The 56,727-nt window shown below is 72.3% G+C and carries 52 protein-coding genes (1 of these 52 only partly in view); 37 read left to right on the top strand and 15 right to left on the bottom strand.

Going from position 1 to position 56,727, the window contains the following annotated elements; all coding sequences use genetic code 11:
• Positions 1-480: 480 nt before the first annotated feature.
• The 21 genes from thrB (at position 481) to ABZ495_RS13025 (ending at position 21,970) form a co-directional block, all read left to right on the top strand.
• Positions 481-1,416 (top strand): homoserine kinase, encoded by a 936-nt coding sequence (gene thrB / locus ABZ495_RS12925; protein WP_359803155.1) that lies wholly within the window; start codon positions 481-483, stop codon positions 1,414-1,416.
• 604 nt (positions 1,417-2,020) lie between these two features.
• On the top strand, positions 2,021-4,135 hold the full coding sequence (gene rho / locus ABZ495_RS12930; RefSeq protein WP_359803153.1) for a transcription termination factor Rho: 2,115 nt from the start codon (positions 2,021-2,023) through the stop codon (positions 4,133-4,135).
• 126 nt (positions 4,136-4,261) lie between these two features.
• A complete protein-coding gene (locus tag ABZ495_RS12935; RefSeq protein WP_359835704.1) occupies positions 4,262-5,407 on the top strand; it encodes an LCP family protein in 1,146 nt (381 codons plus the stop codon).
• Between the two features lie 192 nt (positions 5,408-5,599).
• Entirely contained in the window at positions 5,600-5,821 is a 222-nt protein-coding gene (gene rpmE / locus ABZ495_RS12940) for a 50S ribosomal protein L31 (protein ID WP_329489607.1), read from the top strand.
• Positions 5,822-5,948: 127 nt separating this feature from the next.
• Positions 5,949-7,025: a peptide chain release factor 1 gene (gene prfA, locus ABZ495_RS12945; protein ID WP_329489608.1), complete on the top strand. Its 1,077-nt coding sequence runs from the start codon at positions 5,949-5,951 to the stop codon at positions 7,023-7,025.
• A 60-nt stretch (positions 7,026-7,085) separates the two neighbouring features.
• On the top strand, positions 7,086-7,952 hold the full coding sequence (gene prmC, locus ABZ495_RS12950; RefSeq protein WP_329489609.1) for a peptide chain release factor N(5)-glutamine methyltransferase: 867 nt from the start codon (positions 7,086-7,088) through the stop codon (positions 7,950-7,952).
• Between the two features lie 78 nt (positions 7,953-8,030).
• Positions 8,031-8,678, top strand: coding sequence for an L-threonylcarbamoyladenylate synthase (locus ABZ495_RS12955; RefSeq protein WP_329489610.1), 648 nt, complete (start codon positions 8,031-8,033; stop codon positions 8,676-8,678).
• 29 nt (positions 8,679-8,707) lie between these two features.
• The gene (locus ABZ495_RS12960) at positions 8,708-9,358 is read left to right on the top strand and encodes a protein-tyrosine-phosphatase (RefSeq protein WP_329492247.1); all 651 of its coding nucleotides are present in this window, start codon (positions 8,708-8,710) and stop codon (positions 9,356-9,358) included.
• A 141-nt stretch (positions 9,359-9,499) separates the two neighbouring features.
• A complete protein-coding gene (locus ABZ495_RS12965) occupies positions 9,500-10,804 on the top strand; it encodes a serine hydroxymethyltransferase (protein ID WP_359803150.1) in 1,305 nt (434 codons plus the stop codon).
• 132 nt (positions 10,805-10,936) lie between these two features.
• Complete coding sequence (locus ABZ495_RS12970) at positions 10,937-12,280, top strand: MraY family glycosyltransferase (protein ID WP_352289373.1); 1,344 nt, start codon at positions 10,937-10,939, stop codon at positions 12,278-12,280.
• A gap of 309 nt (positions 12,281-12,589) precedes the next feature.
• Positions 12,590-13,033: a hypothetical protein gene (locus ABZ495_RS12975; protein ID WP_329489613.1), complete on the top strand. Its 444-nt coding sequence runs from the start codon at positions 12,590-12,592 to the stop codon at positions 13,031-13,033.
• A 285-nt stretch (positions 13,034-13,318) separates the two neighbouring features.
• Entirely contained in the window at positions 13,319-14,134 is an 816-nt protein-coding gene (gene atpB / locus ABZ495_RS12980; RefSeq protein WP_359803148.1) for a F0F1 ATP synthase subunit A, read from the top strand.
• Between the two features lie 92 nt (positions 14,135-14,226).
• Complete coding sequence (atpE, locus tag ABZ495_RS12985) at positions 14,227-14,463, top strand: ATP synthase F0 subunit C (RefSeq protein WP_148642913.1); 237 nt, start codon at positions 14,227-14,229, stop codon at positions 14,461-14,463.
• Positions 14,464-14,497: 34 nt separating this feature from the next.
• Positions 14,498-15,055, top strand: a complete 558-nt coding sequence (locus ABZ495_RS12990; RefSeq protein ID WP_359803146.1) for a F0F1 ATP synthase subunit B — start codon at positions 14,498-14,500, stop codon at positions 15,053-15,055.
• Positions 15,052-15,867 carry a F0F1 ATP synthase subunit delta gene (locus tag ABZ495_RS12995; protein ID WP_359835707.1) on the top strand — a complete coding sequence of 272 codons (816 nt, stop codon included), beginning with the start codon at positions 15,052-15,054 and terminating at the stop codon, positions 15,865-15,867. Before ABZ495_RS12990 ends, ABZ495_RS12995 begins: the two co-directional genes overlap by 4 nt.
• A gap of 151 nt (positions 15,868-16,018) precedes the next feature.
• The gene (atpA, locus tag ABZ495_RS13000; protein ID WP_329489617.1) at positions 16,019-17,593 is read left to right on the top strand and encodes a F0F1 ATP synthase subunit alpha; all 1,575 of its coding nucleotides are present in this window, start codon (positions 16,019-16,021) and stop codon (positions 17,591-17,593) included.
• Between the two features lie 32 nt (positions 17,594-17,625).
• Positions 17,626-18,540, top strand: a complete 915-nt coding sequence (locus ABZ495_RS13005; protein WP_329489618.1) for a F0F1 ATP synthase subunit gamma — start codon at positions 17,626-17,628, stop codon at positions 18,538-18,540.
• Positions 18,541-18,542: 2 nt separating this feature from the next.
• Positions 18,543-19,988, top strand: coding sequence for a F0F1 ATP synthase subunit beta (atpD, locus tag ABZ495_RS13010; protein WP_329489619.1), 1,446 nt, complete (start codon positions 18,543-18,545; stop codon positions 19,986-19,988).
• Positions 19,989-20,174: 186 nt separating this feature from the next.
• Entirely contained in the window at positions 20,175-20,558 is a 384-nt protein-coding gene (locus tag ABZ495_RS13015; RefSeq protein ID WP_148642910.1) for a F0F1 ATP synthase subunit epsilon, read from the top strand.
• A 148-nt stretch (positions 20,559-20,706) separates the two neighbouring features.
• The gene (locus tag ABZ495_RS13020; RefSeq protein WP_329489620.1) at positions 20,707-21,207 is read left to right on the top strand and encodes a DUF2550 domain-containing protein; all 501 of its coding nucleotides are present in this window, start codon (positions 20,707-20,709) and stop codon (positions 21,205-21,207) included.
• A gap of 190 nt (positions 21,208-21,397) precedes the next feature.
• A complete protein-coding gene (locus ABZ495_RS13025; RefSeq protein ID WP_359835709.1) occupies positions 21,398-21,970 on the top strand; it encodes a cob(I)yrinic acid a,c-diamide adenosyltransferase in 573 nt (190 codons plus the stop codon).
• Positions 21,971-22,021: 51 nt separating this feature from the next.
• Here the strand turns inward: ABZ495_RS13025 and ABZ495_RS13030 are convergent, their stop codons facing one another.
• Positions 22,022-22,612, bottom strand: a complete 591-nt coding sequence (locus ABZ495_RS13030; protein WP_359835711.1) for a hypothetical protein — start codon at positions 22,610-22,612, stop codon at positions 22,022-22,024.
• 156 nt (positions 22,613-22,768) lie between these two features.
• Here ABZ495_RS13030 and ABZ495_RS13035 point away from each other — a divergent pair, with 156 nt between their 5' ends.
• The 5 genes from ABZ495_RS13035 (at position 22,769) to ABZ495_RS13055 (ending at position 28,927) form a co-directional block, all read left to right on the top strand.
• Positions 22,769-23,980 carry a histidine kinase gene (locus ABZ495_RS13035; RefSeq protein WP_359803138.1) on the top strand — a complete coding sequence of 404 codons (1,212 nt, stop codon included), beginning with the start codon at positions 22,769-22,771 and terminating at the stop codon, positions 23,978-23,980.
• Positions 23,977-24,627, top strand: a complete 651-nt coding sequence (locus ABZ495_RS13040) for a response regulator transcription factor (RefSeq protein ID WP_329489624.1) — start codon at positions 23,977-23,979, stop codon at positions 24,625-24,627. Before ABZ495_RS13035 ends, ABZ495_RS13040 begins: the two co-directional genes overlap by 4 nt.
• 183 nt (positions 24,628-24,810) lie before the next feature.
• The gene (locus tag ABZ495_RS13045; protein ID WP_359803136.1) at positions 24,811-25,680 is read left to right on the top strand and encodes a 3-hydroxyacyl-CoA dehydrogenase family protein; all 870 of its coding nucleotides are present in this window, start codon (positions 24,811-24,813) and stop codon (positions 25,678-25,680) included.
• A gap of 364 nt (positions 25,681-26,044) precedes the next feature.
• Complete coding sequence (locus ABZ495_RS13050) at positions 26,045-26,389, top strand: STAS domain-containing protein (protein WP_329489626.1); 345 nt, start codon at positions 26,045-26,047, stop codon at positions 26,387-26,389.
• Between the two features lie 207 nt (positions 26,390-26,596).
• Entirely contained in the window at positions 26,597-28,927 is a 2,331-nt protein-coding gene (locus tag ABZ495_RS13055) for an ATP-binding protein (protein WP_359835713.1), read from the top strand.
• An 18-nt stretch (positions 28,928-28,945) separates the two neighbouring features.
• Here the strand turns inward: ABZ495_RS13055 and nucS are convergent, their stop codons facing one another.
• Positions 28,946-29,605 carry an endonuclease NucS gene (gene nucS, locus ABZ495_RS13060; RefSeq protein WP_329489628.1) on the bottom strand — a complete coding sequence of 220 codons (660 nt, stop codon included), beginning with the start codon at positions 29,603-29,605 and terminating at the stop codon, positions 28,946-28,948.
• Between the two features lie 486 nt (positions 29,606-30,091).
• Here nucS and ABZ495_RS13065 point away from each other — a divergent pair, with 486 nt between their 5' ends.
• Positions 30,092-30,484, top strand: coding sequence for an SCO5389 family protein (locus ABZ495_RS13065; protein ID WP_329489629.1), 393 nt, complete (start codon positions 30,092-30,094; stop codon positions 30,482-30,484).
• Positions 30,485-30,600: 116 nt separating this feature from the next.
• Here ABZ495_RS13065 and ABZ495_RS13070 read toward each other — a convergent pair whose 3' ends face one another.
• Positions 30,601-31,908, bottom strand: a complete 1,308-nt coding sequence (locus ABZ495_RS13070) for an LLM class flavin-dependent oxidoreductase (protein ID WP_359803131.1) — start codon at positions 31,906-31,908, stop codon at positions 30,601-30,603.
• A gap of 227 nt (positions 31,909-32,135) precedes the next feature.
• On the opposite strand from ABZ495_RS13070, the gene ABZ495_RS13075 reads away from it, so the two are divergent.
• Positions 32,136-32,459 carry an ATP/GTP-binding protein gene (locus tag ABZ495_RS13075; RefSeq protein WP_329489631.1) on the top strand — a complete coding sequence of 108 codons (324 nt, stop codon included), beginning with the start codon at positions 32,136-32,138 and terminating at the stop codon, positions 32,457-32,459.
• A gap of 28 nt (positions 32,460-32,487) precedes the next feature.
• Here the strand turns inward: ABZ495_RS13075 and ABZ495_RS13080 are convergent, their stop codons facing one another.
• Together ABZ495_RS13080 and ABZ495_RS13085 are read right to left on the bottom strand one after the other, a co-directional pair.
• Complete coding sequence (locus ABZ495_RS13080) at positions 32,488-33,255, bottom strand: ABC transporter permease subunit (RefSeq protein WP_359803129.1); 768 nt, start codon at positions 33,253-33,255, stop codon at positions 32,488-32,490.
• A gap of 1 nt (position 33,256) precedes the next feature.
• Complete coding sequence (locus tag ABZ495_RS13085) at positions 33,257-34,264, bottom strand: ATP-binding cassette domain-containing protein (protein ID WP_352289400.1); 1,008 nt, start codon at positions 34,262-34,264, stop codon at positions 33,257-33,259.
• Positions 34,265-34,356: 92 nt separating this feature from the next.
• On the opposite strand from ABZ495_RS13085, the gene ABZ495_RS13090 reads away from it, so the two are divergent.
• The gene (locus ABZ495_RS13090; protein WP_352289403.1) at positions 34,357-35,151 is read left to right on the top strand and encodes an alpha/beta hydrolase; all 795 of its coding nucleotides are present in this window, start codon (positions 34,357-34,359) and stop codon (positions 35,149-35,151) included.
• On the top strand, positions 35,148-35,468 hold the full coding sequence (locus tag ABZ495_RS13095; protein ID WP_329489635.1) for a hypothetical protein: 321 nt from the start codon (positions 35,148-35,150) through the stop codon (positions 35,466-35,468). The genes ABZ495_RS13090 and ABZ495_RS13095 overlap by 4 nt, the downstream gene beginning before the upstream one ends.
• 141 nt (positions 35,469-35,609) lie before the next feature.
• Here the strand turns inward: ABZ495_RS13095 and ABZ495_RS13100 are convergent, their stop codons facing one another.
• The 3 genes from ABZ495_RS13100 to mce form a co-directional block, all read right to left on the bottom strand.
• Positions 35,610-36,539: a cellulose-binding protein gene (locus ABZ495_RS13100; RefSeq protein ID WP_218201876.1), complete on the bottom strand. Its 930-nt coding sequence runs from the start codon at positions 36,537-36,539 to the stop codon at positions 35,610-35,612.
• A gap of 107 nt (positions 36,540-36,646) precedes the next feature.
• Positions 36,647-41,131, bottom strand: coding sequence for a hypothetical protein (locus tag ABZ495_RS13105; protein WP_359835715.1), 4,485 nt, complete (start codon positions 41,129-41,131; stop codon positions 36,647-36,649).
• Positions 41,132-41,657: 526 nt separating this feature from the next.
• The gene (gene mce, locus ABZ495_RS13110) at positions 41,658-42,101 is read right to left on the bottom strand and encodes a methylmalonyl-CoA epimerase (RefSeq protein WP_329489637.1); all 444 of its coding nucleotides are present in this window, start codon (positions 42,099-42,101) and stop codon (positions 41,658-41,660) included.
• A gap of 245 nt (positions 42,102-42,346) precedes the next feature.
• Here mce and ABZ495_RS13115 point away from each other — a divergent pair, with 245 nt between their 5' ends.
• Together ABZ495_RS13115 and meaB are read left to right on the top strand one after the other, a co-directional pair.
• Positions 42,347-43,555 carry an acetyl-CoA C-acetyltransferase gene (locus ABZ495_RS13115; protein ID WP_359835717.1) on the top strand — a complete coding sequence of 403 codons (1,209 nt, stop codon included), beginning with the start codon at positions 42,347-42,349 and terminating at the stop codon, positions 43,553-43,555.
• Between the two features lie 71 nt (positions 43,556-43,626).
• Complete coding sequence (gene meaB / locus ABZ495_RS13120) at positions 43,627-44,583, top strand: methylmalonyl Co-A mutase-associated GTPase MeaB (RefSeq protein ID WP_359803120.1); 957 nt, start codon at positions 43,627-43,629, stop codon at positions 44,581-44,583.
• 299 nt (positions 44,584-44,882) lie between these two features.
• On the opposite strand, the gene ABZ495_RS13125 is transcribed toward meaB, so the two are convergent.
• The 4 genes from ABZ495_RS13125 to ABZ495_RS13140 form a co-directional block, all read right to left on the bottom strand.
• Positions 44,883-45,398, bottom strand: a complete 516-nt coding sequence (locus ABZ495_RS13125; RefSeq protein WP_329489640.1) for a MarR family transcriptional regulator — start codon at positions 45,396-45,398, stop codon at positions 44,883-44,885.
• Positions 45,399-45,437: 39 nt separating this feature from the next.
• Positions 45,438-46,247 carry an AIM24 family protein gene (locus ABZ495_RS13130; RefSeq protein WP_329492249.1) on the bottom strand — a complete coding sequence of 270 codons (810 nt, stop codon included), beginning with the start codon at positions 46,245-46,247 and terminating at the stop codon, positions 45,438-45,440.
• Between the two features lie 254 nt (positions 46,248-46,501).
• Positions 46,502-47,152: an AIM24 family protein gene (locus ABZ495_RS13135; RefSeq protein ID WP_329489641.1), complete on the bottom strand. Its 651-nt coding sequence runs from the start codon at positions 47,150-47,152 to the stop codon at positions 46,502-46,504.
• Positions 47,152-47,790, bottom strand: a complete 639-nt coding sequence (locus tag ABZ495_RS13140) for an AIM24 family protein (protein WP_329489642.1) — start codon at positions 47,788-47,790, stop codon at positions 47,152-47,154. Before ABZ495_RS13140 ends, ABZ495_RS13135 begins: the two co-directional genes overlap by 1 nt.
• Positions 47,791-48,032: 242 nt before the next feature.
• Between ABZ495_RS13140 and ABZ495_RS13145 the strand changes: the two genes are divergently transcribed.
• Entirely contained in the window at positions 48,033-48,365 is a 333-nt protein-coding gene (locus tag ABZ495_RS13145; protein ID WP_329489643.1) for a DUF3817 domain-containing protein, read from the top strand.
• Positions 48,366-48,469: 104 nt separating this feature from the next.
• Here the strand turns inward: ABZ495_RS13145 and ABZ495_RS13150 are convergent, their stop codons facing one another.
• Together ABZ495_RS13150 and ABZ495_RS13155 are read right to left on the bottom strand one after the other, a co-directional pair.
• The gene (locus tag ABZ495_RS13150) at positions 48,470-50,083 is read right to left on the bottom strand and encodes a M4 family metallopeptidase (RefSeq protein WP_359835719.1); all 1,614 of its coding nucleotides are present in this window, start codon (positions 50,081-50,083) and stop codon (positions 48,470-48,472) included.
• A gap of 430 nt (positions 50,084-50,513) precedes the next feature.
• Positions 50,514-52,154, bottom strand: coding sequence for a M4 family metallopeptidase (locus tag ABZ495_RS13155; RefSeq protein WP_359835721.1), 1,641 nt, complete (start codon positions 52,152-52,154; stop codon positions 50,514-50,516).
• A gap of 499 nt (positions 52,155-52,653) precedes the next feature.
• Here ABZ495_RS13155 and ABZ495_RS13160 point away from each other — a divergent pair, with 499 nt between their 5' ends.
• The 3 genes from ABZ495_RS13160 to ABZ495_RS13170 all read left to right on the top strand — a co-directional run bounded on the left by ABZ495_RS13160 (position 52,654) and on the right by ABZ495_RS13170 (position 55,561).
• Positions 52,654-53,181, top strand: a complete 528-nt coding sequence (locus ABZ495_RS13160; RefSeq protein WP_329489646.1) for a MarR family transcriptional regulator — start codon at positions 52,654-52,656, stop codon at positions 53,179-53,181.
• A gap of 101 nt (positions 53,182-53,282) precedes the next feature.
• Positions 53,283-53,621: a DUF3817 domain-containing protein gene (locus tag ABZ495_RS13165; RefSeq protein ID WP_359835723.1), complete on the top strand. Its 339-nt coding sequence runs from the start codon at positions 53,283-53,285 to the stop codon at positions 53,619-53,621.
• A gap of 254 nt (positions 53,622-53,875) precedes the next feature.
• Positions 53,876-55,561: a methylmalonyl-CoA mutase family protein gene (locus tag ABZ495_RS13170; protein WP_329489648.1), complete on the top strand. Its 1,686-nt coding sequence runs from the start codon at positions 53,876-53,878 to the stop codon at positions 55,559-55,561.
• Between the two features lie 70 nt (positions 55,562-55,631).
• On the opposite strand, the gene ABZ495_RS13175 is transcribed toward ABZ495_RS13170, so the two are convergent.
• Positions 55,632-56,192, bottom strand: coding sequence for a TetR/AcrR family transcriptional regulator (locus ABZ495_RS13175; RefSeq protein ID WP_359835780.1), 561 nt, complete (start codon positions 56,190-56,192; stop codon positions 55,632-55,634).
• A gap of 502 nt (positions 56,193-56,694) precedes the next feature.
• On the opposite strand from ABZ495_RS13175, the gene ABZ495_RS13180 reads away from it, so the two are divergent.
• On the top strand, positions 56,695-56,727 hold the 5' portion of the coding sequence (locus ABZ495_RS13180) for a tetratricopeptide repeat protein (RefSeq protein WP_329489650.1). The gene runs 963 nt beyond the window's last position; the window shows 33 of its 996 coding nt (coding positions 1-33); its start codon is at positions 56,695-56,697; the stop codon falls past the right edge of the window.

Below are 56,727 nucleotides of genomic sequence, written 5' to 3' on the forward strand. Positions count from 1 at the left end.
GAGAAGCGAGGACGCCCCGAGGAACGAGGGGCGTTGGAGCGCCGACCGTCGGCGCCGGGTCGAAGCGCCCCGGAGGCGAGCGGGCGAGGACACTGGGCGCCGACCGTCGGCACCGGGGCCGAGCGCCCCGGAGGCGAGCGGGCGAGTAAGCAGTGGGCCGACCCCCCCTTTCGGGGGGCGGCCCACAGCCGTTCTCGGCTGACACTTTTGTGTCAATTCAGCCACGTATTCCGGTGCCATTCCGGCACGTATTCCGGCCAGAAACGGCAACACACCAGATCGAAGGCCCACGGGGTGTACCACTGTGGAACCTCTCTTCGATACTCTGGGTTCGGCCGTGTGGCACATGCCCCGGGTCCGACCCCTCCAGGGGTCGCGACGACGGCTGTGACCGCCCACCCCGATCGGGGCCCGCGGCCCCCTCCCACCCTCGCACCGACGCGCTTCGCGCCGCCCGATTTCCCCAGGAGAGTCCACCGCATGGCCGGTCCTGCGTTCCGTGCCGCCGCCGTCCGGGTCCGGGTTCCCGCGACCAGCGCCAATCTCGGCCCGGGCTTCGACGCCTTCGGACTCGCGCTGGGTCTGTACGACGACGTGGTCGTCCGGGTCGCCGACTCCGGGCTCACCGTCGACATCGCCGGTGAGGGCGCCGAGACGCTCGCCCGGGACGAGCGCCACCTGGTGGTGCGCGCGATGCGCGCCGCCTTCGACCGGCTCGGCGGCCAGCCGCGCGGCCTCGAAGTGGTCTGCGCCAATCGGATACCGCACGGCCGTGGCCTGGGCTCCTCCTCCGCCGCGATCTGCGCCGGCATCGTGGCCGCCCGTGCCGTCACCATCGGCGGCCCGTCCGCGCTGGACGACGACGCGCTGGTGGCCCTCGCCTCCGAGCTGGAGGGCCACCCCGACAACGTCGCGGCCTGCCTGCGCGGCAACTTCACGGTGGCCTGGACGGACGAGGAGTCGGCCAAGGCCGTCACCCTGGAGCCGTCCGACCGGGTCGTCCCGGTGGTCTTCGTCCCGGCGACCGAGGTGCTCACCGAGACCGCCCGCGGTCTGCTGCCCCGGACCGTCCCGCTGGCCGACGCCGCCGTCAACGCCGGCCGTGCCGCGCTGCTGGTCGAGGCGCTGACCCGCCGGCCCGAGCTGCTGCTCGCCGCGACCGAGGACCGGCTGCACCAGGACTACCGGGCCTCGGCGATGCCGGACAGCGCCGCCCTGGTGGGCGCGCTGCGCGCGGAGGGCATCCCCGCGGTGATCTCCGGCGCCGGCCCGACCGTACTCGCGCTCACCGACGAGGCGGGCGCCGACAAGGTGCTGGCCTTCGCCGAGGACGCAGGTCAGGGCGGTGCGGTGTTCGCCGCACACCGTCTGGAGCTCGACCGGGCCGGGGCCTCGGTGCTCCCGCTCGACGGCTGAGCACCGGTCCGGCGGCCCGGATCCGGCCGTGTCCGGGCCGGACCGTCCGGACACGATTGGCAAGCGCAAGGCTGGGGAATGTCTGAGGGGGTCGGTAGTGTTAACCTCATTGCTGCACCAGGTGCCCTCCGGGGCTCGGTGCGCCGCGTCCCGATCCCAGCACTCCGCCCAGGCGGAGTCCCGGCGATGTACGGGACGACGATTCTCCGGGAGCCCACCGCAGCGCGTACGCAGCCTGCCTGCGCGACTTGCGGCCGCATCCCGAAGCCGTGACGGCACCTGACTCCCACCCGCGGCCTCCCACCTTGAGGCAAGGACGGGCGGAGCGCGGGCCACCGTCACGCGACGGGGGCCCGGGATTCGCAGGCAGCGTGGGGGTACCACCCGGCCATGGCCGGCTGGGGGAGGGTCGGCATGCGACCGTCCCACCGCGCCAATCAGCACCACCGTGCATCACGCACCGCACCTCGCAGCTCTCCTCCGACTGGCTACCCGCCATCCGGGGGATCACCGCCTCGGACCGACGCAGTCGAGCGTTGGTCAGGACAGCACAACCGGTCGCCGAGCCAGACAGGCCGACGTCCGCTCCAGGGAAGGACCCTTAGTGAGCGACACCACCGATCTGATGGGCGCGCGCCCGGACGCCGAGGCGTCGGACGCAGCCGCCGCCCCCGCGGCCCCGGCCCGGCGCCGTCGCACCGCTGCCGCGGGCCTGGACGGCCTCGTCCTGGCCGAGCTGCAGAAGCTCGCCTCGACGCTCGGTATCAGCGGCACGGGACGCCTGCGCAAGAGCCAGCTGATCGAGGCCATCAAGGAGAAGAGCGGCGGGGACCCGCTGCTCGCCGCCGGTGCCGCTCCCGCCGCCGCTCCGGCCGCCAAGCGCACCGCCGCCAAGGCCGGCTCCGCCGAGCCGGCGGAGAAGCCCGCCCGCCGGACCAAGGCCGCCCAGGCCGAGGCCCCGGCCGCCGACGAGCAGGCCCAGATCGACATCCCGGTCCAGGCCGCCGCCGAGACCGCCGCGCCGGCCCGTGCCGAGCGCACCCGCCGCCGGGCCACCTCGGCCGCCGGCGCGCCGACCGCCGACGCGGTCGCCGAGGCGCCCGCCGCCGTCGCCACCGAGGCCAAGCAGGCCGAGGCCCGCCCGGCCGAGGCCCGCGGCTTCGAGGGCCGCGAGGAGGGTCGTACCGAGACCCGCCGGGACCGCCGGGACCGCCGCGACCGCCGCGAGGGCGGCGAGCGCGAGGGCCGCCAGGAGGGCGGCGACGCCCAGGCCGGCCAGGACGCCGACTCCCGCGAGTCGCGCCGTGACCGCCGCAACCGCCGGGACCGTGCCGACCGCCAGGGCGGCCAGGGTCAGGGCCAGGGTGGCCAGGGCCAGCAGCAGGGCGGTCAGGGCGAGAGCCAGCCGAGCCGCCAGAGCGGTGGCCAGCAGGCCCAGCCGCAGGCGCAGCAGGGCGGCTACGACGACGACGAGTTCGGCGACGGCCGCCGCGGCCGCCGCGGCCGCTACCGTGACCGCCGGGGCCGCGGCACCCGCCGCGAGGGCTTCGAGGTCGGCCCCGCCGAGCCGCAGGTCGGCGACGACGACGTGCTGATCCCGGTCGCGGGCATCCTCGACATCCTCGACAACTACGCGTTCGTCCGGACCTCCGGCTACCTGCCGGGCCAGAACGACGTCTACGTGTCGCTCGCCCAGGTCCGCAAGAACGGCCTGCGCAAGGGTGACGCCATCACCGGCGCGGTGCGCCAGCCGCGCGACGGCGAGCGCCGCGAGAAGTTCAACGCCATGGTGCGGCTGGACTCCGTCAACGGCATGGACCCGGAGAGCGGCCGCGGCCGTCCCGAGTTCAACAAGCTGACCCCGCTCTACCCGCAGGACCGACTGCGCCTGGAGACCGACCCGGGCATCCTGACCACCCGGATCATCGACCTGGTGTCGCCGATCGGCAAGGGCCAGCGCGGTCTGATCGTCGCGCCGCCGAAGACCGGTAAGACGATGGTGCTGCAGGCGGTCGCCAACGCGATCACCCACAACAACCCCGAGTGCCACCTGATGGTCGTCCTGGTGGACGAGCGTCCGGAAGAGGTCACCGACATGCAGCGGTCGGTGAAGGGCGAGGTCATCTCCTCGACCTTCGACCGCCCGGCGGAGGACCACACCACCGTCGCGGAGCTGGCCATCGAGCGCGCCAAGCGTCTGGTGGAGCTGGGCCACGACGTGGTGATCCTGCTGGACTCGATCACCCGCCTGGGCCGCGCCTACAACCTGGCGGCGCCGGCCTCCGGCCGCATCCTGTCCGGTGGTGTCGACTCGACCGCGCTGTACCCGCCGAAGAAGTTCTTCGGTGCCGCGCGCAACATCGAGAACGGCGGCTCGCTGACGATCCTGGCCACCGCGCTGGTCGAGACCGGCTCGCGGATGGACGAGGTCATCTTCGAGGAGTTCAAGGGCACCGGCAACATGGAGCTCAAGCTCGACCGGAAGCTCTCGGACAAGCGCATCTTCCCGGCCGTCGACGTCGACGCCTCCAGCACCCGCAAGGAGGAGATCCTGCTGGGCAGCGAGGAGTTGGCCATCGTCTGGAAGCTCCGCCGGGTGCTGCACGCGCTCGACTCGCAGCAGGCGATCGAGCTGCTGCTGGACAAGATGAAGCAGACCAAGAGCAACGCCGAGTTCCTCATGCAGATCGCCAAGACGACCCCCGGGTCCGGCGACTGACCGCTGCCGAGCGGCTCGTGAGCACAGAACCCTGGTCCGCGCGAGCGGGCCAGGGTTCTGTGCTTGTTCCAGAGTTGGGACATTTGGAACCCTATGGATCATGTTGTCCGATTTACTCTGGACCGTATGGCCGACCACAAGAGGATCCCGAGCCGCCGCCGCACGGTCCTGCGGGTGGCCGCGTGCGCGTTCGCCGCGCTCGTCGTCCTCGGCGCCGGTGCGGCCGGGTACGCGTACTTCAAGCTGAACGGCAACATCAAGAGCGTCGACATCGACGCCCGGCTGGGCACGGCCCGGCCGCCGTCCGCCACCGACGGCTCGTTCAACGTCCTCGTCCTGGGCTCGGATTCGCGGGCCGGCGGGAACGGCGCGCTGGCCGGCGGGGACACCGGCGACACCGCCCGTTCGGACACCGCGATGGTGGTGCACGTCGACCAGGGCCACACCCGGGCCGACGTGGTCTCCATACCCAGGGACACCCTGGTCACCCGCCCCGACTGCACGGACGGCAAGGGCAAGACCGCCGCCGGTGCCAAGCGGGCGATGTACAACAGCGCGTACGAGACCGGTGGCGCCGCGTGCGCGGTCAAGACCACCGAAGTGCTGACCGGCCTGCGGATGGACCACTACATCGAGATCGACTTCGCCGGCTTCGCCCGGGTCGTCGACGCGCTCGGCGGGGCCACCGTGACCACCACCGTCCCGATCGACGACAAGGACAGCGGGCTGAACCTCGCGGCCGGCGAGCACCACCTCGGCGGGCAGCAGGCGCTGGCCTTCGTCCGGACCAGGCACGGCGTCGGCGACGGCAGCGACCTCGGCCGGATCGAGCTGCAGAAGCAGATGGTGAAGTCGCTGCTCGGCCAGGCCGGCGGGATCGGGCTGTTCGGCAACCCGGTCAAGCTCTGGTCGGTCGGCGACACCCTGACCCGCAGCATCACCACCGACTCGGCGCTGGCCTCGGTGAACTCGCTGGTGGGGCTGGCCGAGGAACTCAAGGGGATCGGCCCCGACCAGCTCTCGATGGTCACCCTGCCGGTGGTGACGGCGCCCGGCGACGCCAACCGGGTGGTCGCCCAGCAGCCCCGGGCCGACCAGCTCTGGGCGGCTCTGAAGGCCGACCAGCCGCTCCCGCAGGCCGTCCTGGCCGAGCAGCCGCAGAACCCCGCCCAGGCCACCCCGGCGGCCCCCACGGCGGCCCCCCAGGCCTCCGGCAGGGCCTCCGCGCAGCCCGCCGCGGGTACCGCGGCGAGCCCCTCGCCGCGGCGCTGACCCGCCCGCCGACCGGCCGGCGGGCGGGCGCATGGCCGCCCCGTCGGTCCCGTCGGCCGGGCCCGGAATATCCCGGAACGCGACCCGGTTTGGGAAGAAGCGACCGGTCCTGGCAGACTGGTACGTCGGTCCCGGTTCACGTGCGGCATTCAAGCCGCCGACCCGGTGCCCTCCCGAACCTAGGAGATCCCCTTGAAGCCCAACGTTCACCCCGAGTACGTGGTCACCCATGTGACCTGCACCTGCGGCGCCGAGTTCACCACCCGCTCGACCGAGACCAGTGGCGAGATCCGCGCCGAGGTCTGCTCGCAGTGCCACCCGTTCTACACCGGCAAGCAGAAGATCCTCGACACCGGTGGCCGCGTGGCCCGCTTCGAGGCCCGCTTCGGCAAGCAGCACAGCGCGAAGGCCTAGCGCTCCCTCGGCGCCGGTTTCCGGTGCCCCCGTACTCGTTCCGGGGGCGCTGGAGACCGGCGCCGTTCGCGTCCCACGACTCGTCCGTGTCATCCCTCCACCGGTTCCCAGGGAAGAAGGCCCCTTCATGTTCGAGGCAGTCGAAGAGCTCCTCGTCGAGCACGCCGACCTCGAAACGAGGCTGGCCGACCCCTCCGTCCACGCCGACCAGGCCAACGCGCGCAAGCTCGCCAAGCGCTACGCCGAGCTGACGCCGATCACCCGGGTCTACCGGGCCTGGCGCCAGGCCGGCGAGGACATCGAGGCAGCGCGCGAACTCGCCGCCGAAGAGCCGGAGTTCCTCGCCGAGGTGAAGGACTCCGAGGCCCGGCGCGAGGAGCTGACCGAGGAGCTGCGCCTGCTGCTCGTCCCGCGTGACCCGAACGACGACAAGGACGTCATCCTGGAGATCAAGGCGGGTGAGGGCGGCGAGGAGTCGGCGCTCTTCGCCGGCGACCTGCTCCGGATGTACCTGCGCTTCGCCGAGCGGATCGGCTGGAAGACCGAGATCATCGACGCCAACGAGTCCGACCTCGGCGGCTACAAGGACGTCTCGGTGGCCGTGAAGACCAGGGGCAGCACCGAGCCCGGCCAGGGCGTCTGGGCCAAGCTGAAGTACGAGGGCGGCGTCCACCGCGTGCAGCGCGTCCCCGCCACCGAGTCGCAGGGCCGCATCCACACCTCCGCGGCCGGCGTGCTGGTCACCCCCGAGGCCGAGGAGGTCGAGGTCGAGATCGTGGCCAACGACCTGCGGATCGACGTCTACCGTTCGTCCGGTCCCGGCGGGCAGTCCGTCAACACCACCGACTCGGCGGTCCGGATCACCCACCTCCCGACCGGTATCGTGGCGTCCTGCCAGAACGAGAAGAGCCAGCTGCAGAACAAGGAGCAGGCGATGCGCATCCTGCGTTCGCGGCTGCTGGCCGCCGCGCAGGAGGAGGCCGAGCGGGAGGCCTCGGACGCGCGTCGCAGCCAGGTCCGCACGGTGGACCGCTCCGAGCGCATCCGCACCTACAACTACCCCGAGAACCGCATCTCGGACCACCGCACGGGCTTCAAGTCCTACAACCTGGACCAGGTCCTGGACGGCGAGCTGAACGCGGTGATCCAGTCCTGCGTGGACACGGACGCCGAGGCCAAGCTCGCCGCGGCCCAGCAGAACTGAGACCGGCCCCCGGGCCCGAATGCACCAGAGAAGCCGCAGCGCAGAAACAAGAGGTCGTTCGTGAACCTGCTGCTTGCCGAGGTGGCCCAGGCCACCCAGCGGTTGGCCGCGGCCGGCGTGCCGTCGCCGCGCTTCGACGCGGAGGAGCTGGCCGCGCACGTCCACAGCGTGAAGCGCAGCCAGCTGCACACGGTGAAGGACGCGGACTTCGACGCCCGGTACTGGGAGGCCGTCTCCCGCCGCGAGGCGCGTGAACCGCTGCAGCACATCACCGGCCGCGCGTTCTTCCGCTACCTGGAGCTGGCGGTCGGTCCGGGCGTCTTCGTGCCCCGCCCGGAGACCGAGTCGGTCGTGGAGTGGGCCATAGACGCCGTCCGCGACATGGACGTCGCCGAGCCGCTGGTGGTCGACCTCTGCTCCGGCTCGGGGGCCATCGCGCTCGCCCTCGCCCAGGAGCTGCCGCGCTCCACGGTGCACGCCTTCGAGCTGGACGAGGGTGCGCTGCGGTACACCCGGCGCAACATCGAGGCCAGCTCCGACCGGGCCCGGGTCACCCTGCACGCCGGCGACGCCACCAAGGCCTTCGAGGACGACCGTTCCTGGGACGGCCGCTTCGACCTGGTGATCTCCAACCCGCCGTACATCCCGCTCACCGAGTGGGAGTACGTCGCCCCCGAGGCCCGCGACCACGATCCGCAGATGTCGCTGTTCTCCGGCGAGGACGGGCTGGACACCATCCGCGGCATCGAGCGGGTCGCCGCCCGCCTGCTGCGCCCGGGCGGCGCCGTGGTGATCGAGCACGCCGACACCCAGGGCGGCCAGGTGCCGTGGATCTTCAACGAGGAAGGCGGTTGGACGGACACCGCCGACCACCGCGACCTCAACAACCGGCCCCGCTTCACGACGGCCCGAAGGGTCTCGCTGTGAACACCCGGTGCACCACCACCGGGCGCGGAGCCGCGCTGTGAACGCCGTCATGAGTCATCTCGGAAGGGGACCGCACCGATGAGCCGCCGCTACGACTGTGCCGATGCCGGAGACCGCGCCACCGGTCTGCGCGAGGCCGCCTCGGCCATCCGCCGCGGCGAAATCGTCGTGCTGCCCACCGACACCCTGTACGGGGTCGGCGCCGACGCCTTCTCGCCGGAGGCCGTCGCCGCACTGCTGGCCGCCAAGGGCCGGGGCCGCAACATGCCCTCGCCCGTCCTGGTGGGCTCGCCGACCACCCTGCACGGACTCGTCACGGACTTCTCCGAGCAGGCCTGGGAGCTGGTCGACGCCTTCTGGCCGGGCGGGCTGACCCTGGTCGCCAAGCACCAGCCCTCGCTGCGCTGGGACCTCGGCGAGACCCGCGGCACGGTCGCCGTCCGGATGCCGCTGCACCCGGTCGCGATCGAGCTGCTGAACGCCACCGGCCCGCTCGCCGTCTCCAGCGCCAACCTGACCGGCGGCCCGTCCCCCGCCACCTGCGACGAGGCCCAGCAGCAGCTCGGCGACGCGATCTCCGTCTACCTGGACGGCGGCCGGGCCGACCACGCCGTCGCCTCCTCCATCGTCGACGTCACGGGCAAGGTCCCGGTCCTGCTGCGGGCCGGCGCGATCAGCGCCGAGCAGCTGAGGGAGGTCGTCCCCGACCTGGAGGCCGGCAGTTGACGACCGCCTCCCTCCACTCCGGGCCCGGCATATCGCCGTACCTGAGCGTGGGCCCCAGGCCGCTGGACCACTTCCGCATCCTGTTCGTCTGCACCGGGAACATCTGCCGCTCGCCGATCGCCGAGCGGCTCACCCGGCGTGAGCTGGACACCCGGCTCAGCCCCCGGGTGGCCGGCCGGATCCTGGTGGAGAGCGCCGGCACCTGGGGCCACGTGGGCGCGCCGATGGAGGACCACGCCGCCACGGTGCTGGACGAGTACGGCGCCGACAGCGGCGGCTTCGCCGGCCGCGAGCTGCTCGACGAGCACGTGGTCGAGGCCGACCTGGTGCTCACCGCGACCCTGGACCACCGCGCCCAGGTGATCTCGATGGGTCACGAGGCGGGGCTGCGCACCTTCACCCTGAAGGAGTTCACCCGCCTGGTCCGGACGATAGACCCGGGCACCCTGCCCGATCCGCGCCGCGGCGCCGACGTCACCGAGCGGGCCCGCGCCCTGGTCCGGGCCGCGGCCGCGCTGCGCGGCTGGCTGCTCGCCGCCAGCCCGGAGTCCGACGAGGTCCACGACCCGTACGGGGCGCCGATCGGCATGTTCCGCAACTGCGGCGAGGAGATATTCGACGCGGTGGACCCGGTGGTCACCGCCCTCACCGGCATGCCCTCCCCGCGCTCCGTGCGGTGAGCCGCCGCCGGCCCCCGGGCCGCCGCCGGCCCCCGGGCCGGCGCCGCCCGGGCGGGTGCATCGGGTCCGCGTCGGCAGGCCGCGGGCGGGGCCCGGTCCTACGCTGGAGGCACCTGCCCGACGCTGCCCGGGAGCTCCGCCATGACCGTCACCGATGCCGCGACCGGTTCCTCCGAGACGACGGGGCGGTGGGCGTCCGAAGCGCTGCGCCGGGCCGACCCGCAGCTGGCCGATCTGCTGGCCGCCGAGGCCGAGCGCCGCGCCGAGACGATCCAGCTGCTGGCGGGGGAGAACCTCACCGATCCGGCCGTCCTGGCCGCCCTGGGCGGCCCGCTGATCGACAAGTACGCCGAGGGCTACCCCGGACGGCGCCACCACACCGGCTGTGCCCTGGCGGACGCCGCCGAGCTGCTGGCGATCGACCGGGCCCGTCAGCTGTTCGCCGCCCCGCACGCCAACGTCCAGCCCCGCTCGGCCACTTCGGCGATGCTGGCGGCGTACGCCGCGCTGCTGCGCCCCGGTGACGTGGTGCTGGCGATGTCGCTGGAGCACGGCGGCCACCTGAGCTGCGGCTCGCGCGCCAACTTCTCGGGCCGCTGGTTCGAGTTCATCGGCTACGGGGTGCGCGAGGACGACGGCCTGATCGACCTCGACCAGGTCCGCGAGCTCGCCCGCCGGCACCGGCCGAAGGCCATCGTGGCCGGCTCGATCTCCCACCCCCGGCACCCGGACTGGGCGGCCTTCCGGGCGATCGCCGAAGAGGTGGACGCCTATCTGATCGCCTCGGTCGCCCAGACCACCGGCCTGGTCGCGGCCGGTGTGGCGCCGTCCCCGCTGCCGTACGCGGACGTCACCGTGGCCGCCACCCACAAGCTGCTCCGCGGCCCGCGCGGCGGCCTGCTGCTCTCCACCGCCGAGCTGGCCGAGCGGATCGACCGGGCGGTCTTCCCGTTCAGCCAGGGCGGCGCCGCGATGAACGAGGTGGCCGGCAAGGCCGTCGCGTTCGCCCGGGCGGGCACCCCCGAGTACCGCGCCTACGCCCACCGCACGGTCGCGGGGGCGCGGGTGCTGGCGGCGGGGCTCGCGGAGGCCGGGATGCGCCCGTTGACCGGCGGTACCGACACCCATCTGGTGACGGCCGACGTCCGACCGCTCGGGGTCAGCGGGGCCGAGGCCGAGCGCCGCTGCGCCGCCGCCGGTCTGCTGCTCGGCAAGTGCGCGCTGCCGTACGACTCCGCGCCGCCGTCCGAGGCCTCCGGGATCCGGCTCGGCAGCGGGACCGTCACCACCCAGGGCATGGGGGAGGCCGAGCTGGCCGAGATCGCCGCACTGGTCGGTCGCCTGCTCGTCGAGGGCACGGACGTCCGGATCGGGGCCCGGGTCCGTGAGCTGGCGGGCGCCTTCGCCGCCCCGGGCCGGGGGGCGTCGCACTCTCCTACCCGGTAGGGCGAACCGCGATGCACGCGCCGGGCGTCCGACTCAATAAGGTGTGTGCCGTGGCGACGCACCTCGAACCCCGGACAGGCACGGGAGTACCTTCGGTACCGACCCGTCGGACAGTGACGCAGGAGGCCAGTAGTGCGTGAGTATCTGCTGGTGCTGTTCTGCACTGCGGCCGTCACCTATCTGCTGACCGGCCCGGTCCGGAAGTTCGCGATCGCGGCCGGCGCGATGCCGCCGGTCCGCGCCCGTGACGTGCACCGCGAGCCCACGCCCCGGCTGGGCGGCATCGCCATGTTCGGCGGGCTCTGCGCGGGCATCCTGGTCGCCTCCCAACTGGACAACCTCAGCAAGGTGTTCTCGCAGGGCACCGACATCCGCGCGCTGCTCTCCGGCGCCGGGATCATGTGGCTGCTCGGCGTGCTCGACGACAAGTGGGGCGTGGACGCCCTGGTCAAGCTGGGCGGTCAGATGATCGCCGCCGGCGTGATGGTCTGGCAGGGCGTCACCGTGATCACCCTGCCGGTGCCCGGCGTCGGCGCGGTCGCGGTCAGCCCCACCCAGGGCATGGTCATCTCGGTCACCATGGTCGTCGTCATGGTCAACGCGGTGAACTTCATCGACGGCCTGGACGGTCTGGCCGGCGGCATGGTCTGCATCGCCGCGATGGCGTTCTTCCTCTACTCGTACCGGCTCTGGTACGGCTACACGATCACCGACGCGGCGCCCGCCGTGCTGTTCAGCGTGCTGCTGATCGGGATGTGCCTGGGCTTCCTGGCGCACAACCTGCACCCGGCGCGGATCTTCATGGGCGACTCCGGCTCGATGATGCTCGGCCTCATGCTGGCCGTCGCCGCGATCTCCATCACCGGCCGGGTCGACCCGGACCTCATCACCAGCGAGACCGGTTCGCAGACCGCCACCGTGCACGCCCTGGTCCCGATCTACATCCCGCTGCTGCTGCCGCTGACCGTCATCGCGCTGCCGCTGGCCGACCTGCTGCTCGCCGTGGTGCGCCGCACCTGGGCCGGCCAGTCACCGTTCGCCGCGGACAAGCGGCACCTGCACCACCGGCTCCTCCAGGTCGGCCACTCGCACAGCCGGGCCGTCCTGATCATGTACTTCTGGGCCGCGCTGATCGCCTTCGGCACCGTGGCCTTCTCGGTCACCAACACCGGCCGCACGGTCGCCCTCACGCTGGCGGGGCTCTGCCTGGTCGGCCTGGTGGTGCTGCTCACCCCGCGCTTCCGCCCGCGCGCGCCGCGGGCCGTGCAGGCCTTCGTGCCGCCGCGCTACCGCCGCCGCAAGCCGGTCCGCGCCGCCGCACCGGTCGCCGAGGGTGAGGCCCCGGCCGCCGCCGCGGCCGCCTCGGAGCCGATGGCCGAGCTCTCCGCGAAGGACAAGGAGCTGCTCGGCGGCCTGGGCAAGGGAGGCTCGTCGGCGGTCGGCGGCCGGGGTCACGGCAGCGGTCGCGGCCACTAGTCCGAACGGCGGGTCCGACACCTGACACGTCGTCAAGGTGGTTCACCCGTACGGAGGCACCCTTGGGCCGTCAGTGTGACAGGTGCCACACAATCATGGTAAAGCTCTCATCAAATAGTTTGTGATACCGTTCACGAGTACCGAGAACACGCCGAAAGACCTGACAGGTGGAGGACTTCCGTCCCCGGTCGGTCTCCCTCGACGGACTCGCCGCAGAGCGGCCGGTCCACGGCGGTCCCTTGGTCGGTACCACCACCACGTTCTGTGCCCGTCCCCCTGCCACATCGACATGCCGCCGGAGCTGCCGACATGCCGTCCAACGACGCCCGGATCCTCCGAGGCGCCGCGATCCCCACTGCGGTCGCCGGAGTCATCGCCATGGCGATCTCATTCGCCGTCGCAGGTGGCAAGGGACTGCTCGGCGCCTTCTTCGGCGCGCTGCTGGTGGTGGCGTTCTTCAGCTTCGGCCAGGTCGCCCTCGACCGGCTGACCAGGTCGAACCCGCAGATGATGATGGCTGCGGGGCTGCTCGTCTACACCACGCAGATCCTGCTGGTCGGCATCGTCCTCGCGGTCTTCAAGAACACCGAACTCTTCAACCGGCAGGCGTTCGCCTTCACCCTGCTGGGCTGCGCCCTGATCTGGACGGGCTTCCAGGTGCGCGGTGCGCTCAAGGCCAAGACCTTCTACGTCGAGGCCGACGCCTCCGAAAACAAGGGCGACAAGCCCTCGGACTCGGGGCGTCAACAGTGACGAGGCCCGGCTGTCCCCCCAACGAGGGGGGCAGTGTTTATGCCGCACTGACGGACTGCTATCGTCCGTCGCAACAACGGAGTACGGGAAGAGGCCAGGTCTGTCCGCACGATGGACGGATCGCCCCCCGGATCCTTGCAGTCTTCGATGATCCCGCTGTGGTGCAGCGCACCGCCGTGCGGGATCGGCGAGAAACCCATCAAGTTCCAGTGCCGCACCGTGGCCTCGGGCCACGCCGACACACCGAGGTTGCCGTAACCATGCGTCACGACGAAGGAGTCCGTGGTGAGTGCTGAACTCACGTCTTCGCTCGCCTCAGGCAGTTGCCACTTCGGGGACGCTGGCTGCGGCTTCCCGGCCCCGGGCCTGAACGAGTTCCAGTTCGAGCCGATCTTCACGATCGGCAGCGTCGAGTTCAACAAGCCGATGCTGCTGTCGATCATCGTCTCGCTGCTGGTGGTCGTCTTCTTCTGGGCCGCCTTCGCCAAGCCGCGCCTGGTCCCGGGCAAGCTGCAGCTGGTCGGTGAGATCGGCTACGACTTCGTCAAGCGGTCCATCGTGCTGGAGACGATCGGCAAGAAGGGCGAGAAGTACGTCCCGATGCTCGTCTCGATGTTCTTCTTCATCTGGCTGATGAACATCATGTCGATCATCCCGTTCGCCCAGTTCCCGGTGACGGCCGCGATCGCCTTCCCGGCAGCCCTGGCCGGCGTCGTGTGGATCACCTACATGACGCTGACCTTCAAGAAGCACGGCTTCGTCGGCGGCTTCAAGAACCTCTGCTGGCCCTCGGGTATCCCCGGCTGGGTCATGTTCATCCTGGTGCCGATCGAGTTCTTCTCGAACATCTTCGTGCGTCCGTTCACGCTCGCGGTCCGAGCCTTCGCGAACATGTTCGCCGGCCACCTGCTGATCGTGATGTTCTCCATCGCCTCCTGGTACCTGCTCAGCCCGACCCTGGGCGCGCTCTACGGCTCGGCGTCGTTCATCGTCGCCGTCGCGCTGACCGCCTTCGAGCTGCTGGTCCAGTTCCTGCAGGCCTACATCTTCGTGATGCTGGCCAGCAGCTACATCGCCGGTGCCCTCGAAGAGGCGCACTGAGCCAGGGGGCCTCGGCCCCTCTCTGAACCAACCTCCCGGATCGCCCGGTGGCCAATCACCACCGGTTCACCACCCTGCAAAGGACAACTGCAATGAGCTTCCTCGCTGAGGGCACTGTCTACGGTTCCGTCGCTTCCATCGGCTACGGCCTGGCCGCGATTGGCCCCGGCATCGGCGTCGGTCTCATCTTCGGTAACGGTGTCCAGGCCATGGCCCGTCAGCCCGAGGCCGCCGGCCTCATCCGCTCCAACATGTTCATCGGCTTCGCGCTGACCGAGGCGCTCGCCCTCATCGGCATCGTCATGCCGTTCGTCTTCGGCAACAAGTAATCCCGCCGTAGACCCTTTCGAGGAAGGTCCAGATATGACCATCGCGGCTCAGTTCGCGGCTGAGGAGAAGATGAATCCTCTCCTCCCCGCGTGGCCCGAGATCATCATCGGCCTGCTCTGCTTCTTCATCGTCTTCGGTCTGCTCGGCAAGAAGCTCCTCCCCAGCATCGAGAAGGTGCTGTCGGAGCGTCGGGACGCCATCGAGGGCGGCATGGAGCGCGCCGAGGCCGCTCAGGCCGAGGCCCAGGCCCTGCTTGAGCAGTACCGCGCCGAGCTCGCCGAGGCGCGTCACGAGGCTGCCCGCATCGTCGAGCAGGCTCGCGAGCAGGGCGCTGCCCAGCTCACCGAGATGCGCGAGGAGGGCCAGCGTCAGCGCGAGGCCATCGTCGCCGCCGGCCACGCGCAGATCGAGGCCGACAAGAAGCAGGCGACCACCGCCCTGCGCCAGGACGTGGGTTCGCTCGCTTCGCAGCTGGCCTCCCGCATCGTGGGCGAGTCCCTTGAGGACCACACGCGGCAGAGCGGCGTGATCGACCGGTTCCTGGACGAGCTGGAGGCCAAGGCCACCGTTGCTCCGGGTGCGGCCAAGTGATCGGCGCTAGCCGCGAGGCCCTCGCCGCCGGGCGGCAGAACCTCGAAGCCCTGACCGACTCCACCTCGGTGGACGCGGTCAAGGTCGCCGAGGAGCTCACCGCCGTCACGGTCCTCCTGGACCGTGAGGTGTCGCTGCGCCGCGTCCTGACCGACCCGTCCCGGTCCGGCCAGGACAAGGCCCAGCTGGTCTCCTCGCTGCTGACCGGGCAGGTCTCCGGCGAGACCATCGACCTGGTCTCCGGCCTGGTCCGCTCCCGCTGGTCGGGGTCGCGCGACCTGGTCGACTCGGTCGAGGAGCTGGCCGCGTACGCCGAGGTCATCGCCGCCGACAAGGCCGGTGTCCTGGACGACGTCGAGGACGAGCTGTTCCGGTTCGGCCGGGTGGTGAACGGCTCCACCGAGCTGCGCTCCGCGCTGACCGAGCCCAAGGCCGGCGCCGTCGCCAAGGCCGAGCTGATCAAGAAGCTGCTCGGTGGCCGCGCCAACGCGGGCACCGTCCGGCTGATCACCGCCCTGGTGAACCACCCGCGTGGCCGTAGCCTGGAGCAGGGCCTCGAGTCCTACTCGAGGCTCGCCGCCGCACGGCGCGGGCGCGTGGTGGCCCTGGTCACCACCGCGGTGCCGCTGTCCGACAGCCAGAAGGATCGCCTGGAAGGCGCTCTCGGCCGGCTGTACAGCCGCCGGGTCCACCTGAACATCGACGTCGACCCCGAGGTCGTCGGCGGTGTCCGGGTCCAGATCGGCGACGAGATCATCGACGGCACCGTGTCGAGCCGCCTCGAAGGCGCTCGCCAGTCGCTCGAAGGCTGAGCACCGAAGAACATCCGACCCTCGGTCGGGAACCGGCTCCACCGGAGCCGGCAAATCGTACGGCCGGTTCGAGAGACCCGGCCGAGAGTCGAATACTTGCGGCCCTCAATGGCGGGCCGAGGATCGCAAACTAGGAGAGCAGGGAAGCCTGATGGCGGAGCTTACGATCCGTCCGGAGGAAATCCGGGACGCGCTGGCCGACTTTGTCCAGTCGTACCAGCCGGACGCCGCCTCGCGTGAAGAGGTCGGCACGGTCACTGACGCGGCGGACGGCATCGCCCATGTCGAGGGTCTGCCCTCGGTCATGGCGAACGAGCTGCTGAAGTTCGAGGACGGCACGCTCGGCCTCGCGCTGAACCTCGACACCCGTGAGATCGGTGTCGTCATCCTCGGTGAGTTCGGCGGCATCGAGGAGGGCCAGACGGTGCGCCGCACCGGCGAGGTCCTCTCCGTGCCGGTCGGCGACGGCTACCTCGGCCGCGTCGTGGACCCGCTGGGCAACGCGATCGACGGTCTGGGCGACATCGCCTCCACCGGCCGTCGCGCCCTGGAGCTGCAGGCCCCCGGCGTCATGGTCCGCAAGTCGGTCCACGAGCCGATGCAGACCGGTATCAAGGCCATCGACGCGATGACCCCGATCGGCCGCGGCCAGCGTCAGCTGATCATCGGCGACCGCCAGACCGGCAAGACCGCGGTGGCGATCGACACGATCATCAACCAGCGCGACAACTGGCGCTCGGGCGACCCGAAGAAGCAGGTCCGCTGCATCTACGTCGCCGTGGGCCAGAAGGGCTCCACCATCGCGTCCGTGCGTGGCGCCCTGGAGGAGGCCGGCGCGCTGGAGTACACCACGATCGTGGCTGCTCCCGCCTCCGACCCGGCCGGCTTCAAGTACCTCGCCCCGTACACCGGTTCGGCCATCGGCCAGGAGTGGATGTACGACGGCAAGCACGTCCTCATCATCTTCGACGACCTGTCGAAGCAGGCCGAGGCGTACCGCTCCGTGTCGCTGCTGCTCCGTCGTCCGCCGGGCCGCGAGGCCTACCCGGGTGACGTCTTCTACCTGCACTCCCGCCTGCTGGAGCGCTGCGCGAAGCTCTCCGACGAGCTGGGCGCCGGCTCGATGACCGGTCTGCCGATCATCGAGACCAAGGCCAACGACGTCTCGGCGTACATCCCGACCAACGTCATCTCGATCACCGACGGCCAGTGCTTCCTGGAGTCCGACCTGTTCAACGCCGGCATCCGCCCGGCTGTGAACGTCGGTATCTCGGTCTCCCGCGTCGGTGGTTCGGCCCAGATCAAGGCCATGAAGTCGGTCGCCGGCCGTCTGCGTCTGGACCTCGCCCAGTACCGTGAGCTGGAGGCCTTCGCCGGCTTCGGTTCCGACCTGGACGCGGCCTCCAAGGCCCAGCTGGAGCGCGGTGCGCGCATGGTCGAGCTGCTCAAGCAGGGCCAGTACCAGCCGTTCCCGGTCGAGGAGCAGGTCGTCTCCATCTGGGCCGGCACCACCGGCAAGCTGGACGACGTCCCGGTCGCGGAGATCCGCCGCTTCGAGCGCGAGTTCCTGGACCACCTGCGCCTTCAGCACAAGAACCTGCTGGCCGGCATCGTCGAGACCTCCAAGCTGGAGGACGGCACCATCGACGCGCTGACCTCCGCGATCGAGGCCTTCAAGCAGGGCTACACCACGGCTGACGGCAAGCTGCTCTCCGAGCAGGCCTGAGTCCGGTAGCGAGGGAAAGGACGTAACGACCCATGGGAGCACAGCTTCGGGTCTACAAGCGCCGGATCCGCTCTGTCACCGCGACGAAGAAGATCACCAAGGCGATGGAGATGATCTCCGCGGCGCGCATCGGTAAGGCGCAGCGCGCGGTGGCCGCCTCCACTCCGTACGCCGATGAGCTCACCCGGGCGGTGACGGCGGTGGCCACCCGGTCCAACGCCAAGCACCCGCTCACCAGCGAGAACCCGGCCGCCACGCGCGCCGCGGTACTGCTGATCACGGCGGACCGCGGTCTGGCGGGCGGCTACTCGTCCAACGCCATCAAGGCCTCGCTGGTGCTCGCCGAGCGCCTGCGCGGCGAGGGCAAGGACGTGGTGACGTACGTCGTCGGCCGCAAGGGCGTCTCGTACTACAGCTTCCGTGACCTCGCGGTCGCGGAGTCGTGGACGGGCTTCTCGGACAAGCCGACGTACGGCGACGCCAAGGCGGTCTCGGCCGCTCTGATCTCGGCCTTCACGGCCGAGACGGACGGTGTCGACGAGGTCCACGTGATCTCGACGCGGTTCGAGTCGATGCTGACCCAGACCGCGGTGGACGCCCGGCTGCTGCCGCTGAAGCTCGACGAGGTCGAGCTCAGCGACGAGTCGAAGGCCACGCACGAGATCTTCCCGCTGTACGACTTCGAGCCGTCGGCGGAGGGCGTCCTCGACGCACTGCTGCCGCGGTACGTCGAGAGCCGGATCTACAACGCCCTGCTGCAGTCCGCCGCATCGGAGCACGCCGCTCGCCGGCGCGCGATGAAGAGCGCGACGGACAACGCCGGAGAGCTCATCAAGTCGCTTACGCGGCTTGCCAACTCGGCCCGTCAGGCCGAGATCACCCAGGAAATCAGCGAGATCGTCGGCGGTGCCAACGCCCTCGCCGACGCTAGCCGCGGGAGCGAATGAGAATGACCACCACTGTTGAGCCGACCACGGCGACGGGCCGCGTCGCGCGGGTCATCGGCCCGGTCGTCGACGTGGAGTTCCCCGTCGACGCGATTCCGGAGATGTTCAACGCCCTGCACGTCGAGGTGGACAACCCCGACGGCTCGGGCAAGAAGGTCCTGACCCTCGAGGTCGCGCAGCACCTCGGCGACGGCATGGTCCGCGGCATCTCGATGCAGCCGACCGACGGCCTGGTCCGTGGCGCGCAGGTCTCCGACACCGGCTCCGCCATCTCGGTGCCGGTCGGCCAGATCACCAAGGGCAAGGTCTTCAACGCCCTCGGTGAGGTGCTGAACGTCGACAAGGCCGAGTTCGAGGCCGAGGTCAAGGTCCGCTGGCCGATCCACCGCAAGGCGCCGGCCTTCAAGGACCTCGAGTCCAAGACCGAGATGTTCGAGACCGGCATCAAGGTCATCGACCTGCTCACCCCGTACGTCACCGGTGGCAAGATCGGTCTGTTCGGTGGTGCCGGTGTCGGCAAGACCGTTCTGATCCAGGAGATGATCTACCGCGTCGCCGAGAACTTCGGTGGTGTGTCGGTCTTCGCCGGCGTCGGCGAGCGCACTCGTGAGGGCAACGACCTCATCCACGAGATGGTGGACTCGGGCGTTCTGGACAAGACCGCGCTGGTCTTCGGCCAGATGGACGAGCCGCCGGGCACCCGTCTTCGCGTCGCGCTCTCCGCGCTGACCATGGCGGAGTACTTCCGTGACGTCGAGAAGCAGGACGTGCTCCTCTTCATCGACAACATCTTCCGGTTCACCCAGGCCGGTTCCGAGGTGTCGACCCTGCTCGGCCGGATGCCCTCCGCGGTGGGTTACCAGCCGAACCTGGCCGACGAGATGGGCCTCCTCCAGGAGCGCATCACCTCGACCCGCGGTCACTCGATCACCTCGATGCAGGCGATCTACGTCCCCGCGGACGACCTGACCGACCCGGCCCCGGCCACCACCTTCGCCCACCTGGACGCGACGACCGTTCTGTCGCGCCCGATCTCGGAGAAGGGCATCTACCCGGCCGTCGACCCGCTGGACTCCACGTCCCGCATCCTCGACCCGCGGTACATCGCGCAGACCCACTACGAGACGGCCATCCGTATCAAGGGGATCCTGCAGAAGTACAAGGACCTCCAGGACATCATCGCCATCCTCGGTATGGACGAGCTGTCGGAGGAGGACAAGATCACGGTCCACCGTGCCCGTCGCATCGAGCGCTTCCTCTCGCAGAACACCTACGTGGCGAAGCAGTTCACCGGCGTCGACGGTTCGACCGTGCCGCTGTCGGAGACCATCGAGGCCTTCAACGCGATCGCGGACGGCAAGTACGACTCCGTCCCCGAGCAGGCCTTCTTCATGTGCGGTGGCATCGAGGACCTCGAGAAGAACGCCGCCGAGCTCGCGAAGAAGTAGTCGCGTCCGGTAGCAGCCGAGTGTGATCGTGAGGGGTGGGCCCCAGCCCTGGGACCCACCCCTCACGTCGCACCGGCTGTGATTCCGGTCAAATCCGTGCCGCCGGTTTCATGCCGGGGGCGCGGGCCCGTTATTCTTACCGAAACTCCCGAGTAATCGGGGGTTGCATGAGCCTAGGAGCCCACGTTGGCTGAGCTGCACGTCGAGCTGGTCGCAGCCGACCGCAAGGTGTGGTCCGGTGCGGCCACCATCGTCGTCGCCCGTACGGCCTCCGGTGACACCGGCATCATGCCGGGGCACACCCCGGTGCTGAGCGTGCTGGAGACCGGTCCGGTCACCATCCGCACCGTGGACGGCGGCACCGTGATCGCCGCTGTGCACGGCGGCTTCATCTCCTTCGCCGACAACAAGCTGTCTCTGCTCGCGGAGATCGCCGAGCTGGCGGACGAGATCGACGTCGCGCGCGCCGAGCGTGCACTGGAGAAGGCACAGTCGGACCTGGACGAGCACGCCGAGCGACGCGCCGAGGTGCGTCTGTTCGCGGCGCGCGGTCTCAAGGCCCACGCCTGAGTGCGCAGGACCCTCGCTTAGCGGGGTCGACCGACGGTCCCGGGGACGCGCGAGCGTGACCCCGGGACTGTCGTCTCAGTTGGTAGGTCAACGCGGTCGCCTGATACGACCGATACGGGGAACGCGGGTAGCGAGGAGGTAGGTGAGCATGGTCCTCGCCCTTGTGGTGTGCGCGGCGGTCGTTGCGCTGGGTGTGATCGGCCTGGTGGCGTTCGCGGTACGGCGCCGTGTGATCCAGCGGGTCGGCGGAACGTTCGACTGCAGTTACCGGCTCAAAATGCCCGCCGACGCCTCGACGCAGCCCGACCTCGACGAGAACGGCAAACCCACCTCGGCCCCGGTCCCCCAGACCGATGGCAAGGGGTGGGTTTTTGGTATCGGGCGCTACAGCGGTGACTCGATCGAGTGGTTCCGGGTCTTCTCGTACGCCCCGCGCCCGCGCCGGGTGCTCCCCCGCCGGGAGATCGAGGTGCTCGGCCGGCGCTACCCCGAGGGCCAGGAGGAGCTGGCGCTGCTCTCCGGCTCGGTCGTGCTGCGCTGCCTGCACAACGGCGCCCCGCTGGAGCTGGCGATGAGCGACGACGCCCTGACCGGCTTCCTCGCCTGGCTCGAAGCCGCCCCGCCCGGGCAGAGGGTGAACGTCGCGTAGCGACGACACGCTCGGGGTGGGGGCACCTCCCGGCCGGAGGCTGGGGGAGAGTGAACGTCGCGTAGCGACGACACGCTCGGGTTGGGGGCACCTCCCGGCCGGAGGCTGGGGGAGGGTGAACGTCGCGTAGCGACGAGCCCCTCGGGCCGGGGGTTAACGCGGCCTAACCCGGCTCGCTAGGCTGGGCGGCATGGTCAATCTGACGCGCATCTACACCCGTACCGGCGACGACGGCACCACCGCGCTCGGTGACATGAGCCGCACCACCAAGACCGACCCGCGCCTGATCGCGTACGCCGACACCAACGAGGCCAACGCCGCGATCGGCGTGGCGATCGCCGTCGGAGGCCTCGCCGAGGACGTCACCGCGGTGCTCGTCCGGGTGCAGAACGACCTCTTCGACGTCGGCGCGGACCTGGCCACCCCGGTGGTGGAGGACCCGAAGTACCCGCCGCTGCGGGTGCTGCAGTCCTACATCGACAAGCTGGAGTCGGACTGCGACCACTACCTGGAGTCGCTGGAGAAGCTGCGCAGCTTCATCCTCCCCGGCGGCACCGTCGGCGCGGCCCACCTGCACCTGGCCTGCACGGTGGTGCGGCGGGCCGAGCGGGCCACCTGGGCGGCGATCGAGGAGCACGGGGACACCGTGAACCCGCTGACCGCCAAGTACCTCAACCGGCTGTCCGACCTGCTGTTCATCCTGGCCCGGGCGGCCAACAAGGAGCGTGGCGACGTGCTCTGGGTGCCGGGCGAGAACCGCTGAGCCGACCGCCCCGCCGGTCGGCGGGGCGGTCGGGCGTCCGGCGGCGGGCCGCTACTGCTGCTGGGGGATCTTCCAGCCGACCACGTGCCCGTCCTCGACGATCGCGCCGGCCGGCGCCTCCTTGGGCCAGAGCGAGTAGCAGCCGGCCACGATCACGTTGATCCCGGCCGCCATGCCCAGCCGCAGGTACCAGCCGGTGAAGGTGCCGAAGCCGGCGGCGCCGTCGGAGAGCGGGACGAGCGCGGTGATCAGCGCCAGCGTGATGGCGGCCGAGACCACGGTGCGGCGGCAGACTTCCCACTCGTGGCGGGTCCGCGCGGGCCCGTACTTGGGGGCGCCCTTGGGCTTGGGGCCGCCGGCGAAGCGGTACGGGAAGTGCCGGTCGGCCCAGCGGACCAGGGACGGCCCGAAGCCGATCGAGAAGCCCGCGTAGCTCGCGGCCAGCGCGTGCGTCCAGCTCGCGGTGGCGCCGCCGCGCAGGTCGAGCACGGTGAGCACGAAGAGCGTGAGGTCCACCACCGGCAGGCCGACCAGCAGCGCGGTGCTCACCCCGCGCAGCCGCAGCAGGTAGCGGGTGGCGAGCCCGAGGGCGAGGAGCACCCAGAAGGCGACCTCGGCCCCGATGACGAGGGTGACGATCATGGTGACTCCCGGACTTCTCGGCGGTACCCCCAGCCTTGCCGCCCGGGGCGCCCCCGTCGTCGTCGCCGACGCCGAACCGGGCCTGCACCTTTCGATGTACGGCGGCTCCTCCCTGGACCGGAGCCGGGGACCGGCCGGGGATGATCTGATAGGGGAGTGCGCAGACCGACACTCACCCCGCGGCAGGAGGACCGGGCGATCGCCCTCTTCGGGGTGCTCGGCGGGCTGGTGCTGATCGCGTCCAAGGTCTACGACCACTCCTCAACCGTGCCGCGCTGGCTGGTGCTGCCGCCGCTGCTGGTCACGGCCGCGCTGGAGCTGTTCCGGCGCACCCGCCCGATCCTGACGGTGACGCTGGGCGGGGCGGTCTTCGCGGCGAGCATCTTCAGCGGTGCGCTGATCGCGACCACCATCATGTACACCGACCTGCTCTACGCGGCGGTGGTCTACGGGCGCCCGCGGATGTCCCGTGTCCTGCACCTGTCCGGCGCCGCCTCGGTGCTCGTCCTGAGCAGCCTGTCCTTCCTGTACAGCGACGCCCCGACGGCGCTGGCCGTCGTGGTGCTCACCTCGCTGATCTTCCTCGGACCGGTGTGGACCGGGGACCTGGTGCGCAGGCACCGTGAGGAGGCGGAGAGCCAGCGGCTGCGCGCCGAGCAGACCGCGCTGCTCTCCGAGATGGACCGGCGCGAGGCGGTGGTCGCCGAACGGGCGCGGATGGCGAGGGAGTTGCACGACGTGGTGGCCAACCACCTGTCGGCCATCGCGATCCACGCCACCGGCGCCCAGTCGGTGGCCCGGCGCCAGCACCGGACGGCGGAGGATCCGCTGGTGGCGGCGCTGGGGGTGATCCGGGAGAACAGCGTGCAGGGATTGGCCGAAATGCGCCGCATGATCGGGCTGCTGCGCGACAGCGGCGGCGGCGAGGCCGACGCGTCGTACGCCGCGCCCGACCTGGGTGCGGTGGACGCGCTGCTGGCCAAGGCCGGGGACGCCGGGCGGGCCGTGGGGCTGGAGTTCGAGCTCGCGGAGCACGGCGAGCGCGGGGAGCCGGCGGTGCCGGTCGGGCTGGCGGCGTACCGGATCGTGCAGGAGTCGCTCACCAACGCGCTCAAGCACGCCGGCCCGGGCCGGGTGCACGTCCTGCTGGAGTACCTCCCGCAGGAGCTGCGGATCACCGTGGACAGCCCGTACCGCACCGACGTGGGCCGGGAGCTGCCCGGCGCCCGGGCGGGGATGGTGGGCATGCGGGAACGGGCCGGGCTGCTCGGCGGCAGCTTCGAGGCCGGTCCGGTCGGGGACCGCTGGACAGTACGGGCGGTGCTGCCGCGGGAGCCGGTGGCGGCGGAAGGGGAGCGGCGGGCATGACGATTCGGGTGCTGGTGGCCGAGGACCAGGCGGCCGTCCGGGCGGCGCTGGTGATGATCCTGCGGGCGGAGCCGGACCTGGAGGTGGTCGGGGAGGCCGCGGACGGCGAGGAGGCGGTGCGGCTGGCCCTGGAACTGCGGCCCGACGTCGTCCTGATGGACGTGCAGATGCCCCGGCTGGACGGCGTCTCGGCGACCGGCCGGGTGGTGGCCGCGGGGGCCGCCCAGGTGCTGGTGCTGACCACCTTCGACCTGGACGAGTACGTCTACGGCGCGCTGCGGGCCGGGGCGGCCGGCTTCCTGCTGAAGGACCTGGAGGCGGACACCCTGGTCGAGGGCATCCGCACGGTGGCGCGCGGGGACGGCATGCTGGCGCCGTCGGTGACCAGGCGGCTGATCGGCACCTTCGCCCGCCCCGGCCGCGCGGTCGGACCCGAGACGCGGGAGTCGGTGTCGGGGCTCACCCCGCGCGAGCGGGAGGTGCTGGCCTGCATCGGCGCGGGGATGTCGAACGGCGAGATCGCCGAGCGGCTGGAGATGGCCGAGGCGACCACCAAGACGCACGTCAGCCGGATCCTCGCCAAGCTGCGGATGCGCAGCCGGGTGCAGGCGGCGATCCTCGCGCAGGACCTCGGTCTGACGATCTGAACAACGGCCTTCCGGTATCGGGCCAGGTCAGTCGCAGATCACACTCCCGGATGACACCACGGCGGGCGGAAGGGCATTAGAGTCCGGCGCATGAGCGGCGCGGCTCATGAGCGGGTGACCCCTGCGCTGAGCCGCCTTCAGGGCCCGCCCGCAGGGCGGCGACGGCATCCGGGAGACCCAGCCATGAGCAACGCGTCCAGCAAGCAGATCGCCGTGATCGGTGCCGGCCTGATGGGTGCCGGTATCGCCCAGGTCTCCGCCCAGGCCGGACACCCGGTGGTGCTGCGGGACGTCACCGAGGCCGCGCTGCAGCGCGGTGTGGCCGGTATCCGGGCCTCGTACGAGAAGTTCGTCGCCAAGGGCCGGCTGACCGCCGAGGACGCCGAGGCGGCGCTCGGCCGGATCACCACCACGACGGACCTGGGCGCGGTGGCCGAGGCCGACATCGTGGTCGAGGCGGTCTTCGAGCAGCTGGACGTCAAGGAAGCCGTCTTCAAGGAGCTCGACAAGCTCGCCAAGGACGGCGCGGTGCTGGCCTCCAACACCTCGGCCATCCCGATCACCCGGATCGCCGCCGCCACCGGGCGCCCCGAGTCGGTCGTCGGCGTGCACTTCTTCTCGCCGGTGCCGCTGATGCGCCTGGTGGAGCTGGTGCGCGGCTACAAGACCAGCGACGAGACGCTCGCCACCGCGCGCGCCTTCGCCGAGGGGGTCGGCAAGGAGGTCGTGGTGGTCAACCGCGACGTGGCCGGCTTCGTCACCACCCGCCTGATCATGGCGCTGGTGGTCGAGGCCGCCAAGCTGTACGAGTCGGGCGTCGCCAGCGCCGAGGACATCGACACCGCCTGCCGACTCGGTTTCGGACACGCCATGGGCCCGCTGGAGACCGCCGACCTGACCGGCGTCGACATCCTGCTGCACGCCGCCCGGAACATCTACGCCGAGACCAAGGACGAGAAGTTCGCCGCGCCGGAGATCATGGCCCGCATGGTCACCGCCGGTGACCTGGGCCGCAAGAGCGGGCAGGGCTTCTACCCGTACCCGGCCAAGTGACCCGCCGGGGCCGCTGACCGACCGGGCCGTGCGGTCGCGGCACCGTACGGCCCACCTCGCCGGGGGCGGGTGAGTTTCCTCACGCCGGGTGCCGCAGACGGGTGATTTGGGCGGTAATCGAGCGTAGGTGTGGAGACTTCCTGCGTATATTCCCTCGGACGAGTGAAGTTGCTTCAGATCTGGCCGGAACCAGCAACCTGCGGACCTGGTTCACCGTCAGATGAGGGGGACCCGGCCCACGCCGACGATGCTGCGGCCGGCCCGGGCGCGGGGCTCCACGCCCGCCCGGTGGACACCCGATCCGGGCCCGCGCGGCCGGGGCGGAACGACCCGTACCAGTGACCGCCAGGCGGAGGAGGAGACCATGCGCATCACGGGCGACCAGACGGCGCTGGCCATCGAGGGCCGCCTCGACGTGCGCACCGCCGCCGACGCGCGGGTCCGGCTGCACCAGGCCGTCGACGGCGGTCGGGGCGACCTCGTACTGGACCTCACCCGGCTGGAGTTCTGGGACGCCACCGGCCTCGGTGTGATCATGGGGACCCACCGCCGGGCCGGCCGCATCGGCCGCCGGCTGGTGCTGCGCTCCGTCCCGGCGCAGCTCCAGCGCCTGCTGGTGGCCACCCGGCTGCACCGCATCCTCGCCGTCGAGGGCGTCGTCCCCGAGCCCTACGGCGCCACGCTGCCCGCCCTCGGCCCGGTGCTCTAGGGCTCCCGCGCGCCCTCCGGGGAGGGACCGCCCTGCGCGGTCCGGACCGGATGTGCAAGAGTCTGCCGTCAGAAGACGGCCGCCGGGGACAGGACCGGCTCCTTCCCGCCCCGGCGGGGTGGGGGTCCCCCCGGCCGGAGGCAGGGGCGCACCCCCGGTCCGGAACGGCCGTACCGAGTCGTCGGCCGACCAGGGGCGGAGCAGATCGTGGGACAGCCATCCGGTGAGTTCCGGCAGGAAGCCGTCCGCACCCGGGGCGGTGAGCTGGTCTCCGGGGCCCTGCTGGTGACCGTCGGCACCCCGGAGGGGTCCGAGGTCCGGCCCTGCCCCGAGGAGTGGCGGCCCCGCCCGCGCCGGATCGGGCGCACCGAACCCGCCCGCGGACCGGTCGGCGGCCCCGGCCGCGCGGTCGGACCGCTCGCCCTCGGCGCCGGCCCGGCCGACCTGCCGCTGCTCGACCGCGAGGCCGACATCGCCCACCTGCTCGGCCTGCTCGCCGAGGGGCGTTCGATACGCCTGGTCGGCCAGGCCGGCTCGGGTCGCAGCGCCCTTCTGTCGGCGGTCGCCGAGGCGGCGGGCGACCTCGCGCCCGGCGGCGTCGTCCAGCTCTGCGGTCACCGCCGCACCGGCGACGACCTGCTCCAGGACCTCTTCGCCGCCACCCACCAGGCCCCCGGCTTCCGGCCCGACCCGGGGCAGCTCGCCGAGCACCTCGCGCAGGTCGGCGCGGTCGTGGTCGTCGACGAGGTCGAACCGGTCGGCGCGGAGCTGGAGCGGGTGCTCGCCGCCGCCCCCGACTGCGCCTTCCTGATCTCCGTCGCGCCCGACAGCCCGCCGCTGTCCGCCGACTCCCGGCTGCGGGACCACCTGGTGGCCGGGCTCTCCCGGTCCGCCTGCCTCGCGCTCGCCGCCCGGCTGGCCGGCCGGCCCCTGGACGCGGCCGAGAAGGCCTGGGCGGTCGACCTCTGGTTCGAGTCCGAGGGGCTGCCGCTGCGCTTCGTCCAGGCCGCCGCGCTGCTGCGTCAGCGGGACGTCGCCGTGGACGCGCTGGTCGCCGCGGAGGAGGACCGGCTGGACGTCTTCGGCGCGGTCGAGGAGCCCGACCGGCACCCCGACCCGGCGGTCCGTGAGAGCGAGCTGCGCGGGGCCGTCCCGCTGCCGTCGGTGGCCGAGAGCGCCTCGCCCGCCGTCCGGCTCGCCGAGGGCCTCAGCGAGCCGGCCCAGGCCGTGCTGAGGCTCGCGGTGGCGCTCGGCGGCGAGTGCCCGACCGCGCCGCACCTGCCCGCGCTGATCGACGTCGGCCAGGGCGAGAGCGCGCTGCACGAACTCGCCGACGCCGGGCTGGCGGTGTCCATCGGCGGCCACCACCGGCTCACCGCGGGCGCGCTGGACCTGCTCGCCCCGCACTGGCCGGCCCGCCGCAGCATCGACGGCGCCGCCCAGCACTTCGCCTGGTGGGTCGGGCACAGCTCGGTCTCCACGGAGCAGATCGCCGCCGAGGCGGAGGTGGTGATCGGGGTGCTGCTGGCCGACCGGGCCGCCGGCCGGCACGCGGCCGTCCTGCGGCTGGCCCGGGCGGCCGGCCCCGCGCTGGCCCTGGCGCTGCGCTGGGGCGCCTGGGAGCGCGCCCTGCTGCTCGGCCTGGAGGCCGCCCGCAACACCGGCTCCCGGGCCGACGAGGCCTGGTTCCACCACGAGTTGGGCGTCTACGCGATCTGCGTCCGGGAGCCCGGGCGGGCCGTCGCCGAACTGGAGTCCGCCCTCACCCTGCGGGCCGCGCTCGGCGAGCCGCGCGGGGCCGCCGGCGCCCGCCGGATGCTCGATCTGCTGCGCGCCGACGGCCGGCAGCTGCCCGCCGCGGCGACGACCGCCCCGGCGCCCGTCCGACGTCCCGTCATCCGGGCCATCGCGCAGGTGCCGTGGCGGTTCAAGACCACCCCCGGCACGGCCGGCGGCACCCGGCGCACGGTGATCGCCGCCTCGGCGGCCGTCCTCGCGCTCGGCGTGCTGGGGACGGCGGTCGGGCTGAGCGTCACCGGGCCGGACGAGCACCGCGGCAACGACCCGCTCAGCAGTACGGACGACGGCACCGGCCTGCCGGCGGGGCGGCCGGCGCCCCGGCCGAGCCTGAGCCCCGAACCGACGCTGTCCGACGACGCGTCGGGCTCGCAGGGCCCGCAGACCCCGCCCGCGCAGGACCCGGCGGGCCCGGAGTCGTCGGCGGGCGGCGGGACTTCGCACTCGCCCTCGGCGTCCGGGTCGGCGTCGAAGAAGCCGAGCAAGTCGCCGACCGCGACCGGCTCGCAGTCGCCGTCCCCGGGCCAGTCGCAACCGCCGGTGGTCCCGTCCGTGCCGCCGCCCGGCGGTTCGGGGCCGGGGGGTGGCGGTGGCAGCGCCGGCGGTCAGCCCGGCGGGAACAGCCCGACGGCCCCGGCTCCGACCACCACCTCGGCCTCGCCCTCGGCGACCGTCAGCCCCTCGAACAGCGCGACGCCGTCGGGCTCGACGAGCCCGACGGCGCCTCCGTCGTCGTCCTGACGGATCAGGGCGCGGCGGTCAGAACAGCTTGAGCTTGTCGTCGTCGATGCCGCGCAGCCCGTCGTAGTCGAGCACCACGCAGCCGATGCCGCGGTCGGTGGCGAGGACGCGGGCCTGCGGCTTGATCTCCTGCGCGGCGAACACGCCCTTCACCGGGGCGAGCAGCGGATCGCGGTTGAGCAGCTCCAGGTAGCGGGTGAGCTGCTCGACGCCGTCGATCTCGCCGCGGCGCTTGATCTCGACGGCGACGGTCGTGCCGTCGGAGTCGCGGCAGAGGATGTCGACCGGGCCGATCGCGGTCGGGTACTCGCGGCGGATGAGCGACCAGCCGGCGCCGAGCACCTCCATCCGGTCGGCCAGCAGCTCCTGGAGGTGTGCTTCGACACCGTCCTTGATCAGGCCGGGGTCCACCCCGAGTTCGTGGGAGGAGTCGTGGAGCACCTCCTCCAGCGTGATGATGAGCTTCTCGCCGGCCTTGTTGATCACTGTCCAGACCCCGTCGCCCACCTTGAGGGTGCACGGCGGGGACATCCAGTTGAGCGGCTTGTAGGCGCGGTCGTCGGCGTGGATGCTGACGCTGCCGTCGGCCTTGACCAGGATGAGCCTGGTGGCGGAGGGCAGATGGGCGGAGAGCCGACCGGCATAGTCGACTGAGCAGCGGGCAATTACGAGACGCACGGTCGACCACGCTAGCCCACCGGGGCCAGTTGATGCGATTCCGCGACGGCCGGGTGAAGAATCCGCGAACCCCGCGAACATGGAAGTTCGGCGATCCCGCGAATGCCTGTCGGCACTCTGGCGCCCATTCCCACGGGCAGCTACGGTGTGTGACGGCTTGCTTGCAGCGGAGCTGTCAACGGGGACGGAGACTTCAGATGAACGATCCAGCAGGATCCGGCCAATCTGGTGCAGCAAGGCGTATTTACGGAGCAATCCACAGGAATCCCCGGCCTCGCCCCCGATCGGCTGCCACGCTGTCCTGAGCGGCCGGTGCCCCCGACGCGTCCTCCGACGCGGCCTCGGCGCCGCCGCCTCCGCGCGGTGCCGGAAACAGCCGTCCGACGGCGTTCCGGACATCACGCGCGTTTCGCCCACCCTCACCCTCAGCTTGGACTACGCATCACCACCCGGGCGCCGCGCGGGTGGACCGCGAGAGGAGAATCCATGTCGCTCGACGTCTCACCGGCCCTGCTGGAAAAGGCCGAGCGGGGCGAGGTCGACGAGCGGGAATTCGTCGACTGCGTCCGCGTCTCCCTGCCGTACGCCTGGGAGCTGATCAGTTCGCTGGTCGCCCAGGCGAAGGTCGACGGCACCGACTTCGCCGACAACCACGTTCCGCCGCCCAGCGAGCAGGCCCGCGGCCAGCTCCTCCGGGCCCTCGCCAGCGACGCCATCCGGGGTGCGCTGCAGCGCCACTTCGGCGTCCGGCTGGCCTTCCAGAACTGTCACCGGGTGGCGGTGTTCCTGCCGTCGGACTCCAACGAGGCGCGGTTCGATCGCTTCACGTCCGTCCGGGAGCAGTTGCTCAACCAGTCTGAGGAACTCCGGGACTGCTGATCGCGCGGGCCGACCGTGCCGTTCGACGGCGCGGGGAACGCCGGTGCCGCCGCCGCGGCACCGGAACCGCCACCGGGCCGCCCCACTCCGCTCAGGGGAGGGGCGGCCCGGCGACGTCAGCCCAGCTGCGGCAGCACCTCGGAGCCGAGTCGGGCGATGTTCCGCAGGGTGGCCTCACGGTCGCCGCTGCCCTCGGCGAGGAGGGCGAAGCGCCGGATGCCGGTGCGCTCGGCGGTGGCCAGCAGCCGGTCGGCACACTGCTTCGGCGTTCCCACCGCGTGCAGGTCGCAGAGCAGTTCGGTGTACGCGTGCGGGTCGCGCATCTTGCGCTCCCGGCCGTCCACCGTGCGGTGGGCGCCGAGCCCGTACTCGAACCAGCCGGGCATCGCGCGCAGCAGCGTGGCCCGGGCCGTCGAGGTCCGGTCGTCGACCTGCGCCACCCCGGCCGCGACGTGCTGGCGGCCGATCCGGCGCAGCTGCTCCTCGCCGCGCCCGGCGGCCAGCCAGGCGGTGCGGTAGAGCTCCAGCATCCGCAGCTTGTCGTCGTCCCCGGAGTGCATGCCGAGCAGCATCGGCAGGCCGCGTTCGGCGGCGAGCCGGACCCCGCCGGGTGAGGTGCAGGCCACCACCAGCGGCGGGCCGGCCACCGGGCGCCCCGAGGCGGTGAGTTCGTCGACGGGCGCGTCCGCCTCCACCCGCTGGCGGGGGAAGCGCAGCAGCCCGGACTGGTCGCCGAGCCCGAGCCAGGCGCCGAGGTCGGGCCGGCGGGGCGGTTCGGTGGCACGCGGCACCACGGCCACCTCGGGGAAGCTGAACTGCGGGCCGTCCGCGCCCACCCGGGAGCCGCGCAGCCAGCGCAGCAGCAGGTCGAGCCGCTCCGGGAAGCCCTGCTCGAAGGCCTCCACCCCGCCGCCGAAGACATCGAGGTCGATCCACGGACCGCCGCGCCCCACCCCGAGCGTGAAGCGCCCGCCGGAGACCAGGTGCAGCATCGCGGCCTGCTCGCCGAGGGCCACCGGGTGCGCGGTGGAGAGCACGCTGACCGCCGTGCCGATCCCGATCCGGCGGGTGCGGCCGAGCAGCATCGCGGCGAGCGTGGCCGCGTTCGGGCAGACGCCGTAGGGGACGAAGTGGTGCTCGGCGAGCCAGACGCTGTCCAGGCCGGCCCGTTCGGCCTCGACGGTGGCCCGGACCGTCCGGTCCAGCGCCTCGCCGTGGGTCTGTCCGGGGAACTGGGCCGAGAGCAGGAAGGCACCGACCTTGACCGGTGCGGTGTCCGCGGGGCGTGCGGCGGAGCGCTGGGGCGCCGGCAGGGGGGCGCCGGTGGCGGTGGCCGGGCCGGCGGTCGTCGATGCCGGGCCGACGGTGGGCGGCCGGACTCCGACGGGTCGGCGGGTCTCGGCGCGGGCGCTGGTCTTGGTCATCCTTGGGCCTCCTCGGGTGCGCGCAGGGTCTGCGGGCCCCGCCTCTCCCCTTGTGAGTAACCGATGTCATGTGCCAATGGCACGCCGAACCACGAATTTCACAGAAGAACGGGTGGATATCACGGGAAACACCGAAGCGCCGGGCGGCGCCGTGATAGTGGCTTCGAGTGGTGCGCGCCGGCCGTAACCTGGAACGGTCACGAGCCCCCGTAGAGAGGTAGCCAGACGTGTCGCCCCGCCGCAACCGGATCAAGAGCGCAGCCGATCACGAGGACTCGGCGCCGGCCGCTCCGCTCGGCGGCGCGCTGCGCCGCACCGAGAGCTACCGGGGGGACGAGTGGGTGGTGCAGACGGTGGCCGGCACCGCCGGCCGGCACTACCGCTGCCCGGGCTGCGACCAGGAGATCCCGCCGGGCGTGGGCCACGTGGTGGCGTGGCCGATGTACGGGGCCGGGGTGGACGACCGCCGGCACTGGCACCGGGCGTGCTGGGGCGCCCGCGACCGCCGGGCCTCGAACATCCAGCGCGGCCGCGGCGCACCCCGGTACTGAGGGCGCCGCGGCCGCGTCGGCGAGCCGGTCAGGCGTCGCGGTTCTTCAGCACCAGCGCGCCGCCGACCAGCGCGGCCACCGTCCAGGCCAGGCAGATCGCGAAGCCGGCCCACGGCCCGTACGGCTGGTTGTGCTGCTCGTAGACGAGCATCATCCGCGAGCCCGCGTAGTCGGGGAAGTAGTGCGCCAGCGTCTTGACCTTCGGCACCGCCGAGAGGATCGGCGAGAGCAGGAAGAAGAACGGCACCAGCACGCCCAGCGCCAGCGTCTGGTTGTGCAGCATCGCGGTGACGCCGGCCGAGAAGAGGCAGAGCAGCGTCAGGTACATCGCCGCGCCGAACACCGCGCGCAGCACGTGCGGCTCGCCGAGGCTGGTGGAGTGGTCGCCGAGCAGCGCCTGGCCGACGAAGAACGTGATGAACGCGGTGACCAGGGAGACCGCGAAGGCCAGCGCGCCGAGCACCACCGTCTTGCCGGTGAGCAGGGTCCCGCGCTGCGGGACGGCCGCCAGGGTGACCCTGATCATCCCGCTGCTGTACTCGTTGCCGACCGCCAGCACGCCGAAGACGATGATGGCCAGTTCGCCGAGGATGATGCCGGAGAAGGCCGTCCCGGTGGCGTCGAACGGGCTGTCCGCGTCGCCCCGGAACTCCTCGAAGTTGTTGTTGGTGAGCAGCGACAGCAGGGCGCCGATACCGAGGGTGACCACGAAGGCCAGCGCGAGCGTCCAGACCGTCGACCGGACACTGCGGATCTTCGTCCACTCGGAGCGCAGCACCGCGGGGAAGGACGCCATCTCAGTTCTCCTTCTGCTGTACGGCCGCCGGCTCCTGCTGCGCCGCCGCGCCCTGCCAGTTCGCGCCCCAGGTGCCGGGCGCCCCGGCCGCGTCGCGGCCCTCGCCGCTCCCGGCGTGGTACTCCACCGAGTCGGCGGTCATCTGCATGAAGGCCTCCTCCAGCGAGGCCTGCTGGGGGCTCAGTTCGTGCAGCACCACCCCGTGGGCGGCGGCCAGGTCGCCGAGCGCGGCGAGCTCGCCGTCGACCACCTCGTAGGAGCCGTCCGGGCCCGGTTCGCCGCGCAGCCCGGCGCCGGCCAGGACGTCCAGCAGCCGCTCGGGCTGGGGGCTGCGCAGGCGGACGGCGGTGCGGGAGTTGCGCCGGATGAACTCGGCCATCGGCAGGTCGGCGAGGAGCCGGCCCCGGCCGATGACGACCAGGTGGTCGGCGGTGACGGCCATCTCGCTCATCAGGTGGGAGGAGACGAAGACGGTCCGGCCCTCGGCGGCGAGGCGCTTCATCAGGTTGCGGATCCAGAGGATGCCCTCCGGGTCGAGCCCGTTGACCGGCTCGTCGAACATCACGATCTCCGGGTCCCCGAGCAGGGCGGAGGCGATGCCGAGCCGCTGGCCCATGCCGAGCGAGAAGCCGCGGGCGCGCTTGCGGGCGACCGGGGTGAGGCCGACCAGGGCGAGCACCTCGTCGACCCGCCCGGTGGGGATGCGGTTGCTCTGGGCGAGCCAGAGCAGGTGGTCGCGGGCGGTCCGGCCGGGGTGGACGGCCTTGGCCTCCAGCAGTGCCCCGATGTACTTCAGCGGCTCGCTGAGCTGCCCGTATCTCTTGCCGTCGATGGTGACGCGGCCACCGGAGGGCCGGTCGAGGTCCAGGATCATCCGCATGGTGGTGGACTTGCCGGCGCCGTTGGGGCCGAGGAACCCGGTGACCACACCCTGCGGCACCTGGAAGCTGAGCCGGTCCACCGCGAGCGTCTTGCCGTAACGCTTGGTCAGTTCGTGCAACTCGATCATTCGCGCTCCCTCACTCTCCGTCAGGCTATGACAAACCGGACAGGGTGGCCCGCTGAGTGGGCCCGCCGGGCGCACCGAACTACGGTGGGCGCATGACCCAGCTCCCCTCCGCATTGTCGGTCCGCGAGAGTGGTACCGGAATGCCCCTCGTGCTCCTGCACGCCTTCCCGCTCGATGCCTCGATGTGGTCCGCCCAACTGGACGGGCTGCCCGGGACGACCGGCCACGAGGCCCGGGTGCTCGCGCCCGACCAGCGCGGCTTCGGCAGTACCGAGCTGGGCACGGACGAGCCCTCGCTGGACGCGGTGGCCGACGACGTCGCCCTGCTGCTGGACGCGGCCGGGATCGACCGGGCGGTGATCGGCGGTCTCTCGATGGGCGGGTACGTGGCGCTCGCCTTCGCCCGCCGCCACCCGCGGCGGATGGCCGGTCTGCTGCTGGCCAACACCAAGGCGACCGCCGACACGGACGCCGCCCGGGCCAACCGCGAGCGGATCGCCGCCGCCGTCCTGGCCCGGGACAGCGTCCAGCTGCTGCTCGACGAGCGGATGGCGGCGGGCCAGCTCGGGCCGGACTCCGGGCACCTGGTCGACCGCGTCCAGGGCATGATCGCCGCCGCGTCGCCGGCGGCGGTGGCCTGGGCGCAGCGGGCGATGGCGGCCCGGCCGCAGACCCTGGACGTGCTCGCCGGGGTACGGGTGCCGACCGCCGTCGTGGCGGGGGAGCTGGACGGCCTGATGCCGCTCGAAGAGGCCGAGCTGATGGTGCGGGCGCGGCCCGACGCCGAGTTGACCGTCATCCCCGGCGTGGGGCACCTGAGCGCGCTGGAGGCGCCGGAGGCGTTCGACGCGGCGGTGCGCGGGCTGCTGGCGCGGGTGACGCGATGAAGGAGGAGCGGGCGGAGACCGGCGGCTGGGACTTCTCGGCGCTGGAGGTGACCGGCCGGGTACCGGTCACCAACCGCGGGGAGGGGCTGCTCGAACTGACCCTGGAGCCGCTCGGCGAGGACTACTGGATGCGTCCGGGGGAGACCTTCATCGTCACCTCGTACGGCGACTACGGCTCCGGACACCCCTTCGAGGTGCAGTACTGGCGGGACTCGGTCTCGGTCTGGTGCACCTCGTGGTTCGGCACCGTCTCGGACGACGACGGCAACCAGCTGAGCTGTGGCCACCAGCGGCCCGACGGGGCCTATCCGCGGTGAACCCGGGGAGTGGGGAGTCGGGCCGGCCGACTTCCCGCTCCGGGCCGCCAGGGGCCGCCAGGGAGCCGCCCCGGGGCCGTCGCCGGGGGACAGCAGGACGGGCCCCCACCCGCAAGGGTGGGGGCCCGTCCTGCCGCGGCGTCAGCGCGACTGCTGGGCGGGCACGCCCATGGTGTCGTCGTTCGGCAGCGAGGCGGCGGCCACGGCCGCGCCGGTCAGCGTCGCCAGCATCTCGCGGACGTTGGTCAGCTGGGCGTTGATGCTGTCGCGGCGGTTGGTGAGCGCCGCCAGCTCGCGCTCGGACTCGCTGCGGATCCGGTCGGCCTTGGCGTTGGCGTCGGCCACGATGTCCTCGGACTGGCGCTGGGCCGTCTCCACCGTCTGGCGGGCGCGGCGCTCGGCGTCGGTGCGCAGCTTCTCGGCCTCCAGGCGCAGCTGCTCGGCCCGGTGCTCGATCTCGGCCAGGCGCTTCTCGGCCTTGGCCTGACGGGCGGCCAGGTCGCGCTCGGACTGCTCGCGGCGCTTGGCCAGGTTGGTCTCGAACTCCAGCGCGGCCTGGGCGGCCTTGGTGCGGGTCTCCTCGAAGAGGGCGTCCGCCTCCTCGCGCTTGTTCTGGGCGTCCTTGTTGGCCTCGGCGCGCAGCTGGGCGCTGTCGCTCTTGGCCTTGTCGACGATCCGCAGACCCTCGTCCTCGGCCTTGGCCTTGCGGTCCTTGGCGTAGTTCTCGGCCTCGGTGCGGACCTGCTGGGCGGCGGCCTCGGCGAGCTCGCGGTGCTGCTCGGCAGCGCGGTGCGCCTCGTCGCGCAGGTCCTTGGCCTCCTCCTCGGCGAGTCGCAGGATCTTCTCGACCCGGGCGCCGAGACCGGCGTAGGAGGGCTCCGCCTCGGTGACCGCCGCCTGCGCGGTCTGGGTCTCCAGGTGGAGCTCCTCGATGCGCTTCTCCAGCGCGCTGATCCGGGTCAGGGCACTGTCACGGTCGGCCACCAGCTTGGTGATCCGCTCGTCGACCTGGGCGCGCTCGTACCCACGGCGCACCAGGTCGAAGCCGTGAGGGGAGTGACTGTCGCTCATGGGGTTCTGGGCTTCCTGTCGTCAAACCGCTGAGGTGGTTGAGGGAATCCTGACACGGTACCGGAGTGTCGTCGGCGAAATGCCGTTGTCTTGCGGAGAATGTCCGCTCAATCGGGTGGTGCGCTGCCGGAACGATTGCCACCCGACCGGGGGGAGCCGACTCCGGCACCCGCCTTGGCCCCCCCGTCTTTCTTGCTCGTACTTCCCCCGTTTGCCTGCACGACCGGTGACGGTGCTTCGAACGCCTCCAGCGCGGACAGCACGTCCTGCACCCTGGAGATCTCGGTGTTGATGTCCTTGCGGCGGCGCACCAGCTCGTCCAGCTCGCGCCGGCCCTCGTCGGTGACCCGCTTCGCCTCGGTCCGTGCCTCGGCGAGCACCCGCTCGGCCTCCGCCTTCGCCAGCTCGATCTGCTCGTCGGCGGCCTCGTCGGCGGTCCGCAGGCGCTTCTCCGCCTCGGCCGCCGCCGTCTCGATCCGCTCCTCGGACTCCTCCTGGGCGGACTTCAGCTTGGCCTCGGCCTTGATGATCAGGGCCTCGGCGCGGTCGGTCGAGTCGGCCAGCTTGGTCTCGGCCTCCTTCAGCAGGCCCTCGGCCTTGCGGACGGCCGAGATCCGGACCTTGCTGGCCTCGGCGGACGCCTGCGAGTTCAGCTCGTTGGCGTGCTCCTCGGCGGCCGCGATCAGCGCCGCCGCCCGCTCCTCGGCCTCGGCGACGGCGGCCACCGCCTGCTCCTCGGCCTCGGTCAGCTGCTCCTGGGCGGCCGTCACCAGCGCGTCCACCCGCTCGCCGGCCGACTTCATCGCCTGCGCGTTCTCCTTGCGGGCGCGCTCGTGCAGGGCCTCCACCTCGGCGTCGGTGCGCTCGCGCAGCTCCTCGGCGCGCTCGCGGATCGCGGTGGCGTCCCGGCGGGCCTCGGAGAGCAGGGCGTCGGCGTCGGCCCGGGCCTTCTCGACCGCGGCCTGCCCGGCCGCCTCGCCGGCCGCGACCAGCCGGTCGGCCTCCTTGCGGGCGGCCGCGACCATCGCGTCCGCCTGCTCCTCGGCGGCGGCGGTGGTGGCCAGCGCGGTGGTCTGGGCGTCCTCGCCGAGCGCCTCGGCGTCGGCGAAGGCCCGCTCCAGGACGGACTTGGCCTGCTCGCGGGTGGCCTTGTCGAAATGCTCGGCGGCCTCGCGGATCTCCGCGTCGAAGGCGTCGGCGCGGGCGTGGGTGTCCGCGTCGTAGTCGTCCGCGAGGGACCGGGTGGCCAGCGCGTACTCCTCGGCCTCGGCCCGCAGCGCGGCGGCGAACTCCTCGGCCTCGGCGATCGTGGCGGCGGCCCGCTCCTCGCCGGCGGCCACCGTCCGGGCGGCCCGGTCCTCGGCGGCGGCGCGCTGCTGCTCGGCGTTCTCCCGGGCGGCGTGCAGTTCGGCCTCGGCCTCGGCGCGCAGCTGCTCGTCGTAGGCCTGCGCCTCGGCGCGGCGGCGGGCCAGCTCGGCCTCGGCGGCCTGGCGCTCGCCGGCCAGCTCCAGCTCGGTCTGCTCGCGCAGCGCGGTCGTCTCGGCGGCGGTCCGGGCCCGCAGGTCCGTGGTCTCCCGGTCGGCCAGGGCCCGCTGTTCGGCGGTCTCCCGGTCGGCGCTCTCGTGCTGCTCGGCGATCGCGCGGGCGGTGCGCTCGCGCAGCTCGGCGGTCTCCCGGTCGGCCAGCGCGCGCTGCTCGGTGGTCTCCCGCTCGGCGGTGTCGCGCAGTTCGGCGGCGGCCTGCTCGGCCTCCCGGCGGACCTCGGCGGCCTCGCGCTCGGCGGTGGCCCGCAGCTCGGCGATCTGCAGGGACGCGGCCTCGTGCATCCCGGCCACCGACTGGCGGACCTCGGCGGCCTCGTCCTCGGCGTTGGCGACCAGCTCGGCGGCCTCGGCCCTGGCCGCGGCCGTCAGCTTCTCGCCGTCGACGCCGGCCTGCTCCAGCACCGCCCGCGCCTCGGCGCGGATCGACTCGGCGGTGGCCCGCGCCTCGGACAGCTCCCGGCCGGCCTCGGCCCGGACGGTCTCGGCCTGCTCGGAGGCCAGGGCCAGGTCGGCCTCGGCCCGCTCGCGCAGCGCCGAAGCGGCGGCCTCGGCCTCGGCCGTCCGCTGCTCGGCGGCGGCCCGGGCGGCCTCCAGCGCTTCCTCGGCCTCCGCCCGCAGACGGGCCGTCTCGGCGGCGGTGTACTCGGTGAGTTCGGCGGCGGTCCGTTCGGCTTCGGTGCGGAGTCGGTCGGCGTGGGCCTCGGCGGCTTCGCGGAGCGCGGTGGTCTCGGCGGCGGTGCGCTCGGTGAGTTCGGCGGCGGCCGTCTCGGCCTGCTCGCGGGCGGTCCGGGCGGCGGCCAGCTGCTCGGCGGTCTCCTCGCGCTCGCGGAGCAGACCGGCGGCGGCCTCCTCGCGCTCGCGCCGGCTCTCCTCGCGCAGCGCTTCGGCGGCGGCGTCGGCCTCGGCCCGGGTCCGGGCCAGCTCGGCGTCGGCCTCGGCGCGCAGCCGCTCGGCGTCGGCGACCGCGGCGTCCAGCACGGCGGTGGCCTCGGCCTGCGCGTCGGCCCGGACGGCCTGCGCGTCGGCGTTCGCCCCGGCCCGCACCCGCTGATCGAACTCGGTTGCCTCGCGGCGCAGTTCGGCGGTCTCACGCTCGGCGGCGGAGCGGTTCTCGGCGGCCGCGGCCTTGGCCGCGGCGAGCGCGTCCTGGCCCTGCTGCTCGGCACCGGCGACGATCTTCTCGGCCTCGGCGCGGGCCCGGTCGAGGGTCTGCTCGGCGCGGCCCTGGGTCTCGGCGGCCTGCTGCTTGGTCTGCTCGCGCAGCCGCTCGATCTCGGCGGCCGCGCCGGCGCGCAGCTCGTCCGCGTCGGTCTTGGCCCTGGTCAGCAGCTCCTCGGCGGTCTTCGCCGACTCCTCGATCTGCACGACGGCCTGCCGGCGGGCCTCGCCGCGGACCCGGTCGGCCTCGGCGGCGGCCTGGGCGCGCAGCTCCTCGGCCTCGGCCCGCAGCCGGGCGGCCTCGTCCTGCATCTGCCGGACCCGCTCGCGGATGCCGGCCGCGTCGTCCAGGGCGGCGTTCTGGGCCTGCTCGACGGCGGCCTGCGCCTGCTCGCGCAGCCGCTCCGCCTCGGCGGCGGCCTCGGCGCGGATCCGCTCGGCCTCCGTGGTGGCCTCGGCCCTGGCGGTCTCGGCGTCCTGGTTGGCCCGGCCCAGCATCTCCTCGGCCGTCTTGGCGGCCTTGGCGAGGTGGACGGTGGCGTCCTTGGCGCCGGCCGCCCGGCCGGCCTCCTCGGCCTCGCTGCGCAGCTGCTCGGCGGCGGCCTCGGCCTGGGCCCGCAGCTCGGCGACGTCGCGCTCGGCCTGGGAGCGCAGCTCCGCGATGGCGGCCTCGGCCTCGGACCGCAGCTGGCCGGCGACCGACTCGGCGGTGGCGCGCAGCCGTTCGCTCTCCTCGGCGGCGGCCGCCTTGGCGGCCTCCGCCTCGGCCTGCTTGGTGGCGGCCTCGGCCCGGATGGCCTCGGCCTGCTTGGTCGCCTGGGCGACCATCCGGGCGACCTCGGCGCGGGCGGTCTGCGAGCGCTGCTCGCTGGCGGCCTCGCCGTCGGCGACCTTGCGGACGGCGGCGGCCTCGGCATCGGCCTGGAGCTGCTCGGCGGCGGCCTCGGCCTGGGCGCGGAGCTCGGCGGACTCCCGACGGGTGCGCTCGGCCTCGGCGATCGCCTCGGCGCGCAGCCGCTCGATCTCGGCCTGGGCGTGGGCGAGCGCCTCCTCGGCGCGGGCCTGCTCGGCGCTGGCGTGCTCCTTGAGCCGGCCGATCTCGGCCTGTGCGGCGGCGAGCTGCTGTTCGGCGGCGGCGTGCGCGGCGGCCAGCTGCTGCTGGGCCTCGCCGCGGGCGGCGTTCACGTCGGCGGCGGCCTGGGCGCCGGCCTGCTGGGCCTGCTCGGAGGCGGCGCGCAGCAGGCGCTCGGCGTCGGTCTGGGCACGGTGGAGGGCGGCCTCGGCGGCGGCCTGGGCCTCACCGCGGGCGGCGTCGACGTCGGCGGCGGTCTGGGCGCGGGCGTGGTCGGACAGCGCGGCGGCCTCGGCGCGGGCCGCGGCCATCATCCGCTCGGCCTCGGCGCGGGCCTCCTGGAGCAGGCGCTGGGCCTCCTGCTCGGTGCCGGCCCGGGTCTGCTCGGCCCAGTTGACGTTCTCGTTGACGTGCTGTTCGGCGCTGCGCCGCAGCTCGGTGAGCTCGTCCTCCAGCTGGCGGCGGCGGGCGGCCAGCTCGGCCTCCAGCCGGGCGGTGCGCTCGGCGGCCTCGGCCATCAGGCGCTGGGTGGCCTGCTGGGAGTCGCGCAGCTGCCGCTCGGCGTCGGCACGCAGCTGCTGGGCCTGCATCTCGGCGGTGCGGAGCAGCTGCTCGGCCTGGCCGGAGACGGCGTCGAAAGCACGCGGCTGGGCGAGCATGCGACGGGACTCGTGCAGCTTGGCCCGGAGCACCTCCACCTGGTAGGCGAGGTCCTCGGCATGCTCGACGGTCTTGTCCCGCTCCTTGCGAGTCCGATCCATCTCGGCCTCGAACTGGGAGAGGTGATCGTCAACCTCGTAGCGGTCGTAGCCCCGCACTCCGCGGTCCCATCCATCTCCTGGTCGCGTCCTCGACCCGGCCGCACCCCGGCTCCCGTGTCCGGGGCCCCGGTCCGACTGGTCCTTGCATCCGCAGCCGGTGGACGGCCCCTGTTCTGGTCGGGGGCGTCCGCCACGGTTGTCGAAGTCCTGGGCGTCGGAGCGCGGTCGTGCCGCGTTCCCCCGTCCGGGTGGACTCCTGGGCGAACTCTTGCCTTGTGGAGAATGGTGACAGATCCGAACTGCGACTGTTCAGCCGTGCCCGCGTAATGGACTCCCCTGCGACGGGCCGGTCCACCGCTGGGCGGACAGGCCTGTCATCGGCCGTGCCCGTCGCCTCCGTCCCCCGGAGTCTTCGCGCACCTGGGCATTGTAGTGGGAGCGTCCCACGGGGGAATGGCCGCGTAGGGGTTTTCCGGGCATCGGGCGACATTACTGACGGGTCATGAGGGCCGCGGGCCCCTCGGCGGGCTCTGGGCGGACCCCCGGCGGGTGCCGTCGGAACCCGACGGCACCCGGGTGCGGGTCAGTGCTCGTCGTGCTCGCCGGGCTCTGCGGCGGTGACCAGCTCGGTCAGCACACCGCCGCAGTCCTTGGGGTGCAGGAAGGTGATCCGGGAGCCCATCGAGCCGATCCGGGGCTGCTCGTAGAGGACCCGGATGCCCTTGGCGCGGATGGACTCGGAGTCGCCGTCCACGTCGGCGGTGCCGAACGCGATGTGGTGGACGCCCTCGCCGTTCTTCTCCATCCACTTGCCGACGGCGGAGTCGGGCCGGGTGGGCTCCAGCAGCTGGAGGTAGGAGGCGCCGCCGTCACCGGTGTCGTTGATCTTGAGCATGGCCTCGCGCACCCCCTGCTCCTCGTTGACCTCGCTGTGGAACACCTCGAAGCCGTAGGTGGCGCGGTAGAACTCGACCGTCTTGTCGAGGTCTCGGCAGGCGATGCCGATGTGGTCGATGCGGGTGAGCACGGTGGCCTCCGGGTCTGGGCGGGCTACGGGACGGCAACAGTGCAGCGCATGCGGCCGGGGTGCGCCAGCGATCCGGGTGCGAGCCTGCTCACACGGGCGGGGTTCACCCGGACCGGGTTGACACGGTGTTGACTGGATCGTGCCAGTGCGCTCGATCACACCGTCGGTCCGGTGACGGACGGGTAGCAGGTCAGTACATTGAGCGGAATCCTCACCTGGCCACGACGTGCGAAGGGGCTCGTCCCATGACCAACACCACCTCTGTGATCGTTGCCGGTGCGCGGACCCCGATGGGTCGCCTGCTCGGTTCGCTCAAGGGTTTCTCCGGCGCCGACCTCGGGGCCGTCGCGATCAAGGCCGCCCTGGAGCGGGCCGGCGTCGCGGGGGACCAGGTCCAGTACGTGATCATGGGCCAGGTGCTGCAGGCCGGCGCCGGCCAGATCCCGGCCCGCCAGGCCGCCGTCAAGGCGGGCATCCCGATGAACGTCCCGGCGCTCACCATCAACAAGGTCTGCCTCTCCGGCCTGGACGCCATCGCGCTGGCCGACCAGCTGATCCGGGCCGGCGAGTTCGACATCGTGGTGGCCGGCGGCCAGGAGTCCATGACCAACGCCCCGCACCTGCTGCCGAAGTCCCGCGAGGGCTACAAGTACGGCGCGATCGAGCTGCTGGACGCGATGGCGCACGACGGCCTCACGGACGCCTACGAGAACATCCCGATGGGCGAGTCCACCGAGAAGCACAACACCCGCCTGGGCATCCCGCGCGACGTCCAGGACGAGATCGCCGCCGCGTCCCACCAGCGGGCCGCCAAGGCCCAGCAGAACGGCGTCTTCGAGGCCGAGATCGCCCCGGTGGAGATCCCGCAGCGCAGGGGCGAGCCGCTGGTCTTCAGCCAGGACGAGGGCATCCGGGCGGACACCACCGTCGAGGGCCTGGCCAAGCTGCGCCCGGCCTTCACCAAGGACGGCACGATCACCGCCGGCACCTCCTCGCAGATCTCCGACGGCGCCGCCGCGGTGGTCGTGATGAGCAAGGCCAAGGCCGAGGAGCTGGGCCTGAGCTGGATCGCCGAGATCGGCGCGCACGGCAACGTCGCGGGCCCGGACAACTCGCTGCAGTCGCAGCCGTCCAACGCGATCAAGCACGCGCTGGCCAAGGAGGGCCTGGAGGTCGGTGACCTCGACCTGATCGAGATCAACGAGGCGTTCGCGGCCGTCGCCCACCAGTCGACCAAGGACCTGGGCGTCTCCTCCGACATCGTCAACGTCAACGGCGGCGCGATCGCGCTCGGCCACCCGATCGGCATGTCCGGTGCCCGCGTGGTGCTGCACCTGGCGCTGGAGCTCCAGCGGCGCGGCGGCGGCATCGGCGCGGCCGCGCTCTGCGGCGGCGGCGGCCAGGGCGACGCGCTGATCGTCCGCGTTCCGAAGGAGCAGGCCGCGAAGGCCTGATCATCCGACTTACCTCAGGGGCTGCGGACCGCCACCAGCGGTCCGCGGCCCTTCGGCGCTAGGAGCTCCTGATGATCGATGTCGCGACCCTGGTCGAGCAGGCCCGCGCGGGCCGGCCGCGTGCGGTGGCCCGGCTGATCTCGCTGGTCGAGAACGCCGCCCCGCAGCTGCGCGAGGCGATGGCGGCGCTGGCCCCCTACACCGGCCGGGCCTACACCGTCGGGCTGACCGGCTCGCCCGGCGTGGGCAAGTCCACCTCGACCTCCGCCCTGGTCACCGCCTACCGGCGGCTCGGCAAGCGGGTCGGGGTGCTGGCGGTGGACCCGTCCTCGCCGTTCTCCGGCGGCGCGCTGCTCGGCGACCGGGTCCGGATGCAGGACCACGCCACCGACCCCGAGGTGTTCATCCGCTCGATGGCCACCCGCGGCCACCTCGGCGGCCTCTCCTGGTCGGCCCCGCAGGCGCTGCGGGTGCTGGACGGGGCCGGCTGCGACGTGATCCTGGTGGAGACCGTCGGCGTCGGCCAGTCCGAGGTGGAGATCGCCGCCCAGGCGGACACCACCGTGGTGCTGCTCGCCCCCGGGATGGGCGACGGGATCCAGGCCGCCAAGGCCGGGATCCTGGAGATCGGCGACGTCTTCGTGGTGAACAAGGCGGACCGGGACGGCGCCGACGCGACCGCCCGGGAGCTCAACCACATGCTCGGCCTCGGCGAGAGCCGCGAGGCGGGGGACTGGCGGCCCCCGATCGTGAAGACCGTGGCGGCCCGCGGCGAGGGCGTCGACGAGGTGGTCGAGGCGCTGGAGAAGCACCGCGCCTGGCTGGAGGAGCACGGCGAGCTGGCCGTGCGCCGCCGCCGCCGGGCCGGCGACGAGATCGAGGCGATCGCGCTGGCCGCGCTGCGCTCCCGGATCGGCGACCTGCACGGGGACCGCCACCTGGCCACCCTGGCCGAGCGGGTGGTGGCCGGGGAGCTGGACCCGTACGGCGCCGCCGACGAACTGGTCGCCGGACTCACCCAGGGCTGAACACGACGAGGGGCCCGGTCACCCGTCGCACCGACGGCCGACCGGGCCCCGGCACAACCGGCCCACTCCGATCCCGCCCTGCCACCCACCCGACCCGCCCCGAGCCGAAGGGGCGCGCCGGTGCCGGCCTTCCGTAGCCGCGCCACCCACCCGACCCGCCCCGAGCCGAAGGGGCGCGCCGGTGCCGAAAGGGAGAAGCGAGGACGCCCCGAGGAACGAGGGGTGTTGGAGCGCCGACCGTCGGCGCCGGGTCAAGCACCCCGGAGGCGAGTGGGCGAAAGTACAGCGAGCGGGCGAAGTTACGCCCGGCCGCGGAGGTCCCGCAGGTGTTCGGCGACGGGGGCCAGGGCCTGGTACATCGCGTCCAGCTGCTCGGGGCTGAAGCGGTCGATGAAGTGCGTCCGGACGCTGCGCACGTGGTCCGGGGCGACCTTCTGCATGGTCTCCCAGCCCTGCTCGGTGAGGTGGGCGTAGAGGCCGCGCCGGTCGCCCGGACACTCCTGCCGCAGGACCAGCCCGGCCGTCTCCATCCGCGTGATCTGGTGCGAGAGCCGGCTCTTGGACTGCAGGGTCGCGGTGGCCAGGTCGGTCATCCGCATCCGCCGCTCGGGTGCCTCGGAGAGCACGACCAGGATCTCGTAGTCGTTGATCGCGAGGTTGTGCGGCTGGAGTTCGCGGCTGAGCTGGTAGTCCAGCAGCTTGGAGACCTCCAGGTGGGCGCGCCACAGCCGCTGCTCCCGGGCGCTGAGCCACGGAGTCCCCTCCTCCGGCTGCGAGGGGGGGACGTCGGCGGCGTCGATCGTGCGCGTATCCATGGTGCGAGCATACCGCATTTAGTTCAATCTTGTACGACTTTACAGGCCGAAACGCCGCCCGAGGTCGCCCAGGTTACCGAGCCCGGGCACGTTGAGGTTGCCCCCGCCGTGGCCCGCGGCCGCGGGCTGCGACGGCACCCCGCCCATCGGCACGCCCGCCTCGGCGTGCACCTGGCCGACGTTGCGGTCGGCCATCAGCACCTCGGTCGACTGCAGCAGCACCTGGCCGGCGCCGATGAACTCGAACTGGTGCTCCTCGCCGGACGCCCCGCCCAGGCCGGTCAGCCGGCGGATCCCGCCGATCACCCCGTGCATGTAGTCGTGGTCGTAGTGGTGGCACGGCGCCGGGCAGTCCGCCCAGCCGACCAGCGCCTGCGGGTCCACCCGGATCGGCGGCTCGACGAAGTGCACCGGCCCGTTGGACGCGGCCACGAACTTGCCGCTGCCGATCAGCGTGAGGAACCCGGGGATGATCGACTGCTTGAGCCGCAGCGTGGGCTCGTACGCCAGGAGGTTGCCCGAGCGGACGGTCAGGTTCCCCTCCTCCAGGTCGTAGGAGTTGAGGTCGAAGGCGCGGTCGGCCAGCAGCAGCTTGCCCCGGCCCTCGGCGACCACCCAGTCCGCCGCGTGCATCGGCGAGTTGAAGTGCTGACCGAGCATCCGGTCGATCGCCCCGGCGCCGACGCCCTTGAAGGAGATGTCGCCGTAGTAGGCGATCATCTTGCCCTTCTGCAGGAAGTACGACCCGTTCAGGTCGACCGAGAAGGCGTACGGGTTGACGTTGTCGTTCGCCGGCAGGCTGTGCACGTCGTGCACCACCGGGCCGGAGCCGTCCGGTGCCTTCGGCAGCGGGGCCTGGGCGCCCCCGTACTGCTCCTGGGCGTACTGCTGCGGCTGCTGCTGCGGGTAACCCTGCTGCGGAGGCGGCGGGTAGCCCTGCTGCGGGTAGCCCTGCCCGGGCGGCGGGCCGTAGCCGGGCGGCGGCGGGGCGGCCGGGTAGCCGGGCTGGGTGGGCTGGTTGTACGGCGACGGCTGGCCGTACGGCTGCGGCTGGCCGTACGGGTCGTGCGGCTGCCCGTAGGGGGGCTGCGGCGGGTAGGACATCAGAGCTTCTCCTCGCTCGCCTGCACGAACACCGTGCCGTTCCCGGACAGCTCCAGCTGGAAGGCCTCGCCGGAGCCGCGTCCGATCATGTCGCGCCACCCCAGCGCGGTGGACAGCTTGTTCTGGACCTGGCCGCGGTGCGCGACGTAGGCCTGGGGGTCGACGTGGACCGGCTGGTGCGGGGTGATCGGCAGTTCGAAGACGCCGCCGTGCGCCATCACCGCCACCGCGCCGTGGCCGTCCAGCTTGGTGGTGAACAGGCCCTGCCCGGTCACCTGGCCGCGGACCATGCCCATCACGCCGCCCTGCGACCCCATGAACATCGTGGACTGCTGCAGCGAGCCCTCGAAGGCCAGCAGCCGGTCCGCCTCGACGTACAGGGTGTCGCCGGCCAGGTCGATCACGTGCACGTGGTGGCCGCCGTGGCCGAACATCACGGTGCCCTGGCCCTCGACGGTCATCAGCGGGGTGTCCTCGTTGGCCACCCGGCGGCCGATCATCGACATGACGCCGCCCTGGCCGCCGGTGAGGTTCGGCGTGAACCGGACCTCGCCGGTGTACGCGAGCATCGCGCCGCGCTGGCTGAACATCCGCTGCCCGGGGACGACCCGGGCCTCGATCATCTTGTTGTTGATCCTGGTGAACGGCATCAGACGTCGCCCCCGATGGTGATCTTCTCGGACGGCTGAACGTAGACCAGGCCCTCGCCGGAGAACTCCACCTGGACCGCCTCGCCGCCGCCCTCGCCGATGAAGGTCGACCAGCCGGCGCCCGACTTGAGGCTGCGGCTGAGGTTGCCGGTGTGCGCGACGTACGCCCCCGGGTCCACCCGCAGCGGCATGCCCTGGGAGACCCGCAGGATGATCGCCGGCCCCTTGGAGGTGAGCGCGGCCCAGCCGTGGCCCTCCACCTTGGTGGTGAACAGGCCGTTCCCGGAGGAGATGCCGTTGAGCCCGGTGAAGCTGGTGCCGGTCTTCAGCGTGCCCTCGGTGCAGAGGAGGTTGTCCGACTCGACGTAGAGCGTCTCGCCGTTCAGCCGGACCAGGTTGATTTCGGTGGCTCGGTCGGCGAAGTAGCAGGTGCCCTGCCCCTTCACCTCCATGACCGTCATCTGCTCACCGGTCAGCCGTCGGGTCACGACGCCGCGCAGCCCGTCACCGCCGCCGCTGAGCTTCTTGAAGTTCATCTGGCCGGTGTACGCGACCATCGAGCCGTTTCTGGCTTTCACGCCATCGCCCGTCATGTCGACGGCGAGCGTCTTGGACCCTTGGAGTCGAAACTGTGCCACCGCCGCAATGTAGCGGGATCCGGCAGCTCGGGGGGAGGGGGCGGGGTCGTTCTGGTACCTGTCTGCGACAAAACCGGCCCGTCGGACACCGGCTGTACCGGCTCCGTATCCCCTGCGTGTCCGCCGCCGGACCCCGGGCCCGTCGGCGCCGCACCCCGGGAGCGGGGTCGGACATGTGCTCGGTGATAATGGCGGGGATGCTTGTGAGCCGGTTCACAAGCGATCTTCGACTCCTGACTGAGGTGCCCATCGTGAACAGCAGTGCCGTCCACCGCCTGCGTCTGGTCTCCGGCCCCGAGGGCCTCTCGTTCCTCCTGCTGCTGGTCTGCTCGGTGCTCAAGCGCACCACCAGCTTCGACGCGGTGCCGGTGATGGGCATGATCCACGGGATCCTGTTCGTCCTGTACGTGGTGTTCTGGATCATGGCCTGGCAGGCGCAGAAGTGGGACGCCAAGCGCGGCATCCTGCTGTTCGTCCTCTCGGTGCTGCCCACCGGCGGCTTCTTCGCCGAGCGGACCCTCGCCAAGGAGGAGCGCGGCGAGCTCGCACCCGCCCGCGAGCCCGCCACCGCCTGATCGCCGCCCGAACGACCGCGGGCAGGCCGACAGGCTGCCGGGGCCTCCTCTCCCAGTGGGCCCCGGCAGCCTGTCGCCGTTTCCAGGTGTGGTTCCGGTGGTGACTAGTTGACGTTCACCGCGCTCCAGGCCGCGGCCACCGCCGCGTACTGGGTGCTGGTGGTGCCGTAGAGGTCACCGGCCGCCTTCAGGGTCGCCGTGCGGGCGGCCTTGTAGTTGGTGGTGGAGGTGAAGTAGACGGTCAGCGCGCGGTACCAGATCGCGGCGGCCTTGTCCCGGCCGATGCCGGTGACGGTGGAGCCGTTGGAGGTGGGGCTGTTGTAGCTGACGCCGTTGATGGTCTTGGCGCCGCTGCCCTCGGCCAGCAGGTAGAAGAAGTGGTTGGCCACGCCGGAGGAGTAGTGGACGTCCACGTTGCCGACCCCGGAGTACCAGGAGTCCTTGGACGCGCCGTCCTTCGAGGGCTTGTCCATGTAGCGCAGCGGGGTGCCGTTGCCGTTCAGGTTGAGCCGCTCGCCGATCAGGTAGTCCGGCACGTCCGAGGGCAGGTTGGCGTACCACTCGACCATGGTGCCGAAGATGTCCGAGGTGGCCTCGTTGAGGCCGCCGGACTCGCCGGAGTAGACCAGCCCGGCGGTGGCGGAGGTGACGCCGTGGGTCATCTCGTGGCCGGCCACGTCGATGGCGGTCAGCGGGTGGGTGTTGCCCGAGCCGTCGCCGTACGTCATGCAGAAGCAGGAGTCGTTCCAGAACGCGTTGACGTAGTTGGAGCCGTAGTGCACCCGGCTGCTCGCGCCGACGCCGTTGTTCTTGATGCCGCTGCGGCCGAAGGTGTTCTTGTAGTAGTCCCAGGTCGCGCCGGCGCCGTACTGGGCGTCCACCGCCGCCGACTGGGTGTTGGAGGCGAGCCCGTTGCCCCAGACGTTGTCCGCGTCGGTGTACAGCGCGTTCCCGCTGGCGGCGTTGCCCGTCCACTGGTTGCCGCGGGAGGCGTCCTTGAGCTGGTAGGTCGAGCCGCTCTGGGTGGTGGTCAGCGGGACGCTGCCGACGAAGACGCCCTTGCCGCTGCCGTTCGCGGTCTGGAACTCCTCGTGCGTGGAGAGCACCTCGCCGGTGGCCGCGTCGGTGACCAGCCGCTGGCTGCTCGGCGTGCCGTCGGCCCGCTCGCCCTTGACGACGGTCTGGTACGCCAGTCGCGGGTTGCCGTCGGCGGCCCAGACCACCAGGGTGGCCGTGCCCGCGCCGTCGACCCGGCTGATCGCCGACTCGTCCTTGTCCGCGGCGATGCCGACGGTGGCCCGGACGGCGCCGAGCGCCTGGGCGCCGGCCTTGTCGGCGGAGAGCGCCGGGGTGAGGCTCGGCAGCGAGAGCTGCCCGCCGAACGCCCGGTCCACCGAGGTGATCGCGCCGTTGGCCTTCTGGTGCACCACCAGGTCGCCGCCGAGGACCGGCAGGCCGCCCAGGGTCCGCTCGTAGCGCAGGTGACGGGTGCCGTTGGCGTCCACCACGGCGTCCTTGGCGACCAGCCGCTCCTGGCTGCCGAGCGCGAGCGCCTGCGCCACCGGCGCGGCCTCGCTGCCGGCCAGCGAGATCAGCGCGTCGTGCTGCTGCACCACCGAGGGCGCGGCGGCCTGGGCGGGGGCGGCGGCGACCTGGATGGCGCCGGCGAGCAGGGCGGTGGCGGAGAGTACGGCTCCGGCTGTCAGCTTTCGCTTCACGTACGGGGTTCCTTCCACGAAACCGCGTGTGCGCGGTCACGCCGCGTACCGGGGCGCCGGGGTTGGCGCCGTGGGGCGGTAGGGCGCTGACGTGCTGCTCCCGTGCGGTTCCGACGGCCGGTCGGTGGGTGGGGCGACAGCCGTCGAACGGGGCTTTGGTCAGAAGCATGACAAGCGCAGGTCGTGAAAGGACAGGGCGCCGCCGGCGATTGGCCAGGTCTCGCCAGCCGTCGGGTACGGGTGGTTCCGGTGTGCCGGGTGACCGGTTCGGGGCGTTTCGTCCCGCTGGCGGGATCCCGCCAGCGGCCGCCCTTGTCGCCCGCCGCGGCCCTTGCTACGGCGCCGCTCCGGCCCTCCCCGGCCCGGCGCGGACGCGCGAACGCCCGGGGCCTCCCCTCCCAGTGAGGCCCCGGGCGCTGTCGAGCGGACGTCAGCTGACGTTGACGCCGCTCCAGGCCGCGGCCACCGCCGCGTACTGGGTGCTGGTGGTGCCGTAGAGGTCACCGGCCGCCTTCAGGGTCGCCGTGCGGGCGGCCTTGTAGTTGGTGGTGGAGGTGAAGTAGACGGTCAGCGCGCGGTACCAGATCGCGGCGGCCTTGTCCCGGCCGATGCCGGTGACGGTGGAGCCGTTGGAGGTCGGGCTGTTGTAGCTGACGCCGTTGATGGTCTTGGCGCCGCTGCCCTCGGCCAGCAGGTAGAAGAAGTGGTTGGCCACCCCGGAGGAGTAGTGGACGTCCAGGTTGCCCACGCCGGAGGACCAGGAGTCGGCCGAGCCGCCGTCCTTGGAGGGCTTGTCCATGTAGCGCAGCGGCGTCCCGTCGCCGTTGATGTCGATCTCCTCGCCGATCAGGTAGTCCGGCTTGTCGGTCGCGAGGTTGGCGGAGAACTCGACCATGGTGCCGAAGATGTCCGAGGTGGCCTCGTTGAGGCCGCCGGACTCGCCCGAGTAGTTGAGCCCCGCGGTGGCGGAGGTGACGCCGTGCGTCATCTCGTGGCCGGCCACGTCGATCTCGGTCAGCGGGTGGGTGTTGGCGTCACCGTCGCCGTACGTCATGCAGAAGCAGGAGTCGTCCCAGAACGCGTTGACGTAGTTCTTGCCGTAGTGGACCCGGCTGGTGGCGCCGACGCCGTTGTTCTTGATGCCGTTGCGGCCGAACGCGTTCTTGTAGAAGTCCCAGGTGGCCGCCGCGCCGAACTGCGCGTCCACCGCCGCCGACTGGGTGTTGGAGGCGAGGCCGGTGCCCCAGGCGTTGTCCGCGTCGGTGTACAGCGTGCCCGAGCCGGAGGTGCGGCCCTTGAGGTCGCTGGTGGACTGGTTGCCGCGGGAGGCGTCCTTGAGCTGGTAGGTCGAGCCGCTCTGGGTGGTGGTCAGCGGGACGCTGCCGACGAAGACGCCCTTGCCGGTGCCGGTCGCGGTCTGCACCTGCTCGTGGGTGGAGAGCACCTCGCCGGTGGCCGCGTCGGTGACCAGCAGCTGGCTGCTCGGCGTGGAGTCGGCGCGCAGGCCCTGGACGACCGTCTGGTACGCCAGTCGCGGCTTGCCGTCGGCGGCCCAGACCACGAGCTTGGCGGTGCCGGCCTGGCGCACCTCCCGCAGCGGCGACTCGTCCTTGTCGGCGGCGATGCCGACGGTCGACTGGACCGCGCCGGAGGCCTGCGCGGCGGCCTTGTCGGCCGGGATCTGCGGGGTGAGGCTCGGCAGGTCGATGGTCGCGGCGACGGCCTTGTCCACGGCCTCGACCGAGCCGTTCGCGGCCTCGTGCACCACCAGGTCGCCGCCGAGGACGGGCAGGCCGGCGAAGGTGCGCTCGAAGCGGAGGTGGCGGGTGCCGTCGGCGTCCACCACGGCGTCCTTGGCGACCAGTTGCTCCTGGCCGCCCAGGGCCAGGGCCTGCGCCAGCGGGCCGGTCTGACCGCTCGCCAGGGCGATCGCCGCCTCGCGCTGCTGCGCGGCCTGCGCCTGCGCGGCGGGGGTCGGGGCGGCCTGGGCGGCGGTGGTGCCCACCTGGATGACGCCGGTGAGGAGGGCGGTGGCGGAGAGTACGGCGCCGGCTGCGAGCTTTCGCTTCACGTACAGGTCCTTCCAGGGAAACCGCGGATGTGCGGTTGCGCCGCGTCCCGGGGTGCCGGGGTTGGCACCTGAGGGGCGGGACGGGCGCTGACGTGCTCCTGCTCCGTGCGGTCGAGCGGCGGTGCCACCGGTGAGTGGGGCGGTGGCTGCCGAACGGGGCTGGGCGAAAGCATGACAATCCAACAAGTGAAATGACAGGTCTTGTTCATCGATTGGCCAGGTCTCGCCAGCCCGGCGGAAGGTAAACGGGGCGACAAATCCGGTCGAACCACCCCGCCTTGCAGCGGGTTACCGCCCGAACCGAGGCCTGACTACGGGCCGAACGCCGGATCGGCGGCCAACGGGCGGCCGGCGGCGGGCGATTGGCGGTGGTTCACACCCCCGCAATGTGCTGGTACGGACCTGTGCGTCCCACTGGCGTGATCCCGCCACGTGTCGCGCTTGTCCACCATCAGGACGCCTGGTAACACCCTGGCCACCCGCCGGTACGGTAAGGGGCGTGGCCAAGCCCCTCGCACTCGACTTCGACCCGATCGCCCGCGCCGACGAGCTCTGGACCCGCCGCTGGGGCGGAGTCCCCTCGATGGCGGCGATCACCTCGATCATGCGCGCCCACCAGATCCTGCTCGCGCGGGTGGACGCCGTGCTCAAGCCGTACGGGCTGACGTTCGCCCGGTACGAGGCGCTGGTGCTGCTCACCTTCAGCCGGACCGGGGAGCTCTCGCTGTCCAAGATCGGCGAGCGGCTGATGGTCCACCCGACCAGCGTGACCAACACCGTCGACCGCCTGGAGCGGGCCGGCCTGGTCGGCCGCCGGCCGAACCCGCTGGACGGCCGCGGGGTGCTCGCGGCGATCACCGCCCGCGGCCGTGAGGTCGTGGAGGAGGCCACCCGGGAGTTGATGGCGATGGAGTTCGGCCTGGAGGAGTACGGCCCCGACCAGTGCCGTCAGGTGTTCGACCTGCTGAGGCCGCTGCGGGTGGCCGCCGGGGACTTCACCGAGCCGGGCGCGGAGCCCGCGGAGTAGGGCGCTGCACGGCCCACCCGTAAGCGGCGGCTACCCTCGTGGGGAGCGGTGCGCGGATCCGGGCGTACCGGCCCATTCCGGCGAGCGAGGCGATGAAGAGTATGAAGGCGAACCCCCTGCTGGGCTGGTACCGGGCCCTGGCCATTGCGACCGGTGTGGCCCTGCTCGTGTTCTGCGGTTTCATGGTCGCGAAGTACGGCTTCGACACGGCCGAGGACCTGACCACCTACGTCGCGATGCTGCACGGCTACCTCTACGTCGGGTACTTCGTGGTGACCTTCCTGCTCGGCCAGAAGCTCAAGTGGCCGCTGGGCCGGATGCTCCTCACGCTGGCCGCCGGCTGCATCCCGTTCGCCTCCTTCGTCGCCGAGCGCCGGGTGGTCCGCGAGGCCGGCGAGCGGCTCCCCGCCGACGCCGCCCGGCAGGCCGCCGGCGTCTGAGCCACGCGCCGTCCACCGCGCCTTCGAGGGCGCCCCTCCCCGCGCCGGGGAGGGGCGCCCTTCGTTTTCCGGAGCCGCGAACCGGCCCTTCTCGTGCCCGAACCGGCCCTTTTCGGCGTTTTCCGGCGCGTTCGCCCCCGGCCGGGCCCCGGCTCCATCGACAATTACTAGGACGTCCGAGTAAATTGATAGGACGTCCTAACAGTTGTGCCGTCCACGTGCCGTGGCGGCCGTACGGAGCGGAGTTCGGGGTCATGGACGCCGAGGAGATCGAGCGCGGACGGCAGCGCTGGCAGCAGCGGTACGACAGCTCCCGCAAGCGGGACGCGGACTTCACCACCCTCTCCGGTGACGAGGTCGAGCCGGTCTACGGCCCGCCCGCGGGCCAGCCGGTCGAGGGCTTCGAGCGGATCGGCTGGCCCGGCGAGTACCCGTACACCCGGGGGCTGCACGCCACCGGCTACCGGGGGCGGACGTGGACCATCCGCCAGTTCGCCGGCTTCGGCAACGCCGAGCAGACCAACGAGCGCTACCGGATGATCCTGGACTCGGGCGGCGGCGGCCTCTCGGTCGCCTTCGACATGCCCACCCTGATGGGGTACGACTCCGACGACCCCAAGTCGCTCGGCGAGGTCGGCCACTGCGGCGTGGCGATCGACTCGGCCGCCGACATGGAGGTCCTCTTCAAGGGGATCCCGCTCGGCGACGTCACCACCTCGATGACCATCAGCGGCCCGGCCGTCCCGGTCTTCTGCATGTACCTGGTCGCCGCCGAGCGCCAGGGCGTCGACCCGGCGGTGCTCAACGGCACCCTGCAGACGGACATCTTCAAGGAGTACATCGCGCAGAAGGAGTGGCTCTTCGCGCCCGAGCCGCACCTGCGCCTGATCGGCGACCTGATGGCCTACTGCGCCGAGGGCATTCCGGCGTACAAGCCGCTCTCGGTCTCCGGCTACCACATCCGCGAGGCCGGCTCGACGGCCGCGCAGGAGCTGGCGTACACGCTGGCGGACGGCTTCGCCTACGTCGAACTCGGCCTCTCCCGGGGTCTGGACGTGGACGTCTTCGCGCCCGGCCTCTCCTTCTTCTTCGACGCGCACCTCGACTTCTTCGAGGAGATCGCCAAGTTCCGCGCCGCGCGCCGGATCTGGGCCCGCTGGATGCGCGACCGCTTCGGCGCCCGGACGGACAAGGCGCAGTGGCTGCGCTTCCACACCCAGACCGCCGGGGTCTCGCTGACCGCCCAGCAGCCGTACAACAACGTGGTCCGCACCGCGGTCGAGGCCCTCTCGGCGGTGCTCGGCGGCACCAACTCGCTGCACACCAACGCGCTGGACGAGACCCTGGCGCTGCCCTCGGAGCAGGCCGCCGAGATCGCCCTGCGCACCCAGCAGGTGCTGATGGAGGAGACCGGCATCACCAACGTGGCCGACCCGCTGGGCGGTTCCTGGTACGTCGAGGCGCTCACCGACCGGATCGAGGAGCAGGCCGAGGCGATCTTCCAGCGGATCCTGGACAAGGGCCGCGAGGACCACGAGATCGGCCCGATCACCTCCGGCATCCTGCGCGGGATCGAGGACGGCTTCTTCACCGGCGAGATCGCCGAGGCGGCCTTCCAGTACCAGCAGGGCGTCGAGAAGGGCGAGAAGCGGGTCGTCGGCGTCAACTGCCACCCGCGCAGCGTCACCCCCGAGCTGGAGATCCTCCGGGTCAGCCACGAGGTCGAGCGCGAGCAGGTGCGCGTGCTGGCCGCGCGCAAGGCCGGCCGGGACGAGGCGGCGGTGCGGGCCGGGCTGGACGCGATGCTGGCGGCGGCCCGCTCGGGCGCGTCGATGATCCCGCCGATGCTGGACGCCGTCCGGGCCGAGGCGACCCTGGGCGAGATCTGCAACGCGCTGCGCGACGAGTGGGGCATCTACCGGGAGACGGCCTCCTTCTGACGAACGGGGCAGCCCCCTGGACGCCGAGAACCGCCCCGCGCGACTGCGCGGGGCGGTTCTCGGCGTCCGCTCAGCCGGTGAGGAGCCGCGGGAACGGTCCGAGCAGCAGCTCGGTGAAGCGGCGGATCCACTCGGCGGTGATCGGCTCGCCGCTGACCAGCACCCGGTGCTCGACCGTCCCGGCGATGATGTCGAAGATGATGTCGATCTCCTCGGCGGCCGCCGCCGGGTCGCCGTCCGGGGCGAGTTCGCCGCGCGCCTGGGCGGCGGCCCGGCCCTGGCGGACCAGGCGCTTCTGCGGGTCCACGATCGCCTCCCGGATCCGCCGCCGCAGCTGCCGGTCCCGGGTGCCCTCGGCGAACAGCGCGAGCAGCGCGGCCTGCGTCTCCGGGCGGACCAGCAGACCGGCGAACTGGGCCACCACGGCCTCGATGTCGGCCCGGAGGCTGCCGAGGTCGTGCATCACCAGCTCGTCGAAGAGGCTCGCGACGGCGTCCACCACCAGCTCGTTCTTGGAGGGCCAGCGGCGGTACAGGGTGGTCTTGGCGACCTTGGCGCGGGTGGCCACGTGGCCCATGGTCAGCCCGCCCCAGCCGAGTTCGGCCAGTGCCTCGCGGGTGGCGTCGAGGATGGCGGTGTCGGCGGCCGCGCTGCGCGGGCGGCCCTTGGCCCGGGCGGTGGTGCTCTCGGCGCCGTCCGGGGCCTGTGGGGGGTCTTCACGGCCCGCCGGGCACGCCGGGGTCGCGGGGGGCTGGGGGGCCGGCACCGGGCCTCCTTGCGATGTACTGGTAAGTAACATGGGTGGGGCAGGTAACGGTAGCGACTGTTCCCCGTCGGGGTCAGCGGATGCGGGCGGGAAAGTGGGGCAGCTCACGTCCCGGGACGCCGGGATGGGGTTGCGGCGGGGGGCCTCGGTCCAGTTACGCTACGACTCGTAGCGAAAGCAGTGACGACCAGGCGCCGTGACCCCGTGGGACGGGGACGGCGAGGGCGCGGATGGGGATCCGCGCCGAACGGTTCAGGTTACCGGGGGACGGGCCGTCCACCTGGGGAATCGCCGCCGCGCAGCCCGCGCGGTGCGACTTTCCGGAGGTTGGTGCCCGTCAGCGGCGCGGACGGGGGAGGATAGTGCCATGCAGCCACGGAATTCGCGTCTCAACAGCTCC

This window comes from Kitasatospora sp. NPDC005748 (assembly GCF_040630735.1).
Taxonomy (GTDB): domain Bacteria; phylum Actinomycetota; class Actinomycetes; order Streptomycetales; family Streptomycetaceae; genus Kitasatospora.

What these genes read in the sequence shown, in the direction of transcription:
- meaB (WP_359803120.1), top strand. Translation starts at nt 43,627, where the DNA reads ATGATCGATGTCGCGACCCTGGTCGAGCAGGCCCGCGCGGGCCGGCCG.
- ABZ495_RS13135 (WP_329489641.1), bottom strand. Translation starts at nt 47,152, where the DNA reads ATGCCGTTCACCAGGATCAACAACAAGATGATCGAGGCCCGGGTCGTC.
- ABZ495_RS12965 (WP_359803150.1), top strand. Translation starts at nt 9,500, where the DNA reads ATGACCGTCACCGATGCCGCGACCGGTTCCTCCGAGACGACGGGGCGG.
- ABZ495_RS13170 (WP_329489648.1), top strand. Translation starts at nt 53,876, where the DNA reads ATGGACGCCGAGGAGATCGAGCGCGGACGGCAGCGCTGGCAGCAGCGG.
- ABZ495_RS13005 (WP_329489618.1), top strand. Translation starts at nt 17,626, where the DNA reads ATGGGAGCACAGCTTCGGGTCTACAAGCGCCGGATCCGCTCTGTCACC.
- ABZ495_RS13020 (WP_329489620.1), top strand. Translation starts at nt 20,707, where the DNA reads ATGGTCCTCGCCCTTGTGGTGTGCGCGGCGGTCGTTGCGCTGGGTGTG.
- ABZ495_RS12975 (WP_329489613.1), top strand. Translation starts at nt 12,590, where the DNA reads ATGCCGTCCAACGACGCCCGGATCCTCCGAGGCGCCGCGATCCCCACT.
- ABZ495_RS12935 (WP_359835704.1), top strand. Translation starts at nt 4,262, where the DNA reads ATGGCCGACCACAAGAGGATCCCGAGCCGCCGCCGCACGGTCCTGCGG.
- thrB (WP_359803155.1), top strand. Translation starts at nt 481, where the DNA reads ATGGCCGGTCCTGCGTTCCGTGCCGCCGCCGTCCGGGTCCGGGTTCCC.
- ABZ495_RS13165 (WP_359835723.1), top strand. Translation starts at nt 53,283, where the DNA reads ATGAAGGCGAACCCCCTGCTGGGCTGGTACCGGGCCCTGGCCATTGCG.
- ABZ495_RS13045 (WP_359803136.1), top strand. Translation starts at nt 24,811, where the DNA reads ATGAGCAACGCGTCCAGCAAGCAGATCGCCGTGATCGGTGCCGGCCTG.
- ABZ495_RS13065 (WP_329489629.1), top strand. Translation starts at nt 30,092, where the DNA reads ATGTCGCTCGACGTCTCACCGGCCCTGCTGGAAAAGGCCGAGCGGGGC.
- atpA (WP_329489617.1), top strand. Translation starts at nt 16,019, where the DNA reads ATGGCGGAGCTTACGATCCGTCCGGAGGAAATCCGGGACGCGCTGGCC.
- ABZ495_RS13030 (WP_359835711.1), bottom strand. Translation starts at nt 22,612, where the DNA reads ATGATCGTCACCCTCGTCATCGGGGCCGAGGTCGCCTTCTGGGTGCTC.
- prfA (WP_329489608.1), top strand. Translation starts at nt 5,949, where the DNA reads ATGTTCGAGGCAGTCGAAGAGCTCCTCGTCGAGCACGCCGACCTCGAA.
- ABZ495_RS13040 (WP_329489624.1), top strand. Translation starts at nt 23,977, where the DNA reads ATGACGATTCGGGTGCTGGTGGCCGAGGACCAGGCGGCCGTCCGGGCG.
- ABZ495_RS13025 (WP_359835709.1), top strand. Translation starts at nt 21,398, where the DNA reads ATGGTCAATCTGACGCGCATCTACACCCGTACCGGCGACGACGGCACC.
- atpE (WP_148642913.1), top strand. Translation starts at nt 14,227, where the DNA reads ATGAGCTTCCTCGCTGAGGGCACTGTCTACGGTTCCGTCGCTTCCATC.
- ABZ495_RS13085 (WP_352289400.1), bottom strand. Translation starts at nt 34,264, where the DNA reads ATGATCGAGTTGCACGAACTGACCAAGCGTTACGGCAAGACGCTCGCG.
- ABZ495_RS12955 (WP_329489610.1), top strand. Translation starts at nt 8,031, where the DNA reads ATGAGCCGCCGCTACGACTGTGCCGATGCCGGAGACCGCGCCACCGGT.
- atpD (WP_329489619.1), top strand. Translation starts at nt 18,543, where the DNA reads ATGACCACCACTGTTGAGCCGACCACGGCGACGGGCCGCGTCGCGCGG.
- ABZ495_RS13125 (WP_329489640.1), bottom strand. Translation starts at nt 45,398, where the DNA reads ATGGATACGCGCACGATCGACGCCGCCGACGTCCCCCCCTCGCAGCCG.
- ABZ495_RS13115 (WP_359835717.1), top strand. Translation starts at nt 42,347, where the DNA reads ATGACCAACACCACCTCTGTGATCGTTGCCGGTGCGCGGACCCCGATG.
- ABZ495_RS13050 (WP_329489626.1), top strand. Translation starts at nt 26,045, where the DNA reads ATGCGCATCACGGGCGACCAGACGGCGCTGGCCATCGAGGGCCGCCTC.
- ABZ495_RS13070 (WP_359803131.1), bottom strand. Translation starts at nt 31,908, where the DNA reads ATGACCAAGACCAGCGCCCGCGCCGAGACCCGCCGACCCGTCGGAGTC.
- ABZ495_RS13100 (WP_218201876.1), bottom strand. Translation starts at nt 36,539, where the DNA reads ATGAGCGACAGTCACTCCCCTCACGGCTTCGACCTGGTGCGCCGTGGG.
- ABZ495_RS13095 (WP_329489635.1), top strand. Translation starts at nt 35,148, where the DNA reads ATGAAGGAGGAGCGGGCGGAGACCGGCGGCTGGGACTTCTCGGCGCTG.
- ABZ495_RS13080 (WP_359803129.1), bottom strand. Translation starts at nt 33,255, where the DNA reads ATGGCGTCCTTCCCCGCGGTGCTGCGCTCCGAGTGGACGAAGATCCGC.
- ABZ495_RS12990 (WP_359803146.1), top strand. Translation starts at nt 14,498, where the DNA reads ATGACCATCGCGGCTCAGTTCGCGGCTGAGGAGAAGATGAATCCTCTC.
- ABZ495_RS13090 (WP_352289403.1), top strand. Translation starts at nt 34,357, where the DNA reads ATGACCCAGCTCCCCTCCGCATTGTCGGTCCGCGAGAGTGGTACCGGA.